The sequence below is a fragment of the Pseudomonas citronellolis genome (assembly GCF_900112375.1).
In the GTDB taxonomy this organism is placed as follows: Bacteria; Pseudomonadota; Gammaproteobacteria; order Pseudomonadales; family Pseudomonadaceae; genus Pseudomonas; species Pseudomonas citronellolis.
Map to the genome: position 1 here is coordinate 227,456 of NZ_FOLS01000001.1, position 55,711 is coordinate 283,166.

General features: G+C 66.3%; 52 protein-coding genes and 1 tRNA gene (2 of these 53 cut by a window edge). 19 read left to right on the plus strand and 34 right to left on the minus strand.

All coding sequences use genetic code 11. From position 1 onward, the window contains the following. The 11 genes from BM060_RS33505 to BM060_RS01080 form a co-directional block, all read right to left on the minus strand. On the minus strand, positions 1-259 hold the 5' portion of the coding sequence (locus BM060_RS33505; protein ID WP_074976488.1) for a CatB-related O-acetyltransferase. It extends 434 nt beyond the left edge of the window; 259 of the gene's 693 nt are visible here — the first part of the coding sequence; it begins with the start codon at positions 257-259; its stop codon lies beyond the left edge, outside the window. Then, on the minus strand, positions 240-1,139 hold the full coding sequence (locus tag BM060_RS01035; RefSeq protein WP_074976490.1) for an NAD-dependent epimerase/dehydratase family protein: 900 nt from the start codon (positions 1,137-1,139) through the stop codon (positions 240-242). The genes BM060_RS33505 and BM060_RS01035 overlap by 20 nt, the downstream gene beginning before the upstream one ends. A 3-nt stretch (positions 1,140-1,142) precedes the next feature. Next, a complete protein-coding gene (locus tag BM060_RS01040; RefSeq protein ID WP_135499863.1) occupies positions 1,143-2,240 on the minus strand; it encodes an ATP-grasp domain-containing protein in 1,098 nt (365 codons plus the stop codon). A 22-nt stretch (positions 2,241-2,262) separates the two neighbouring features. Continuing rightward, positions 2,263-3,240 (minus strand): glycosyltransferase family 2 protein, encoded by a 978-nt coding sequence (locus BM060_RS01045; RefSeq protein ID WP_159458804.1) that lies wholly within the window; start codon positions 3,238-3,240, stop codon positions 2,263-2,265. A 47-nt stretch (positions 3,241-3,287) separates the two neighbouring features. Then, on the minus strand, positions 3,288-4,898 hold the full coding sequence (locus BM060_RS01050; RefSeq protein ID WP_245322965.1) for a hypothetical protein: 1,611 nt from the start codon (positions 4,896-4,898) through the stop codon (positions 3,288-3,290). A gap of 78 nt (positions 4,899-4,976) precedes the next feature. Continuing rightward, a tRNA-Ala gene (locus BM060_RS01055) sits at positions 4,977-5,052 on the minus strand. Between the two features lie 82 nt (positions 5,053-5,134). Further along, positions 5,135-5,797: a class I SAM-dependent methyltransferase gene (locus BM060_RS01060; RefSeq protein ID WP_074976496.1), complete on the minus strand. Its 663-nt coding sequence runs from the start codon at positions 5,795-5,797 to the stop codon at positions 5,135-5,137. 15 nt (positions 5,798-5,812) lie between these two features. After that, positions 5,813-6,343 carry a C40 family peptidase gene (locus BM060_RS01065; RefSeq protein WP_074976498.1) on the minus strand — a complete coding sequence of 177 codons (531 nt, stop codon included), beginning with the start codon at positions 6,341-6,343 and terminating at the stop codon, positions 5,813-5,815. Between the two features lie 82 nt (positions 6,344-6,425). Then, positions 6,426-7,058, minus strand: a complete 633-nt coding sequence (locus tag BM060_RS01070; RefSeq protein ID WP_089391873.1) for a C40 family peptidase — start codon at positions 7,056-7,058, stop codon at positions 6,426-6,428. 65 nt (positions 7,059-7,123) lie between these two features. Further along, positions 7,124-7,888, minus strand: coding sequence for an NAD-dependent deacylase (locus BM060_RS01075; protein WP_074976500.1), 765 nt, complete (start codon positions 7,886-7,888; stop codon positions 7,124-7,126). 13 nt (positions 7,889-7,901) lie between these two features. Then, complete coding sequence (locus tag BM060_RS01080) at positions 7,902-9,296, minus strand: sigma-54 interaction domain-containing protein (RefSeq protein ID WP_074976502.1); 1,395 nt, start codon at positions 9,294-9,296, stop codon at positions 7,902-7,904. A gap of 177 nt (positions 9,297-9,473) precedes the next feature. On the opposite strand from BM060_RS01080, the gene ddaH reads away from it, so the two are divergent. Then, the gene (gene ddaH / locus BM060_RS01085; RefSeq protein WP_074976504.1) at positions 9,474-10,238 is read left to right on the plus strand and encodes a dimethylargininase; all 765 of its coding nucleotides are present in this window, start codon (positions 9,474-9,476) and stop codon (positions 10,236-10,238) included. Between the two features lie 122 nt (positions 10,239-10,360). Further along, positions 10,361-11,776: a basic amino acid/polyamine antiporter gene (locus tag BM060_RS01090; protein WP_074976508.1), complete on the plus strand. Its 1,416-nt coding sequence runs from the start codon at positions 10,361-10,363 to the stop codon at positions 11,774-11,776. On the opposite strand, the gene BM060_RS01095 is transcribed toward BM060_RS01090, so the two are convergent. After that, positions 11,773-12,444 carry a DNA-3-methyladenine glycosylase I gene (locus BM060_RS01095; RefSeq protein ID WP_074976510.1) on the minus strand — a complete coding sequence of 224 codons (672 nt, stop codon included), beginning with the start codon at positions 12,442-12,444 and terminating at the stop codon, positions 11,773-11,775. The genes BM060_RS01090 and BM060_RS01095 overlap by 4 nt on opposite strands. A 13-nt stretch (positions 12,445-12,457) precedes the next feature. Next, the gene (gene ttcA / locus BM060_RS01100) at positions 12,458-13,285 is read right to left on the minus strand and encodes a tRNA 2-thiocytidine(32) synthetase TtcA (RefSeq protein ID WP_074976512.1); all 828 of its coding nucleotides are present in this window, start codon (positions 13,283-13,285) and stop codon (positions 12,458-12,460) included. An 89-nt stretch (positions 13,286-13,374) separates the two neighbouring features. Here ttcA and BM060_RS01105 point away from each other — a divergent pair, with 89 nt between their 5' ends. The 3 genes from BM060_RS01105 to BM060_RS01115 all read left to right on the plus strand — a co-directional run bounded on the left by BM060_RS01105 (position 13,375) and on the right by BM060_RS01115 (position 15,677). Further along, on the plus strand, positions 13,375-13,971 hold the full coding sequence (locus tag BM060_RS01105) for a DNA-J related domain-containing protein (RefSeq protein ID WP_064585001.1): 597 nt from the start codon (positions 13,375-13,377) through the stop codon (positions 13,969-13,971). Between the two features lie 161 nt (positions 13,972-14,132). Beyond that, complete coding sequence (locus BM060_RS01110; protein ID WP_074976515.1) at positions 14,133-14,729, plus strand: Yip1 family protein; 597 nt, start codon at positions 14,133-14,135, stop codon at positions 14,727-14,729. 450 nt (positions 14,730-15,179) lie between these two features. Next, on the plus strand, positions 15,180-15,677 hold the full coding sequence (locus tag BM060_RS01115; RefSeq protein ID WP_009618490.1) for a SprT family zinc-dependent metalloprotease: 498 nt from the start codon (positions 15,180-15,182) through the stop codon (positions 15,675-15,677). A gap of 2 nt (positions 15,678-15,679) precedes the next feature. On the opposite strand, the gene BM060_RS01120 is transcribed toward BM060_RS01115, so the two are convergent. From BM060_RS01120 to BM060_RS01130, 3 genes are all read right to left on the minus strand, one after another. Further along, on the minus strand, positions 15,680-16,861 hold the full coding sequence (locus BM060_RS01120; RefSeq protein ID WP_074976517.1) for a CaiB/BaiF CoA transferase family protein: 1,182 nt from the start codon (positions 16,859-16,861) through the stop codon (positions 15,680-15,682). Positions 16,862-16,977: 116 nt separating this feature from the next. Further along, the gene (locus BM060_RS01125) at positions 16,978-18,117 is read right to left on the minus strand and encodes an acyl-CoA dehydrogenase family protein (RefSeq protein WP_074976518.1); all 1,140 of its coding nucleotides are present in this window, start codon (positions 18,115-18,117) and stop codon (positions 16,978-16,980) included. A 311-nt stretch (positions 18,118-18,428) separates the two neighbouring features. Then, entirely contained in the window at positions 18,429-19,727 is a 1,299-nt protein-coding gene (locus BM060_RS01130; protein WP_074976520.1) for an OprD family porin, read from the minus strand. A gap of 293 nt (positions 19,728-20,020) precedes the next feature. On the opposite strand from BM060_RS01130, the gene BM060_RS01135 reads away from it, so the two are divergent. Further along, a complete protein-coding gene (locus tag BM060_RS01135) occupies positions 20,021-20,950 on the plus strand; it encodes a DedA family protein/thiosulfate sulfurtransferase GlpE (protein ID WP_074976522.1) in 930 nt (309 codons plus the stop codon). Between the two features lie 455 nt (positions 20,951-21,405). Here BM060_RS01135 and BM060_RS01140 read toward each other — a convergent pair whose 3' ends face one another. The 3 genes from BM060_RS01140 to BM060_RS01150 form a co-directional block, all read right to left on the minus strand. Then, positions 21,406-21,645, minus strand: a complete 240-nt coding sequence (locus tag BM060_RS01140; RefSeq protein WP_074976524.1) for an anti-sigma factor family protein — start codon at positions 21,643-21,645, stop codon at positions 21,406-21,408. Next, positions 21,639-22,181 carry an RNA polymerase sigma factor gene (locus tag BM060_RS01145; protein ID WP_074976807.1) on the minus strand — a complete coding sequence of 181 codons (543 nt, stop codon included), beginning with the start codon at positions 22,179-22,181 and terminating at the stop codon, positions 21,639-21,641. The genes BM060_RS01140 and BM060_RS01145 overlap by 7 nt, the downstream gene beginning before the upstream one ends. Before the next feature lie 70 nt (positions 22,182-22,251). Further along, positions 22,252-23,373, minus strand: coding sequence for a beta-ketoacyl-ACP synthase III (locus BM060_RS01150; RefSeq protein ID WP_009618505.1), 1,122 nt, complete (start codon positions 23,371-23,373; stop codon positions 22,252-22,254). Between the two features lie 484 nt (positions 23,374-23,857). Here BM060_RS01150 and BM060_RS01155 point away from each other — a divergent pair, with 484 nt between their 5' ends. After that, on the plus strand, positions 23,858-24,871 hold the full coding sequence (locus tag BM060_RS01155) for an acyltransferase family protein (protein WP_074976526.1): 1,014 nt from the start codon (positions 23,858-23,860) through the stop codon (positions 24,869-24,871). Here the strand turns inward: BM060_RS01155 and BM060_RS01160 are convergent. Next, positions 24,868-25,929 carry a GGDEF domain-containing protein gene (locus BM060_RS01160; RefSeq protein WP_074976529.1) on the minus strand — a complete coding sequence of 354 codons (1,062 nt, stop codon included), beginning with the start codon at positions 25,927-25,929 and terminating at the stop codon, positions 24,868-24,870. The genes BM060_RS01155 and BM060_RS01160 overlap by 4 nt on opposite strands. A 220-nt stretch (positions 25,930-26,149) precedes the next feature. Between BM060_RS01160 and BM060_RS01165 the strand changes: the two genes are divergently transcribed. Continuing rightward, the gene (locus BM060_RS01165) at positions 26,150-26,569 is read left to right on the plus strand and encodes a 3-isopropylmalate dehydratase (protein ID WP_074976531.1); all 420 of its coding nucleotides are present in this window, start codon (positions 26,150-26,152) and stop codon (positions 26,567-26,569) included. Between the two features lie 36 nt (positions 26,570-26,605). Here the strand turns inward: BM060_RS01165 and BM060_RS01170 are convergent, their stop codons facing one another. Then, positions 26,606-27,043 (minus strand): HIT family protein, encoded by a 438-nt coding sequence (locus BM060_RS01170; RefSeq protein ID WP_074976534.1) that lies wholly within the window; start codon positions 27,041-27,043, stop codon positions 26,606-26,608. Between the two features lie 121 nt (positions 27,044-27,164). Here BM060_RS01170 and BM060_RS01175 point away from each other — a divergent pair, with 121 nt between their 5' ends. Continuing rightward, a complete protein-coding gene (locus tag BM060_RS01175) occupies positions 27,165-27,869 on the plus strand; it encodes a glutathione S-transferase N-terminal domain-containing protein (RefSeq protein ID WP_074976539.1) in 705 nt (234 codons plus the stop codon). A 217-nt stretch (positions 27,870-28,086) separates the two neighbouring features. Here the strand turns inward: BM060_RS01175 and hrpA are convergent, their stop codons facing one another. From hrpA to fadD2, 4 genes are all read right to left on the minus strand, one after another. Next, complete coding sequence (gene hrpA / locus BM060_RS01180) at positions 28,087-32,124, minus strand: ATP-dependent RNA helicase HrpA (protein ID WP_074976541.1); 4,038 nt, start codon at positions 32,122-32,124, stop codon at positions 28,087-28,089. Positions 32,125-32,264: 140 nt separating this feature from the next. Then, positions 32,265-33,950 (minus strand): methyl-accepting chemotaxis protein CtpM, encoded by a 1,686-nt coding sequence (ctpM, locus tag BM060_RS01185; protein ID WP_074976544.1) that lies wholly within the window; start codon positions 33,948-33,950, stop codon positions 32,265-32,267. Positions 33,951-34,021: 71 nt separating this feature from the next. Beyond that, the gene (fadD1, locus tag BM060_RS01190) at positions 34,022-35,707 is read right to left on the minus strand and encodes a long-chain-fatty-acid--CoA ligase FadD1 (RefSeq protein WP_074976546.1); all 1,686 of its coding nucleotides are present in this window, start codon (positions 35,705-35,707) and stop codon (positions 34,022-34,024) included. Positions 35,708-36,045: 338 nt separating this feature from the next. Continuing rightward, positions 36,046-37,734, minus strand: a complete 1,689-nt coding sequence (gene fadD2, locus BM060_RS01195) for a long-chain-fatty-acid--CoA ligase FadD2 (RefSeq protein WP_074976549.1) — start codon at positions 37,732-37,734, stop codon at positions 36,046-36,048. Positions 37,735-37,955: 221 nt separating this feature from the next. Between fadD2 and BM060_RS01200 the strand changes: the two genes are divergently transcribed. Continuing rightward, entirely contained in the window at positions 37,956-38,906 is a 951-nt protein-coding gene (locus BM060_RS01200) for an alpha/beta hydrolase (RefSeq protein ID WP_074976551.1), read from the plus strand. Continuing rightward, a complete protein-coding gene (locus BM060_RS01205) occupies positions 38,903-39,373 on the plus strand; it encodes a MaoC family dehydratase (protein WP_009618521.1) in 471 nt (156 codons plus the stop codon). The genes BM060_RS01200 and BM060_RS01205 overlap by 4 nt, the downstream gene beginning before the upstream one ends. Before the next feature lie 366 nt (positions 39,374-39,739). Here the strand turns inward: BM060_RS01205 and ccoM are convergent, their stop codons facing one another. The 4 genes from ccoM to BM060_RS01215 all read right to left on the minus strand — a co-directional run bounded on the left by ccoM (position 39,740) and on the right by BM060_RS01215 (position 41,168). Further along, positions 39,740-39,850, minus strand: coding sequence for a cytochrome c oxidase subunit CcoM (gene ccoM / locus BM060_RS33510; protein WP_009618523.1), 111 nt, complete (start codon positions 39,848-39,850; stop codon positions 39,740-39,742). A 212-nt stretch (positions 39,851-40,062) separates the two neighbouring features. Beyond that, positions 40,063-40,224 (minus strand): hypothetical protein, encoded by a 162-nt coding sequence (locus BM060_RS32865; protein WP_167858379.1) that lies wholly within the window; start codon positions 40,222-40,224, stop codon positions 40,063-40,065. Positions 40,225-40,226: 2 nt separating this feature from the next. Continuing rightward, positions 40,227-40,820 (minus strand): alpha-ketoglutarate-dependent dioxygenase AlkB family protein, encoded by a 594-nt coding sequence (locus tag BM060_RS01210; protein ID WP_074976553.1) that lies wholly within the window; start codon positions 40,818-40,820, stop codon positions 40,227-40,229. A 54-nt stretch (positions 40,821-40,874) separates the two neighbouring features. Further along, positions 40,875-41,168, minus strand: coding sequence for a hypothetical protein (locus BM060_RS01215; protein ID WP_043314185.1), 294 nt, complete (start codon positions 41,166-41,168; stop codon positions 40,875-40,877). A gap of 231 nt (positions 41,169-41,399) precedes the next feature. Between BM060_RS01215 and rapA the strand changes: the two genes are divergently transcribed. Together rapA and uspN are read left to right on the plus strand one after the other, a co-directional pair. Continuing rightward, the gene (rapA, locus tag BM060_RS01220; protein ID WP_174672423.1) at positions 41,400-44,255 is read left to right on the plus strand and encodes an RNA polymerase-associated protein RapA; all 2,856 of its coding nucleotides are present in this window, start codon (positions 41,400-41,402) and stop codon (positions 44,253-44,255) included. A gap of 848 nt (positions 44,256-45,103) precedes the next feature. Beyond that, the gene (gene uspN, locus BM060_RS01225; protein WP_009620619.1) at positions 45,104-45,553 is read left to right on the plus strand and encodes a universal stress protein UspN; all 450 of its coding nucleotides are present in this window, start codon (positions 45,104-45,106) and stop codon (positions 45,551-45,553) included. 165 nt (positions 45,554-45,718) lie between these two features. On the opposite strand, the gene BM060_RS01230 is transcribed toward uspN, so the two are convergent. The 3 genes from BM060_RS01230 to BM060_RS01240 form a co-directional block, all read right to left on the minus strand. Continuing rightward, entirely contained in the window at positions 45,719-47,383 is a 1,665-nt protein-coding gene (locus BM060_RS01230) for a phosphoethanolamine transferase (RefSeq protein WP_074976559.1), read from the minus strand. A 131-nt stretch (positions 47,384-47,514) separates the two neighbouring features. Then, entirely contained in the window at positions 47,515-48,306 is a 792-nt protein-coding gene (locus BM060_RS01235; RefSeq protein WP_074976561.1) for a hydroxypyruvate isomerase family protein, read from the minus strand. Between the two features lie 11 nt (positions 48,307-48,317). After that, on the minus strand, positions 48,318-49,205 hold the full coding sequence (locus BM060_RS01240) for an NAD(P)-dependent oxidoreductase (RefSeq protein ID WP_074976563.1): 888 nt from the start codon (positions 49,203-49,205) through the stop codon (positions 48,318-48,320). Between the two features lie 169 nt (positions 49,206-49,374). Here BM060_RS01240 and BM060_RS01245 point away from each other — a divergent pair, with 169 nt between their 5' ends. From BM060_RS01245 to phnE, 4 genes are read left to right on the plus strand one after another with little or no spacing between them, the layout of a single operon-like run. Next, on the plus strand, positions 49,375-50,232 hold the full coding sequence (locus BM060_RS01245; RefSeq protein ID WP_074976565.1) for a putative selenate ABC transporter substrate-binding protein: 858 nt from the start codon (positions 49,375-49,377) through the stop codon (positions 50,230-50,232). Continuing rightward, positions 50,229-51,032, plus strand: a complete 804-nt coding sequence (locus BM060_RS01250; protein WP_074976567.1) for a phosphonate ABC transporter ATP-binding protein — start codon at positions 50,229-50,231, stop codon at positions 51,030-51,032. Before BM060_RS01245 ends, BM060_RS01250 begins: the two co-directional genes overlap by 4 nt. Further along, on the plus strand, positions 51,026-51,847 hold the full coding sequence (locus BM060_RS01255; protein ID WP_074976570.1) for a PhnE/PtxC family ABC transporter permease: 822 nt from the start codon (positions 51,026-51,028) through the stop codon (positions 51,845-51,847). Before BM060_RS01250 ends, BM060_RS01255 begins: the two co-directional genes overlap by 7 nt. Then, the gene (gene phnE / locus BM060_RS01260) at positions 51,844-52,626 is read left to right on the plus strand and encodes a phosphonate ABC transporter, permease protein PhnE (RefSeq protein WP_074976573.1); all 783 of its coding nucleotides are present in this window, start codon (positions 51,844-51,846) and stop codon (positions 52,624-52,626) included. The genes BM060_RS01255 and phnE overlap by 4 nt, the downstream gene beginning before the upstream one ends. Before the next feature lie 786 nt (positions 52,627-53,412). Here the strand turns inward: phnE and BM060_RS01265 are convergent. Next, the gene (locus BM060_RS01265; protein WP_074976575.1) at positions 53,413-53,778 is read right to left on the minus strand and encodes a DUF5064 family protein; all 366 of its coding nucleotides are present in this window, start codon (positions 53,776-53,778) and stop codon (positions 53,413-53,415) included. A gap of 65 nt (positions 53,779-53,843) precedes the next feature. Beyond that, positions 53,844-54,161 carry a DUF2288 domain-containing protein gene (locus BM060_RS01270; RefSeq protein ID WP_074976809.1) on the minus strand — a complete coding sequence of 106 codons (318 nt, stop codon included), beginning with the start codon at positions 54,159-54,161 and terminating at the stop codon, positions 53,844-53,846. A gap of 301 nt (positions 54,162-54,462) precedes the next feature. Here BM060_RS01270 and BM060_RS01275 point away from each other — a divergent pair, with 301 nt between their 5' ends. Both BM060_RS01275 and livH read left to right on the plus strand, forming a co-directional pair. Then, complete coding sequence (locus BM060_RS01275; protein WP_074976577.1) at positions 54,463-55,584, plus strand: branched-chain amino acid ABC transporter substrate-binding protein; 1,122 nt, start codon at positions 54,463-54,465, stop codon at positions 55,582-55,584. A gap of 119 nt (positions 55,585-55,703) precedes the next feature. Next, positions 55,704-55,711, plus strand: partial view of a high-affinity branched-chain amino acid ABC transporter permease LivH gene (gene livH, locus BM060_RS01280; protein WP_074976578.1) — the 5' end (the start) only. 913 nt of this gene lie beyond the right edge of the window; the window shows 8 of its 921 coding nt (coding positions 1-8); it begins with the start codon at positions 55,704-55,706; the stop codon falls past the right edge of the window.

Genomic DNA, 55,711 nt, shown 5'->3' on the forward strand with positions numbered 1-55,711 from the left:
TCCATGAGATGGAACAGAAACTGCCAATATCGGCATACATGATCACCGTATTCATGCCGGTATAGGAATGTCGCCCCAGACTCGCATGAAGCAGATGATTGGCACGCTCTATCCTGACTCGGCTGGCCAACTGGCTGAAGTCGACACGAGAGAAGTTGCCGACCGAAACATGCTCCGCCAAAGTAGACGCCTTGATTCGTGCGCCAGAGTACACTGTGGCCAGCGGGTCTATCTGGCTGTCAATCTCCTGATAATCCATACCTGGCCGCCTCCCGTTCATCGCGCAGCGTCATTGCAATGTCTTCGGCAGCAGCCTGCAGAGTCCATACAGGGGCCCAATCGAACTCTCGGCGGAAGCACGAACTGTCCATCAATGAATGCTCCGGTACGCTCTTCATACTCTGCGCCTCACTTACTCGGTACTCCCGGCCGAATGCCCGGAATATCGTCCGCGCGATCTGTTCCAACGATGAGCACTCTCCCGAGCCCAGATTGAAGACTCCATTGCCAGATCTAAGCAGCGTAGCCTCGATGGCAGTAGCTATATCCCTGATATAAAGATATTCCCGAAGAATACCTGTCACTGTCAGGGTCACCGGTTCATCACGATAAGCCTTGCGAATGAAGGTGGCGATGGCACTGCTCGGATACTCCCCCAGTCCGAATACCTGGGCCAGACGGAGGGTCACGATATTCAGCCCACGCTGCATGAAGTAATCCGCAGTCAGTTCTGAGTGCCTCTTGGCCAAGGCATAAGGCGACTCCGGCGCTGGCGTTTGAGCCTCGCTCCACGGCACGGGCAATCGCCCATAGACACCCCGTGTCGAGGCTAGTACGACCTGTTGGAGTGCACATTGTTCAGCACAGAGCAGCACCCGGTAGTCCAGGCTTACATTACCCAGAACATCGGAATCGATATCCCCCTTGGGCCGAGCGGCAGCGAGATGAACCAAGCCATCCATCCCCGCGAGATGACGCCGCAGGGACTCAAGGGAGTAGTCAGTCGCAATATAGGTGACTCCCGGCAATCGCTCGTCAGGAACCGTACGCGACAAAGCAAATACTTCGTATCGTGGTCCGAGCAACTCGACCAGATGCTTGCCGACGAAACCGTTAGCCCCGGTGATGGCGAGCTTCATGGGCTAAAGCTCTCCCATCACGATCTGATAGCCGCACTTTTCCATGAGCCCGTTGGTGCTACGAACGTACTCGCCAGGTGCGTAATAGAATTCGACATGAACGGCATCAGGATGCGCATCGACCAAGGCGAAGCTCTCGCCGGGCGGCTGACAAAAGAACTCCAGATAGGCTGGCCGGACGCTCAGGGTAGCGGGCATGGTGACCGTCCGCCCTTGCAACCGCTTGATGCATCCATCCAGCAGATCGACACCGGTGCTGGCCAGAATCAGGCGCCACAGATGGCAGCCATCCAGCCGCGGGGCAACCTCGATCAAATAGGGGAAGTCCCCATTCATCTTGATCTGAAAATACAGCGGTCCTTCCTGTACACCCAGTTGTGCCGCTGTCTGTAGCACCAGTTCACGAACCGCCTGCTCCGCCCCGTCCGAAAGGCTGGCTGGAAGGATGTGTCGGCGAATGATGCCACCATCGAACTGAGCCCAGGACTCCCGGTCGGAAGGGAGGAAGAAAACCATCTCACCCTCGGCGAAGAAGGCATTCACGGATATCTCCCGCCCCTCGACTTTCTGCTCGACTATGACCCGACCGGAACGAGAGAAACCTACGGCCGCGGCAAAAGCCGCCGGTATCTGCGCGTACGCCGACACACTGCAGACACCCCGCTGCCCCTGACTGTCGACCGGCTTGAGCATCGCTGGCAAGGGCACGTCGGTCGCCTGGTTCGCATGCTCCAGCACCTCGAACTCCAGAGATCCGGGCAAGCCCTGCAAGTGATGCCGCAACAACCCCTTGTTGTTACAGGTCACCGCAACCTCTTCACTGGCCAGCCGCGGCAAATGAAGTTGCTCCGCCACGTACCCCACCGTAGGCATTGCGACATCAGACCCGACGGAGTAGATCTGATCCACGGCATGGTCGCGGGCATAGCGCAGGACGGAGCCTCTGTCGGTAATGTCCACCTGAGCGAAATGCCGTGCATGGGTTCGACCTGGGCCAGCCGTGGTATTGCTCAATGCATGCGTTTCAAATTCGCCCGACAAACGCGCCAACAGATCAGCCTGCGCTGCACCAATTCCCAGTACCAGAAATCTTTTAGTCACTCCAAGCCCTCATCCATCCGTCCTAGCGCTGGCTACCACCATCATAGCCCCCATGCAACTCGGCTTCCGTAACGCTCGTCTGCCTGCGCACGAAGTACTGGGGAGTGGCATTGACCCGCTGGAGAATCCGTAAAACATACTCACCGATCACGGCGAAGGCGAAGAAGTTGAAACCGGAGAGGAACAGCAACAGCAAGGTTGTGGTCATCCAACCCGGAACCGCGATACCGCCCAGAAAATACCGGCATAGCAGATAAACGGAGAACAGCACGCTGAAAATGATCCCGAAACCACCGATCACTCCCAGGAGACGAAGGGGAAGAACGGACTGCCCGATGAAGTTGCTCATCGTGGCCCGCAGCAGGCGCGCCAAGGTATACCCGCTTTTACCCGCTCGACGGGGATAATGCGGAACAGTGACATTGGCGATACGCCGCGTTACCGAACTTAGCATAACGCCTAACACAGGATTCAATGCTCGTAGCTCAAGCAAAGCATCAACCACCGGCCGCCGAATGGCTCGAAAACTGGTAAACCTCAAATCCCGCGGTTTCCCCAGGAACAGCGCGTTCATTTCATTTACCAGGTGGCTCCCCAGGCGCCGAAACAAACTATGCTGCTTTTCGGCTGGAACCCCCATTACGACGTCTACATCACTTTCCAGCCCCCTCAGTAAAAGCGGGATATCCTCCGGTGCACTTTGTAGATCGTCGTCAATGGTCACTACAACCTGACCGCGCGAATGAGCCATGCCGCACAAGGTGGCACTGCCTTGGCCGAAGTTGCGCATAAGCTGAATAGCAGTAGTATGAGAATCCTTTTCGGCAAGCGACTGTAGGATAGCCCACGTACTCCCGGGCCCACAGTCATCAACAAAAACGATCTCATAACTCTTCCCCTGCGTCTTCAACGTCTCTGTCAGGCGCTCATGAAGTTCGCGAAGGATAAGCTCCGAACCATAAACTGGAACAACGACACTATACGCGACAAAGTCATTCACTTTTAAACCTCTCAAATGCTCCTCGCAGGGCATGAAACAAAAACATATCAATCCTCGCCAGGAAAATCCTTAGCTACGAACACACGACAAGACGGACAACGAGCATCGGAGTCAGGTAAAGCACGGAAATTTTCCACTACATATTCATATATATGCGGATTAGTATTTCTAAACCTCAGCTCCTCACGACCATCCAGAGGAAGGTCGACAACAATTATCACACCTGGGTTCGCCGCTTTGATTCGCTCAACTTCCTCTTGCTCAAAAGCGATCCCACGCGACCACAGGGCATAGTTCGCCCAAAGTGGAGACTTGACACCAAGCAGCGCATAGGCACCCGGCCAATACGGGGTCGCTATAAATGCGTGATGCTCTCCTGAATATTTTTCAGCAAGATCCAATATGAACTGGACATTTTTTGCAGTCGCAGAGTCCACTTCCAACTGATCGCCAGCTACCACTAGCTTGTCGCATCGGTTATCTCCACTACAGTTCCAACCTGGCTGATTGGCTCCGACACCGATTAGGCTAATCGCCAATAGCCCCAATAGCAAAAGCCCCCTCCTCTTCCCATTCTGTCGGAAGATCAGGAGTAAGCAACCTATAAGCAGAGGAAAAATCCCTTGAGAAAGATGACCTACATCCGCACGTGAATAAGCATAGTGCGCGTAAGGTAGCGACAAGAAAGCAGCACCTACAAAAACCGGCGGAACGGCCCTACCTCTCAGCCTTTCAAAAAAAACCCACAGAAGAGAAAGGCCCCCAAATATCAATAAAGAAACAAAAAGAACACCAACCAAAAATGCTCGCAGGCTGTCCAGCCAAAATGACGTGGAAAAATCAACAAGCCATGGCCAGGGAATAGGGAGAGGGAGGTTCGTTGAGCCTCGGGAAATCTGAAATTTCACTCCATTTAAAAATGCATCCTCAAAACCAGGAACAAAGAGAATCAAGAAAAGCATAGGAGCGTATCCCACCACAACGCCTACACACCAAGAAGAAATTTTCTTTACTGCAGCCTCTCTCGCCCCCTCCCCAATCAATAACCAAGCCATTACAGCCACGCTCGCCACAGCCCCATACACTCCGTGGTTACGCCCTAAAAAAGCAATCAATCCGATCCCAACTCCCGCCCCAAAATAGTGACGAGGAGTTCTGGAGCCCGCAAGACATGCCAATATCCCGACCAGAAATATCGAAATGGAAATATCAAACAACTTATGACGCGGAAACATCCAAAGCACAAAAACAGCTGCAGCAAACAGGAGAACGACCCCATCTACGCTCCTCAAGCGGGGACGAGACCGAGCGATTAGATATACCCCACAGAACAGCCCAAAAAATTGAAAAATAGAAACTGCCACACGAAGAAAGACTATTCCATCCCCCCCCATCATGGACATCACCGCCGCCGACCAGTAATAACGCCCCGGATCATATGACATAAAGTCCTTGAGCGGTACCTCGCCCAACATAGTCCGCTGAACGCCATACCACAGGAAACCCTCATCCCACAGATTCAAGCCCCGATGACCAAACCACAAGAAAGCCACCAAGACAAAGAGCAGAGATATCGCCCCACTCCACGTAAATTGCCTAAATAAATCGCTTCTTTGCCCTACGAGCGCCTTCAATCCATAACCCTCAAAAGTAAACATAAAAATATTTTATATATATAAAGCAGCGCCCATGTAAGGCATAAAAAACCCAGCCGAATGGCTGGGTTCTCTAATAGCTGGTGGACCGAAGGAGGATCGAACTCCCGACCTCCGCATTGCGAACGCGGCGCTCTCCCAGCTGAGCTATCGGCCCGATAGGGTAGGAATCTAACCCAGGCACTATCTGCAGGCAACGATGGCACTGTCGGAAAAATAGACGCCCTCTCAGCACCAATTCAGCGCTTGCGACACAGCCCCATGCCGTCGCCCAGCGGCAGCAGCGAATAGTCCACCCGCGCGTCGCTTTTCAGCGCCAGGTTCAATTGCTGGATGGCGCGGGTGTCAGCGCTTTGCGGGTTGGTTTCGAGTACCCGGCCACTCCACAGCACGTTGTCGAAGATCGCCAGGCCGCCCTGGCGCAGCAGGGTCAGGGCGTGTTCCAGGTAGCGTGGGTAGTTGGCCTTGTCGGCGTCGATGAAGGCGATGTCGAAGCTGCCCGCCTGGCCTTCCCTTTCCAGGCCAGCCAGGGTGTCCAGCGCGGGACCCAGGCGCAGTTCGATGCGGGTTTCGACGCCGGCTTCGCGCCAGTAGGACTGCGCCGTGGCGTTGTAGTCGCCAGGGAGGTCGCAGCAGAGGATGTGGCCGTCTTCGGGCAGCGCCTCGGCCATGCACAGGGCGCTGTAGCCAGTGAAGGTGCCCACTTCGAGGATGCGCCGGGCGCCGGTCAGCTTGACCAGCAGGGCGAGGAACTGGCCTTGTTCGGGGGCGATCTGCCAGCGCGCCATGGGCAGGGCGGCGGTTTCCTCGCGCAGGCGCGCCTTCAGCGGGGTGTCGCGCAGGGAGGTGTCGAGCAGGTATTGGTAGAGCGCGTCATCGAGGTTGAGCGTACGGGTGGTCATGGGCCCTCCTGAAGATCAGGGGTGGAGGGCGAGGCTCTGTACCGCGAGGACGCGCTTGGCTTCCAGGAAGGCCCGCTGCCAGTAGGGGCTGTCGAGGCTGTCCAGGCGTACGGTCCCGCCCGTTCTGGGCGCATGCACGAAGCGCCCCTCGCCGACATAGATACCCGCATGGCTGACGTTGCGTCCACCGTTGGTGGCGAAGAACACCAGGTCGCCGCTCTGCAGGCCCTCGCGGCCGATCGCTGGGACGCGCATGCCGATCATCTCGCGGGTGGAGCGCGGCAGTTGCAGGCCGGTGGCATCGCGGTAGACGTAGCCGATCAGGCCGCTGCAGTCGAAACCGCCATCAGGGGTATTGCCACCCCAGCGATAGGGAGTACCCACCAGGCCGATGGCGCGGATCAGCACGTCGTCCGCAGCCTGGGAATCGCTGAAGTTGTTCGAGGGCGCGTAGACCACCGGCGGCGGCGCGGGCGGTGTATGGCTAGCGCAGGCGGCCAGCAGGGAAACGAGTGCGAGGGTGATGATTCGGAGGGAGGTATGCATGTGATGGCATCCCCTGTTCAGGAATGCCATCACTTTGCACCGTCAAACGCTTAAGCGCAATACTTAAAGTAAAACTTTAAGATTAGCGCGTTACCGTCTGTTGTGCCTGGTAACCCGGCTCCAGGACGCGCTTGGCTTCCATGTAGCTCAGGCGCCAGTAGCTGTCGTCCAGGTTGTCCACCCGTACACCACCGCCACGGCGGCTGGCGGAGTGGATGAACTGGCCATCGCCAATATAGATGCCGGCGTGGCTCACACGTCCGCGACCACGGTTGTTGAAGAAGATCAGGTCGCCCGGTTGCAGGTCTTCCTTGGAGACCAGCGGGACGTCCATGGTGATCATCTCGCGCGTGGAACGCGGCAGCTTGATCCCAGCCTCTTCGCGGAACAGGTAGCCGACGAAGCCGCTGCAATCGAAACCGGTTTTCTCCGAACGGCCCCCGAAGCGATACGGCGTGCCGATCAGTTCGAATGCGCGATCCAGAATGCTGGAAACCCGCCCTGACGGGTTCCCGTTATCATTTCCTGCCCCCTCGTCTTCTACATCCGCCAGCGTTGCCTGATGGTGGTCAATCTGAGCCCAGCTGCGGGTGGCCTGCTCTACGGCGACCTGCTGTTGACCCGGCTGGGACTCTGGCGAATGGCTGGCGCAAGCGGCCAGCAGCAAGACGAAACTCATGGGCACGAGGGGTGCGAAGCGTCTAAGCATGGGCACGACCGTGTCTCATTAGTTCCATTAGCGCGCTAATTTGCCCGCTCGATCGAGCCGATGCAAGTTTTTTATCGCGAAATGTGACCTATCAGTTGCGGCAGAATGTCTAAGGCTCGTCCTGCAATTTTTACATCGCCCCTCGAACTGAGGTCGGTCGGCGCCGGATTCACCTCGGCGACGAAGCCGCCGGCGGCCCGTGTGCGCAGCACCGGCTCGACGATGTAGGGGAAGCTCGCCGTGGTCCCCACCAGCAGCACGACTTCGAAGCCTTTGCGCAATTCGCCGTAGAGGCTGTCGATCGCCGCCTCCGGCAACATCTCCTCGAACAGCACCACCGGCGGCCTCAGCACACCGCCACAGACCGCGCATTGCGGTGGCAGCGGACGCTGCAGGTGTTCCTCCAGTTCATCGCTCTCGGCCCCGCAGGACTGGCAGAACAGCGGCCGCAATTCGCCGTGGATCTCGATCAGCCGTTCCATCGGCGAACCGGCGCGGCGGTGGAAGCCGTCGATGTTCTGCGTCAGCACCCAGCACTCCGGCTTGCGCCGCTGCAGTTCGGCGATGGCCTCGTGGCCGGCGTTGGGCGCTGCCGCGAGGCAGGCCCGGCCGAGTTGCGCCAGGTACTTCCAGCACAGCGCCGGGTCACGCCGCAGCATGGGCCCGGAGATGGCCGCCTCGATGGCGATGCCCTCCTCGGTCACGCCGTTGTACAGGCCGCCCAGGCCACGGTAGGTGGGCATGCCGGAATCCGCCGAGAGGCCGGCGCCGGTGATCACCAGGATGCGTTCGGCGGCCTGCACGGCTTGGACGAGCGCGGCCATTGATGAGTCCATGGGCGGGTTCCTGTCAGGCCAGCGTGTCGCCGGCGGGTGGGTACTGTACGGCGAGGCGCTGCAGGCGCCCCAGCAGCGTCGTCCGTGGGATGCGCAGGCTGGCGGCGGCCTGCGAGAGGTTGCCCCGCGCCCGGCGCAAGGCCTCTTCTATCAGCTTGCGCTCCTGTTCCGCCAGCCTCTCGCGCAGGCCCAGCGCCGGCGGCTCGTCTCCGGCCACCGCCATGTCCCGCGGCTCCTCATCGGCGAAGACCACTTCGTCGAGCACCGGTCCGCCCTGGCCATGCAACAGCAGGCTGCGGCGGATCACGTTTTCCAGCTGGCGCACGTTGCCCGGCCAGGCGCAGGCCTGCAGGCGCGCCAACGCCCGCGGCCCCAGGGCCGTCACCCGCGGGTTCAGGCTGCGCGCGTCGCGGCGCACGAAGGCCCGGGCCAGCAATTCGACGTCAGCCGGGCGTTCGCGCAGCGGCGGAATACTCAGGCAACCGACCTCCAGCCGGTAGTAGAGATCCTCGCGCAGGCGCCCCTCGGCGATCGCCTGGCGCGGCGCCTGGTTGCTCGCGGCGACCAGGCGCACGTCCGCGCGCAACGGCCGCAGGCCGCCCAGCGGCAGGTAGCTGCCGTCCTGCAGCACGCGCAGCAGCTTGCTCTGCAGGGCCATGGGCATGGAGTTGATCTCGTCGAGGAACAGTGTGCCGCCTTCGGCCAGGGCGAACATGCCCTTGCGGTTCTCGGCGCCGGTGAAGGCGCCGCGAGTGGTGCCGAACAGGGTGCTCTCCAGCAGCGTCTCGGGGATGGCCGCGCAGTTCAGGCTGATCATCGGGCCACTGCGCCGCGGGCTGAGGGCGTGGGCGCGGCGGGCGAAGAGTTCCTTGCCGGTGCCGGTCTCGCCATGGATCAGCAGCGGCAGGTCGGTCGCGGCGAAGATGTCCAGGCGCTGCAACTGCCGCTGCAGGCTGGGGGTGACGCTGAGGATCGGCGGGCAGTCCGGCTCGTCGTCCGTTGCGGCGCATTCCGCCACCACCTCGCCCACCTCCATCGCCCCGAGCAACTGGCCGCCGCGGCCGTGCAGCGGGATCGCCCGGTGCCGGTACTGCAACAGCTCGCCGCCGGCGCCGACATAGGCCTGCAGCGTATCGATGGATGGCCGCTCCTGGGCCAGGCAACGCAGCAAGGTGCTCTGCTCCGCCTGCAGCCAAGGCGCGCTCTGCAGCACGTGCATGCCCAGCGCCTGCCGCGGGTCGAGGCCGTCGAGCAGGCCGCTGGCCTGGTTGTAGTAGACGAAACGCCCCTGGGTATCGACCACCGTGACCGGTTGCCGCAGCCCATCGAAGATCGGCGCCAGGCTGTCCACCAGCCAGCGCAATTCGTCCTTTTCCGTAGGAACCGTCGCATTCTCGACAACAGCCATGGCAGCCCAGCCTTTTATATCCGTCGGGTTTTCGACAACTGTCCCAGTTTCGACGAAAGCGCGCGAGCCCGCCCCGCTGCGGGTCAACGCCAGGCCAGGAAAACCGTCTGCGGCGCGCCGACCCGCCTGGCGCACGCCTTGCAACACGGCAAGCATCCACCTGCAAGAGGAAACGCCATGTTCAAGCACATCATCGCCCGCACCCCGGCCAGCAGCCTGGTCGACGGCCTGACCTCCAGCCACCTGGGCAAACCGGACTTCGCCAGGGCCCTGGAGCAGCACAACGCCTACATCCGCGCGCTGCAGACCTGCGACGTGGACATCACCCTGTTGCCGCCGGACGAGAGCTTCCCCGACTCGGTGTTCGTCGAGGACCCGGTGCTCTGCACCTCGCGCTGCGCCATCATCACCCGCCCCGGCGCCGAGTCGCGGCGCGGCGAGACCGCAATCATCGAGGAGACCATCCAGCGCTTCTATCCGGGCAAGGTCGAGCGCATCGAAGCGCCCGGCACGGTGGAAGCCGGCGACATCATGATGGTCGGCGAGCACTTCTACATCGGTGAATCGGCGCGGACCAACGCCGAGGGCGCCCGGCAGATGATCGCCCTCCTCGCCAGGCACGGCTTCACCGGCTCGGTGGTACGCCTGGAGAAGGTGCTGCACCTGAAGACCGGGCTGGCCTACCTGGAGCACGGCAACCTGCTGGCCGCCGGCGAGTTCATCGACAAGCCGGAGTTCCAGCACCTGAACATCGTCGAGATCCCCGAGGAGGAGGCCTACGCGGCCAACTGCATCTGGGTCAACGAACGGGTGATCATGCCCACCGGCTACCCGCGCACGCGGCAGAAGATCGCCGACCTCGGCTACCGGGTGATCGAGGTCGACACCTCCGAGTACCGCAAGATCGACGGCGGCGTCAGCTGCATGTCCCTGCGCTTCTGAACGGCCGCTCCAGCGGCGGGCCTCCTGGCCCGTCGCGTCGGCGCGGGCCCCCTCCCCTGCGTCGGCGTCATGCGTGGCGGCAAGTGCTGCCACGCCACCGGTTGCCGTCTCGGAGGCGCAAGATGTCGATTTCGGATAAAGGAAAACTCGGCCTGCCGGCGCTGACCGCCCTGGTGGTGGGCGGCATCATCGGCAGCGGTATCTTCAGCCTGCCGCAGAACATGGCCGAAGGCGCCGGCGCCGGGGCCATTCTCATCGCCTGGGGCATCACCTTCGTCGGCATGCTGACGCTGACGCGGGTCTTCCAGTGGCTGTCGACCACCTGCCCGGAACTGGACGACGGCGTCTACGGCTACGCCCGCGAGGGCTTCGGCGAGTACCTGGGCTTCAATGCCGCCTGGGGCTACTGGATCTCCGCCTGGGTCGGCAACGCCGGCTACCTCGTCGTGCTGTTCAGCGCCCTGGGCTCGTTCGGCGCGCTGGCCTTCTTCGGCGACGGCACCACCTGGCCGGCGCTGCTCGGCGAGCTGGCGGTGCTCTGGCTGATGCACGCCTTCGTCCTGCACGGGGTGCACAACGCGGCCATCACCAACGCCATCGTCACCCTGGCCAAGGTGGTGCCCATCGCCCTGTTCATCCTCTGCGTCGCCCTGGCCTTCCGCGTCGAGGTGTTCCGCCTGGACTTCTGGGGCAGCCCGGCGCTGGGCAGCGTCACCCGCCAGGTGGAAACCACCATGCTGTACACCGTGTGGGTCTTCCTCGGCATCGAAAGCGCCACCGTCTATGCCAGCCACGCGCGGCGCGCGGCCGACGTCAGCCGGGCCACCCTGCTCGGCTTCGTCATCACTCTGCTGTTGCTGGTCTGCGTCTCGGTGCTGTCGCTGGGGGTGGTGCCGCAGCACGAGTTGGCGCAGATGAAGAACCCGTCGATGGCCCAGGTGATGGCCGCGGCCGTGGGCCCCTGGGGCGCCACGCTGATCAACGTCGGCCTGATCGTTTCGGTGGGCGGCGCCCTGCTGGCCTGGACCATGCTGGCGGTGGAGATGCTCTACCTGGCCAGCCGCGGCGAAGGGCACACCGCGCCGGCGCTGTTCGGCAGGACCAACGACGTGGATACGCCAGCGCCGGCGCTATGGCTGACCAACACGCTGATCTCGGCGCTGCTGCTGGTCGCCTTCCTCAACGCCTCCGGCTACAACGCGCTGATCCAGCTGGCCACCTCGATGGCGCTGATCCCCTACCTGCTGTGCGCCGGTTTCTGCCTCAAGCGCGTGCTGCGGCAGCCGAGCCCGGCACTGCTGGCGATGGCGACGCTGGGCACGCTCTATGGCTTCTGGCTGCTGTATGCCGCCGGCCTGAAGTACCTGCTGCTGTCGATGATTCTCTACGCCCCGGGGCTGGGCTTCTTCATCCACGCCCGGCGCCAGCGCGGCCTCGCGGCCTTCGGCAACGCCGGGGAGCGGGCGCTGGGCGCGCTGGTGCTGGCCCTGGCGCTGGCCGCGCTGTGGATGGTCGGCAGCGGCCGCCTGGGGCTCTAATGGTTGACGGTGTACGACAGCATCATCGAGAGCTGACACAGCGGCCGGCCGCTCTGTTCGTGCCAGGTGTTGAAGGCGGTCTGCACGGCGGCGAGGTCCTTCTGGCTGGTGGGCGCCTTGTCGACGATTTCCTGGGCCTTGAGCGCGGCGACCACGTCGTCGCTGGGGATGAAGGTGTCCTTGCCGGCCATGCGCAGGAAGCGCGGCGCCGACAGCCCGCCGAGCTGGTTGCCGCGCTTGGCCAGCAGCTTCCACAGGCCGACGATGTCGGTCACCGGCCAGTCCGCCAGCAGCTTGCCGAAGCTGCCGTGCTCATGGGCGATGTCGAGGATCATCTGGGCGTTGCGCGGCACGCTCTTGAGCTTGCCCAGGTGGCGGATCAGGCGGGTGTCCTGCATCAGGTTCTCCAGGCGCTCGCCGCCCATGAGCACCACCTTCTGCGGGTCGAAGCCGAAGAACACTTCCTCGAAGGCCGGCCACTTGGCGTCCACCAGGCTGTGCTTGAGGCCGGCGCGGAAGATGCGCAGGCTGATCAGCGACAGGTAGCGGTCATCGCTCACCGCGGCCAGTTCGGCCGGACTCTTGGGCTGCGGCAGGCGCGCTTCCAGCGCCGCCGCCGAGCCGAAGCGGTTCAGGCAGTATTCGTGCAGCCATTGGTAGTCGCGCATCGCCCTTCCTTTATTACAGGTTCATCACGTCGACGAAGCGCGGCGTGGCGTTGTCGTCGATACGCAGGCTGGCGAAGTCGAACAGGTTGCGGTCGGCCAGTTGCGAGGGCACCACGTTCTGCAGGGCGCGGAACATGATCTCGGTGCGGCCGGGGGTCTTGCGCTCCCATTCCAGCAGCATTTCCTTGACCACCTGGCGCTGCAGGTTCTCCTGCGAGCCGCAGAGGTTGCAGGGGATGATCGGGAATTCCTTGAGCACCGAGTAGGCCTCGATGTCCTTCTCGTTGCAGTAGGCCAGCGGGCGGATCACCACGTTGCGGCCGTCGTCGGACAGCAGCTTGGGCGGCATGGCCTTGAGGGTGCCGCCGTAGAACATGTTGAGGAAGAAGGTCTCGAGGATGTCGTCGCGGTGGTGCCCCAGCGCCATCTTGGTCGCGCCGATCTCGTCGGCGTAGGTGTAGAGGGTGCCGCGGCGCAGGCGCGAGCACAGCGAGCAGGTGGTCTTGCCCTCGGGAATCTTCTCCTTCACCACCGAATAGGTGTCCTTCTCGATGATGTGGTACTGCACGCCGATGGACTCCAGGTACGCCGGCAGCACGTGCTCGGGGAAGCCGGGCTGCTTCTGGTCCATGTTCACCGCGACGATTTCGAACTTGATCGGCGCGACTTTCTGCAGGTACAGCAGGACGTCGAGCAGGGTGTAGCTGTCCTTGCCGCCGGACAGGCAGACCATGACCTTGTCGCCGTCCTCGATCATGTTGAAGTCGGCGATGGCCTCGCCGACCTGGCGGCGCAGGCGTTTCTGCAGTTTGTTCTGGTTGACCGAAAGGGTGCTGGCCATGGTGCTGTGGAATCCGGGGGGAAGACGAAAAGCTGGTTATTTTACGCGCACCCCGCCTTCATCGGTAGCCTGATGCTAGGCTCATGCCCATGACTCCCGACCTCGACGCCCGCCTCGACCTCGCCGGGCAGTTGCTCGAACTGCTGCGCGAGGCCCCTGAAGGCCTTTCCGAATATCAGCTGATCCAGCAGCTGAAGGCGCGGCATTCCACCCATGTCCCGCACCTGCCGCTGCTGGACAAGCTGGTGCTGTTCCGCACTCACTTCCTGGTGTTCAACGCCCTCTACCGCCTGCGCGATGAGCTTTGCGCCGACGAGGCCGGCTTCCTGCAGATCGGCCCGCTGCAGATCCGCCTGCTGCCCTGGCAACCCGGCGCGCCGGGCCTGGTGGAGAGCGACCCGCTGCGCGACTACTACCTGGACGAAAGCAACCTGCGCGACACCACCGAGCGCGACGTGGAGAAGCTGCTGGAAAGCTTCTGGACGCGCATGCAGGGCGACGGCGAGAAGGCCGCCGCGCTGGCCCTGTTCGAGCTGGAGGACGGCCCGGTGGACTACGCGCTGATCAAGCTGCGCTACCGCCAGTTGGTCAGCCAGCACCACCCGGACCGCGGCGGCAGCACCACGCGCCTGCAGTCGATCAACAAGGCGATGGAAATTCTCGAGCGCTATTACAGCCGCCCATGAAGCTCCGATTTGCTCTAACCCCAGGCAGGACGCGGCCTTCGGGGCTTTCCTATACTGCGACACAAGGTCGCACGAGTCTGACGGGCACCGGAAGGCGCTGGCCATGCGTCCCCGGCGCGGCGCTGGGAGGCGGCCTGCATAATAACGAGGAGGTTGCCGAGATGATCCATCATGTGTGGGGGCTCTTCACCCATCCCGATCAGGAATGGCAGGAAATCCGCGGCGAAGAAGAAAGCATCAGCCACATGTACCTGACCCATGTGCTGATATTGGCTGCCATCCCGGTCATCTGCGCCTACATTGGCACCACCCAGGTGGGTTGGGTGCTGGGCAGCGCAGGGCCGGTCAAGTTGACACCGGCGAGCGCGATCCAGCTCACCGTGCTCACCTACGTGGCGATGCTCGCCGGCGTCGCCGTCATGGGCGCCTTCATCCACTGGATGGCGCGCACCTACGACGCCACTCCGAGCATGACCCAGTGCATCGTGTTCGCCGCCTACACGGCGACCCCGCTGTTCATCGGCGGCGTGGCCGCGCTCTACCCGCACCTGTGGCTGGGCATGGTCATCGGCACCGCGGCGATCTGCTACACGGTCTACCTGCTCTACGTCGGCATCCCGGCCTTCATGAACATTCCCAAGGACGAAGGCTTCCTGTTCTCCAGCTCGGTGCTGGCGGTGGGCCTGGTGGTGCTGGTGGCGATGATCGCGCTGTCGGTGATCCTCTGGGGGAGCGGGGTGGGGCCGGAATATACCTGAGGCTTGACTGGCGAATGCAGACCGGGCCCTGGGGGCCCGGTTTTCGTTTGTGGGGGGTCGGTTTCTGGCTTGGCTCCAGGAGCGTTGTCGAAGTCCGCGCCCTCTCCCTAACCCTCTCCCTGAAGGGAGAGGGGACCGTTCGGCGTGCTCGGATGTTTCGGTGTCAGCCGGAAACGAAGTTACAGGTTGAAACCATGCCCATCAGCCGGTACGGACAAGCCCCCTCTCCCTTCAGGGCGGGGCGCGCAGCCGAGGGCTGGGGAGAGGGCGCTCTTGAATATGGCGCCTACGCCACCGGCAAACTCCCTTCGCGAGCAAGCTCGCTCCTACAACACCGGCTCTTCCTTGCCTGGAACTCCCCGCCACTTGCCCGAACCTGCACGGCAGACGAGCGGCCTGCACAACGCCCGCGGCTCCGGCATAATCGGCAGCCGTCGGAGAAAATACTGTATGCCCGAACAGCTCAACGCCCGTGTCGAAGCCTGCTACCAGTTGGCGGAAAGCTTCTTCCAGCGCCGCTTCCCGCGTCCGGAAGTGAGCTTCCGCCTGCGCGGGCAGAAGGCCGGGGTGGCGCACCTGGACGAGAACCTGCTGCGCTTCAACCCCCAGCTCTACCGCGAGAACCGCGAGCACTTCCTCAAGCAGACCGTGGCCCACGAGGTCGCGCACCTGATCGCGCACCAGATGTTCGGCCCGCGCATCCGCCCCCACGGCGAGGAGTGGCAGCTGATCATGCGCGGCGTCTACGGCCTGCCGCCGGACCGCTGCCACACCTACGAGATCAAGCGGCGCCGCGCCACGCGCTACATCTACCGCTGCCGCTGCGACGAGAACCCCGACTTCCCCTTCTCCGCCCAGCGCCACAACCTGGTGGCCCAGGGCCGCCGCTACTACTGCCGGCGCTGCCGCACCACCCTGGTGTTCACCGGGGAAGTGGTCCGCGAGTAGCTTCAGCCCACCGCGCCCGCGGCTTTCAGCGCCGCCACCTGCTCGTCGCTATAGCCCAGTTCGGCCAGGACCTCGGCACTGTGCGCCCCCGCCGCCACGCCTATGTGCTTCGGTGCCGGCAGGCCGGCGGAGAAGCGGATCGGACAGGCCATCTGCCGCTGGCTGCGGCCATCGCCGCGGGGCACTTCGGTGACCAGGCCGCGGGCCTGGATCTGCGGGTGCTCCACCGCTTCGGACAGCGGCAGCATGGGCTCCACGCAGGCGTCCACGGCAGCGAAGCGTTCGCACCAGTCGGCGAAATCGCGCTTCTCGAACTCGATGGCGATCTCGCGCTTGAGCAGTCGCTGGTCCTCGGCCTTGGGCGACAGGCCGCGCGCGGCCAGTTCCGGGCGGCCGATGGCGGCGCAGAACTGCTGCATGAACTGCGGCTCCAGGCTGCCGACGGAGAACCAGCGGCCGTCGCGGGTGCGGTAGTAGTCGTAGAAGCTGCCGCCGTTCAGCGCCTGGGCCTCCATGCCCGGCTCAACGCCGCAGGCCAGGTAGCCGGCACCGGCCATGCCGTTCAGGCTGAAGGCGCAGTCGGTCATGCTGACGTCCACCTGCTGGCCTTCGCCGGTCTGCTGGCGGTGGATGACTGCAGCGAGCAAGCCCATCACCCCGTGCAACGAGCCGCCGGCGATATCCGCCAGTTGCACGCCCAGGGGCAGCGGACCGGTGTCCTTGCGCCCGGTGTAGCTGGCAACACCGGCCAGGGCCAGGTAGTTGATGTCGTGCCCGGCGCGGTCGCGGTAGGGCCCGGTCTGGCCGTAGCCGGTGATGGAGACGTAGATCAGCTTCGGGTTGATGGCCTTGAGCGCCTCGTAGCCGACACCCAGCTTGTCCATGACGCCGGGACGGAACTGTTCCAGGACGATGTCGTACTCGCGCACCAGTTGCTTCACCACCTCCACCGCCTCGGGCCGCTTCAGGTCCAGGGCGATGCTGCGCTTGTTGCGGTTGAGGTAGGCGTGGCTGGCCGAGACGCCGTCGTCATGGGGCGGCAGCACGCGCACCAGATCCATGCGCGTGGGCGATTCCACCCGCAGCACCTGGGCGCCCATGTCGGCCAGCAGCAGCGAGGCGAAGGGCCCCGGCAGCAGGGTGGAGAAGTCGAGGACTTTCAGCGAGGCGAGCGGGCCTTTCATGGGGAACTCCTGGATGTGGTTTTCTGGATCCCCGCGTTCGCGGGGAAGACGCTGTCCGTGAACGGGCCTTCCCCGTCATTCCCGCGAACGCGCAGAGCCAGTGAAGCAGCCGCGCCTCAGAGCTTCATGCCGCGGCTGATGATCTCCTTCATGATCTCCGAGGTGCCGGCGAAGATGCGCTGGATGCGCGCGTTGGCGTACATCCGGCAGATCGGGTATTCCCACATGTAACCCCAGCCGCCGTGCAGTTGCACGCCCTCGTCGACCACCTTGCCGAGCAGTTCGGTGGTGAACAGCTTGGCCTCGGCGGCCACCTCGGGGCTGAGCTTCTTCTGGTTGTGGTCCATCACGCAACGGTCGGTGAACACCTGGGCCACGTCCACCTGGGTGCGCATCTCGGCGAGCTTGAAGCGGGTGTTCTGGAAGTGCGCGATGGGCCGGTCGAAGGCCTTGCGCTCCTTCACGTAGTCGATGGTGGCCTGCAGCGCCGCCTCGGCTCCGGCCACCGCGCCGCAGGCGTTGGTCAGGCGTTCCTGGGCGAGCATGTTCATCAGGTAGTAGAAGCCGCCCTTGGCGTCGCCCAGCAGGTTCTCCTTGGGCACCTTCACGTCGTTGAAGAACAGCTCGGCGGTGTCCTGGCTCTTCATGCCCAGCTTCTTCAGGTTGCGCCCGCGCTCGAAGCCGGGCATGCCGCGCTCGACCAGGAACAGGCCCATGGCGTGCTTGTTGTTCGGGTCGGTCTTGGCCGCGACTATCACCAGGTCGGCCAGCAGGCCGTTGGAGATGAACACCTTGGAGCCGTTGAGGACGTAGTGGTCGCCCTTGTCCACGGCGGTGGTGCGCATGCCGGCCAGGTCGGAGCCGGCCGAAGGCTCGGTCATGGCCACGGCGAGGATGGTCTCGCCGCGGATGATCCCGGGCAGGAAGCGCGCCTTCTGCTCGGCGTTGCCGTATTCGGCGATGTAGGGCCCGCACAGCGCCGAGTGCAGCGGGATCATGAAGCCCGGCTCGTTGATGCGCGCCAGCTCCTCGCACATGATCTGCTCGTAGCGGAAGTCCTTCAGCCCGGCGCCGCCGTACTCCTCGTCGGCCCAGGGCAGCAGGAAGCCCAGCTCGCCGGCCTTCAGCCAGACGCTGCGGTCGACCACCCCGGCCTCTTCCCAGGCCTCCTGGTGCGGCACCACTTCCTTGGCGAGGAAGGCGGCGAAGGCGTCGCGGAACAGGTTGTGCTCGGTCTCGAAATGTATGCGCTGCATGCTGGCGAACCCTGGTCGGTGGAAGTGCCGGCAGGTTAGGTGCCAGCCCCGCCGCGCCTCAATGACGGCAGCGCTCAGCCTGGATTGACGCTTTCGTCCATGGAGGAAACCACGCGGATGTTTCCGCAGCCGACTGAGTCGAGGTGCTTTTCGTAGGATGGGTTGAGCTTGCGAAACCCATCGGGCCATGGTGATGGGTATCGCTTCGCTCAACCCATCCTACGACGGCGCTACCACTTGCCGCAGACGAAAAAAAGCCCCGCCAGGTGGCGGGGCTCAAACCATAGGAGTGACGTCTTACTTCAGCGCCATTACCACAGCGGCATGGTGTAGCTGAGGATCAGGCGGTTCTCGTCGGCCTTGTTGGAAGAGGCGCTGTTGCGGGCGAAGTCGCTGCGGGTGGTCGCGTTGCGCCACTTGACGCCGAAGCCCTTGAGCGCGCCTTCCTGGACGACGTAGGCGATGTCGGTGTCGCGTTCCCATTCCTTGCCGTCGTCGCCGCTGGCGTTCAGCAGGTCGACGTTGTCGCCCTTCACGTAGCGGGTCATGAAGGTCAGGCCGGGGATGCCGAGGCCGGCGAAGTTGTAGTCGTAGCGGGCCTGCCAGGACTTCTCGTCCTTGTTGGCGAAGTCCAGGATCTGGATGTAGTTCACCAGGTAGGGGTCGGTGCCGTTGATGTAGGCGAAGCCGGTGTCGCCGCTCATCTTCTGGTAGCCGACGCCGAAGGCGTGGTAGCCCAGGTTGTAGGTGACCATGGCGTTGAACGCCTTGTTGTCGACGTTGCTGCCGCCGTCGTCGGTGGACTTGGCCCAGCGGACATCGGACTTCAGCGACTGGCCTTCGGCGATCGGCAGGGTCCAGCCGAGGGTCAGGTAGTGCTGCTTGTAGAAGTCGTCCAGCTGGCCGTAGTGGTAGCCGGTGCTGAAGTTCTTGGTCCAGTTGTAGGTGGCGCCGGCGTAGTCGAACTCGTTGGTGGTGTTGCCGCTGCGCACGGTGATGTTCTTCTTGCCGCCGGTGGTGACGGTCATTTCCTCGTAGTTGGAGGAGTCACGGCGGTTGGTCTGGTTCAGGCGGCCGGCGTCGAAGTTCAGGCCGTCGAGCTGGGTGGAGTTGACCGCGCTACCCACGAAGAGCTGCGGCAGCAGGCGGCTGTCGTTGGTCACCACGACCGGCAGCTTGGGCGTCAGGGTGCCCATCTTCAGGGTGTTCTTCTCGTAGCGCAGCTTGAGGGTGGCGCCGCCCTTGCTGAAGTCGTCCGGCGCGTCGCCGTCGGCGGTCTTCGGCAGCAGGCCGGTGCCGGTGCGGTCGGCGCTGGAGTCCAGCTTCAGGCCCAGCGCGGCGATACCGTCGACGCCCACGCCGATGGTGCCGTCGGTGTAGCCCGACTCGAATTTCAGGATGAAGCCCTGGCCCCACTCTTCCTGCTTGCTCTGCTGCGCCTGGGTGGAGCTGCGGAAATCGCGGTTGAAGTAGAAGTTGCGCAGTTCAACGTTGGCCTTGCTGTCCGAAATGAAGTCGGCGTGAGCGACTGCGGGTACGACAATGCTGGCGCCGAGCACGGCCTGCGCCAGGCCGCCCATGGCAAAACCGGCGTAGTTCTTACGGATCATCAGGATTCCCCTTATGGTGTTTTAAGCGTTGAACACGCTGAGCGCCTGGCATGCAGGGCGCGGCCCCCATGGTCTCGCGCAGCCGTTTGGCGGCTCTTCTGTGTTGCGGGGAATCTTGGCGGGGGGTTATTTCAGATCGACTGCATAGATATAAACTTTTTGTTACAGCTGAACTTTTCCGAAAAATTCGACTACGCGGTCATGGGCTGAAAGCAGCGGCTGTCAGCGGGGACTGACGCACCGGACGAGCGGCAGTATGCTGTCGCCTCCCCCTCCTCCGCTGCGCCCATTCCATGCAAGAACTGCAACCGCTGATCGAACGCTACGGCCCCGCCCTGCTCTTCCTCAATGTGCTGCTGGAGCAACTGGGCCTGCCGATTCCGGCCTACCCGGCGCTGATCGTCGCCGGCGCCCTCGCGCTGCAGGGGCACGGGGTGTCCCTGGGCGAGGCGCTGGCGGTGGCCACCCTGGCCTGCCTGATCGCCGACACCGCCTGGTACTTCGCCGGCCGCCGCTACGGCGGCTTCCTGCTGCGCAGCATCTGCAGGGTGTCGCTGTCGCGCGACAGCTGCATCCGCCAGAGCCAGAGCCTGTATCTGCGCATCGGCCCGCGCGCGCTGCTGATCAGCAAATTCCTGCCCGGCGCCGGCGCGCTGTCCACCAGCCTGGCCGGCATGACCGGCACGCCGCTGCGCCGCTTCCTCGGCTACGACTTCGCCGGCTCGGCGCTGTGGGTGGGCTCGGCGCTAATGCTGGGCGCCATCTTCAGCGACACCGTCGACAGCCTGCTCGGCTGGCTGCACGACTACGCCACCCGCGGCCTGCTGTTGTTATTGGCGGCCTTCGCGCTGTTCATCGCCTGGCGCCTGTGGCAGCGCTACAGCCTGCTGCGACGCACCGCGCGGATTCCCAGGATCAGCGTCGAGGAACTGCGCGAACGCCTGGACCAGGGCGACACCCCGCTGATCCTCGACGTGCGCGCCGAGGCCGGCGAGGACGGCATCCCCGGCGCCATCCCGATGACCCTGGACACCCCGCTGGACGGGCTCGCCGACAGCCTCGGCCAGGCCGACGTGGTCATCTATTGCGCCTGCCCCAACGAACTCTCCGCGGCCATGCTCGCCGAGCGCCTGCGCAAGCACGGCTACCCGCGCGCCTGGGCGCTATCCGGCGGGCTGGAAGCGTGGCAGGCGAGCCAGGGCAGGGCCGATGGGCTTTCGTAGGATGGGTATCGCTTCGCTCGACCCATCCTACGGTGTCTCCCCGCCCGCGCCATTCCCATGTAGGAGCGGACCTTGTCCGCGATAGCCGGAACCTCCGGCGCGGTTCGCGGATGAGATCCGCTCCTACGCTGCCCCACCCACGCCATTCCCATGTAGGAGCGCGCCCTGCGCGCGATATCGCGGGCAGGGCCCGCTCCTACAAGGTAGCCGGGAAGCACGGTATTCCTCCCCCCGTAGGAGCGGACCTTGTCCGCGATAGCCGGACGTATCGGCGCGGTTCGCGGATGAGATCCGCTCCTACGCTGCCCCACCCGCGCCATTCCCATTGTAGGAGCGCGCCCTGCGCGCGAATCGCGGGCAGAGCCCGCTCCTACAGGTTACCGGGAGGCACGGTATTTCTCCCCCGTAGGAGCGGACCTTGTCCGCGATAGCCGGCCATCCCGGCGCGATTGCGCTCAGCGCCGCGAGTGGTCCCGGCGCAGTTCGGCCAGGCGGGCGGCCAGCAGGTCCAGGCCGGCGTCGCGGTCTTCCGGCAGGCGGCGCACTGTCGCCTGGGTCAGGCGCATCTGGCGGATGAAGCGCCGGCAGTGGCGGCACAGCAGCAGGTGGCGGCGCACCGCAAGTTTCTCGCGCAGGCCGAGCTGGCTGTCCAGCAGGTCGCTGGAGAGGGCCACCAGTTCCTTGCAGGTCAGCATTGGCCGGTCTCCTCGAAATGCTCCAGGGTGGCGAACAGCTTCAGCCGCCCGCGGTGCAGCAGCACCCGGACATTGGAGAGGGAAAGCGACAGAAGATTACAGATCTCCTGCAATTCCAGGCCCTGGCGCTCGCGCAGCAGGACCACGCTGCGCTGCAGGTCCGACAGGCTCAGCAGGGTCTTTTCCAGGCATTCGCGCAGTTCGTCCTCGGCCAGCAGAGCCTCGGGCGAGTCCGAATGCCAGGCCAGGGGCGCGGCGCTCCAGTGGCCGTCGGCGGCGAAGCGGCTGTCGTCGATGCTGCCGTGGGGCGCCGGCAGGTCGTCCAGGGAGACTTCCCGGCGCACCTGGCGCAGCTTGCTCTTGGCGGTGTTGGCGGTAACGGTCAGCAGCCAGGTCTTGAGGCTGGAGCGCCCCTGGAAGCCGTCCAGGTGGCGCACCACGGCGAGCCAGGCGTCCTGCACCACCTCATCGGCGTGGGCACTGCCGGCGATGGCCAGGGCCACGGCGCGCATGGCGCCCTGGTAGGCCGCGACCATCTCGCGGAAGGCCGCGTCCTCGCCGGCGCGCAGGCGCGCCAGCAGTTCGCCGTCGGCTTCGCCCACCCGGTCAGCGCTTGCGCAGGATCACGCTGCCGATGGAATAGCCGGCGCCGAAGGAGCTGAGCACGCCGATGGAGCCGGCGGGCAGGTCCTCGTGGTACTTGTGCAGGGCGATCACCGAGCCGGCCGAGCTGGTGTTGGCGTAGGTGTCGAGGATCACCGGCGCCTCGTGGGCCTCGGCGTCGCGGCCGAGCAGCTTGCGGGTGATCAGCAGGTTCATGTTGAGGTTGGCCTGGTGCAGCCAGAAGCGCTTGACGTCGCCGACCGGGATGTCGTTCTGCGCCAGGTGCTCGCCGATCAGCTCGGCGACCATCGGGCAGACGTCCTTGAACACCTTGCGGCCTTCCTGGACGAACAGCTTGTCGCGCTGGCCGATGCCCTCTTCCGCGGCGCGGTTGAGGAAGCCGAAGTTGTTGCGGATGTTGTTGGAGAACTGCGTCAGCAGCTTGGTGCTGACGATGTCGAACTGCTGCTTGCCGATGGCCTGGTCGGCGCGCTCGACGATCACCGCGGTGGCCGCGTCGCCGAAGATGAAGTGGCTGTCGCGATCGCGGAAGTTCAGGTGGCCGGTGCAGATTTCCGGGTTGACCATCAGGATGGCGCGGGCCTGGCCCAACTGCACGGCGTTGGCCGCGGCCTGCAGGCCGAAGGTGGCCGAGGAGCAGGCGACGTTCATGTCGAAGCCGAAGCCCTGGATGCCGAGGGCGGCCTGGACCTCGATGGCCACCGCCGGGTAGGCGCGCTGCAGGTTGGAGCAGGCGACGATGACGCCGTCGATGTCCGCCGCGCTGCGGCCGGCGCGGTGCAGCGCCTCCTTGGCGGCGTGCACGGCCATCTCGCAGAGGATGCCCCAGTCGTCGTTGCTGCGCTCGGGGATGCGCGGGACCATGCGCTGCGGGTCGAGGATGCCTTGCTTGTCGACCACGAAGCGGCTCTTGATGCCGGAGGCCTTCTCGATGAACGCCGAGCTGGATTCGCTCAGCGCTTCCAGTTCGCCCTTGGCGATGGCTTCGGCGTGCTGGTCGTTGTACTGGCGGACGTAGGCATTGAAGGACTCCACCAGTTCATCGTTGGAAATGCTGAACGGCGGGGTATAGAGACCGGTTCCGCTGATCACGACTTTATGCACGGTCAATCCTCTTCTCAATCTGGCTGCCGGCCCCGGCAGCATGGTTAGGCATCGATGTGCCCGCCCGCGGGCCGGCACTGCAAAAGGGGTTCGGCCCGCGAGGGCCTGAGGGCACGGCCTGATGACCAGGCAGTGTGCCATCGAAGGTGGCGCGCTGGCATCCTCCACCGCCCAACGGCGACGGCGCTGCGCGGCGCTCGAATAACCGCCAATTATGCGGCAAATCGCCGGGAAATGCCGCTACCGCGGCGCAGTTTTCCAGCATACAGACCTTGTACCGGCCGGTGATTGAAATTCCCGAAAGCCGCTATAGCCAGGCCATCCAGGCGAGTTGGCGGAAGCGCCCTGCGCTCTTGCGCAAATGCCCTTGGGGCGAATGCCCGCATGCCACCGGGCAGGTGCGCTGAACCCCGGCGGGAAAACCGCTGTCGAGGAAAGGGGCGCCCGCCGGCGCCCCTTTTCATTGGCAAGCACAGAGGTAGCGATGCTGGTTTCCCTTCAGGCGCTGCGGGCCCTGGCCGCCTGGCTGGTGGTGTTCCATCACTTCATGCAGGTGTTCTTCGATTTTCGCGCCGACAGCCTCGGCGGGCGCCTTCTGTCTACCCGCGGCCAGGTCGGGGTGGACATCTTCTTCGTCCTCAGCGGTTTCGTCATCCAGCTGTCCTGCGCCGGGCGCCAGCTGCCCGGCCTGACCTTCCTGGCCCAGCGGTTCGCGCGCATCGCCCCGGCCTACTGGCTGTACACCGCCATCACCGCGCTGATCCTCTACGCCTTCGGCAACCTGATGCCGGTCTACGGCGTGGCCCTGCCACAGTTGCTGCTGTCGCTGCTGTTCCTGCCCAGCCAGAACCCCGGCGGCTTCGGCTTCTACCCGATCCTGCCGGTGGGCTGGACGCTGAACTTCGAAATGCTCTTCTACCTGCTGTTCGCCCTCTCCTTCACCGTGGGCGAACGCTGGCGCCCCTGGCTGGTGGGCGCGCTGCTGGCGCTGGTCAGCGGCGTGCTGGCGAAGGCGCCGTGGCTGAGCAATTTCTACCGCAACCCCATCGTCTGCGAATTCCTCTTCGGCCTGCTGCTGGCCGAGCTGTACCGCCGCGGCCTGCTGCGCCTGCGGGCATCGCTGGCACTGCCGCTGGCGCTGGGCGCGCTGCTGGTGCTGCTGCACTTCCCCGCCGACCATCCCTGGCGCCCGCTGACCTGGGGCCTGCCCAGCGCGGCGCTGGTGGCCGCCTGCGTGGCGCTGGAGCCGTGGTTCGCCGGCTGCCGACCGCTCAAGGCGCTGGGCGACTGGAGCTATTCGGTGTACCTGGTCCACGTGATAGTGCTGTGGCTGGCCAGCTACTGGCTGCACCAGCGCCTGGGCCTGGGCCCGTACCAGACGCTGGCGCTGTGCCTGCCGGCGATCCTGCTGCTGTCCTGGCTGAGCTACGAATGGGTGGAGCTGCGCCTGGGCCGGCGCCTGAAGCGGGCCTGGGCGCCGCGCCCGGTGCCGGCCTAGCCGTCGCCGCAGACCAGGCGGTTGCGCCCCTGGGCCTTGCCGCGGTAGAGGCGGTGGTCGCAGCAACGGTACAGGGCCTCGGCGTCGTCGCCGTCCACCGGCCACTCGGCCAGGCCGAAGGTGGCCGACAGCGGGATGACATGGCCGCGGTACAGCAGCGGGTTGGCCGCCAGGTCCGTGCGCAGGCGCTCTACCAGCGGCGCGGCGTCGAAGCGGACGGTGTTGCGCAGCAGCAGGGCGAACTCCTCGCCGCCCAGGCGGCCGATCATGTCACCGGCGCGCAGGTGCAGGCGCAGCCGGGCGCAGAGGTACTGCAGGGCCTTGTCGCCGGCGTCGTGGCCCCAGCGGTCGTTGACGTCCTTGAAGTGGTCCACGTCCAGCAGCACCAGCACCCAGCGCTGGCCGTTGCCGCGGGACTCCTCCAGGCACCGCAGCACCGCGCGCTGGAAGGCCTCGCGGCTGGCCACGCCGGTCAGCGCGTCGCTCAGCGCCAAGCGCTGCAGCAGTTGCTGGGCCTGGGCGCGGCGGGTTTCGTAGATGTGCACGAAGGCCATGATCAGCAGGCCGCAGAGGATGGCGTTGCCCAGGTCGATCATCCCCGGGGCGTCCAGGCGCAGCGGGTGCTGGCGCAGGTAGAGCAGCGCGGCCACGCCGACGAAGGGCACCGAGAGCAAGAAGCCGCGCCACGCGCCCAGCAGCAGGTAGGCCATCACCGGCATCAGGTAGAGCCAGACGAAGGCCGTGGCCGAGGCCTGCGGCATGATGATGATGTAGACCAGGAAGCAGAAGGTGGGCAGCAGGTAGGCGTAGATCCACGGCGTCAGGTCGCGCACCCGCGCCAGGCGCCAGGTGGCCCAGAGCAGCAGCACGCAGACCAGCGCCTCCAGGCCCGCCAGCAGGTAGTTGCCGTTGAGGCACTGGAGCACCGAGAAGATCCCCAGGGTCAGCCCGGTGCAGAAGAAGATCAGGCGCATCAGCAGGCGCTGGTCGGCCAGGTCCAGTCCGCTGGTGCTGGCCGCCGGCTCCCCCGGCGCATTGGCTTTGGCCTTGTCGTGCATGGCTACCTTTCCCTGGCCCCGCCCGGCATGGCGGAGCGCTGGACGAAACGACCGCCCATCCGCGTGGATGGAGTCTAGCCAGTCCGCCCGCCCGGCATGACAGCCGGTCGTCGCCCGCCGGACGGTGCAAGCATGGCGACCAACGCCGCCACGGCGAATTCACGGCAGCTTCATCGCCGCTGCGCTAGCCTTCGAGGAACCCCAACCACGGAGGGCGCCCATGCGCGTACTGATCGCTTCGCTGTCCCTGCTGGCCCTGGCCGGCTGCTCGTCCTACCAGGCCAAGGAAACCGGCCCGGTGCCCGCCGACCGTTTGCTAGGCTTCCAGCAGGAGGCCCAGGGCGACGCCAAGGTCGAGGTCGAGCGCGACCTGGGCTTCCTCGGCGGCGGCTGCATGGTCGCCTTCAAGATCGACCGCCAGTTGGCCGCGCGCATCGCCGTGGGCGAGACCGCCAGCTTCCAGCTGCCGCCCGGCCAGCACATCGTCGGCATCGGCGCCGACGAACAGGGCGAGGGCCTGTGCAGCAAGGGCCTGCTGCGCCGCGAACTGCTGGTGGACCTCGCCGCCGGCGAGACCGCGCAGTTCCGCATCCTCAGCGACGCCAACAAAGGCTTCGACATCCTCCCGGCCCAGCGTTGACGCCCGGGCGGGGCCACGGCCCCGCCCTTCCCCGCCTTACCCGTTGATACGCCGCACCAGGCGCGCCTGCAGCTGCTCCAGCTCGGCGGGGTCGGCCTTCTGCGCGGCGTGGATGCCCAGGCCCTGGCCGGCGTAGCGCGGCACTATGTGCACGTGGATATGGAACACCGTCTGCCCGGCCGGCGCGCCGTTGAACTGGGCCACCTGCACGCCGTCGGGGTTCAGCTCCTCGACTATCACGCGGGTCAGGCGCTGCACCACGCCCATCACCTTGCACAGCGCATCGGGGTCGACTTCGAGGATGTTGCGCGCGGCGCTGCGCTTGGGCACCACCAGCGCATGGCCGCGGGACTGCGGGAAGAGGTCGAGGAAGGCGAGCACGTCGTCGTCTTCGTACAGTTTGTAGCAGGGTGCCTCGCCGCGAATGATCTGGGCGAAGATGTTCTGCGCATCGTAGGTGCCTTGCAGGCTCATGGCGCTGTCCTTGAGCGGTGGATCGGAGACGGCACCATACCGGCTCGCGGCGCCGCTGGCACCTCCCCCCTGCGCGATCGGCGGCGTATGCTGGGCGTTCGACTTTCAGACCGGAGTTCCCATGCCTTCGCTCGCCGACTTCCCGATCACCCGCAAATGGCCCGCCACCCGCCCCGACGTCCTGCAGCTGTACTCGCTGCCCACGCCCAACGGGGTGAAGGTCTCGATCATGCTGGAGGAAACCGGCCTGGCCTACGAGCCGCACCTGGTCAGCTTCGAGCGCAACGACCAGTTCAGCCCGGAATTCCTCTCGCTGAACCCGAACAACAAGATTCCCGCCATCCTCGACCCCAACGGCCCCGGCGGCCAGCCGCTGGCGCTGTTCGAGTCCGGCGCCATCCTCATCTACCTGGCCGAGAAGACCGGCCAGTTGCTGCCCCAGGACCCGGCGCGGCGCTATGAGGCGATCCAGTGGCTGATGTTCCAGATGGGCGGCATCGGGCCGATGTTCGGCCAGTTGGGCTTCTTCAATAAGTTCGCTGGCCGCGAGATCGAGGACAAGCGGCCGCTGAATCGCTATGTGGAAGAGTCCCGGCGGCTGCTCGCGGTGCTCGACCAGCGCCTGGAAGGGCGCGACTGGGTGATGGGGCAGGAGTACGGCATTGCCGACATCGCTATCTTCCCCTGGGTGCGCAACCTGGTGGGCTTCTACGAAGCGGGGGGCTTGGTGCAGTTCGAGCGCTTCAGCAATGTGAAGCGGGTGCTGGAGGCGTTCCTGGCGCGGCCGGCGGTGCAGCGGGGGTTGGGGATTCCGGAGCGGGGTTGAGCGGTACGCCTGTAGGGGCGACTGTCTTGCCGACCGCGCCGAGGCGCTTTTCGTAGGATGGGTTGAGCTTGCGAAACCCATGCGGTTGCGGTGATGGGTATCGCTTCGCTCAACACCATCCTACGAAAAGCCATGCTCGCTTATCCGCGATGTTCTGTGCGCAGGCTCGGCCCATCGCGGACGGAGTCCGCTCCTACGAAAAGCGATCAGCCCTGCGTCAGGCCTCGACCTGGCCCCACTGCTTGCTCAGCCGCTTGTCCGACACCGGCACCTTCGTCCCCAATTGCTGGGCGAACAGCGACACGCGGTACTCCTCCAGCATCCAGCGGTACAGCACCAGTTCCGGGTCGCGCTTGCCCTCCTGGGCGTGCTTGGCCTGGCGGGCCTTGTACTGGTCCCAGTAACCGGCCATCTCGCCGCTCCAGACGCGGTCGCGCTGGACCTGCCCGGCGACCTTGTCCAGACGCTGTTCCACGGCCTTGAGGTAGCGCGGGTATTCCTTCAGCCATTCCAGCGGGGTGTCGCGAACGAAGCCGGGATAGACCAGGTTGGCCAGTTGCCCCTTCACGTCGTTGAGCGGCACCGTCATGGCCAGGTCGACCTTGCCCTTGAAGCGCTTCTGCAGGCCGTGCCACAGCTTGAGGATGTCCAGCACCAGGCGGGCGATGCGTTCGGCGTGCTCGGTCCAGGTACCGCGTTTCTTCTCCGCCAGCGAAGCCAGGGCTGCGCCGTCGCGGGGCAGGCTGGCCTCGCCTTCGAGGATGCAGGCGTCCAGGCTGGCCAGGAGGATGTCTTCCACCAGCGCCTCGACGCGGCCCAGTTCGCGGTACAGCAGGCCCATCTCGGTCTGCCCCGGCAGCTTGCCACGGAGGAACTTCGCCGGCTCGGCCAGTTGCTGTAGCAGCAGGCGCTGCAGGGCGCGACGATGCTGGTACTCGGCTTCGGCCTGGGTCGGGAAGCGGTTTTCCTTGACCACCCCGCCCTCTTCCACCAGCGCCGGGTAGACCGTCATCGACAGCCCGGCGATCTTCTGCTGGGCCTTTTCCGCCACCTCGGCGAAGCCCTTGGCTTCCACCGGCTTCTGCGGCTTGTCGGCCTGGGGAATGGCCAGGGCGGCCTGGCTGGCTTCGGCGAAGCGCGCGGTGAGTTCAGCGAGGTCGCGGCCTTCGCCGAGGAACTTGCCGCGGGCGTCCACCACCTCGATGTTCATGCGCAGGTGGCTTTCCACCAGCGCGGCGGCCTCGGCCCAGGCTTCCTCGGCCACGCGGCTGCCGGTCATGCGTTGCAGTTCGCGGCCCAGGGCCCCGGGCAGCGCGCCTTCGGCGAAGGTCATCTTGCCCAGCGCGGCGCGGACGAAGTCCGGCACCGGTACGAAGTTCTTGCGGATGGCCTTGGGCAGGTTGCGCACCAGGGCCACGCACTTGGCTTCCAGCAGGCCCGGCACCAGCCATTCCAGGCGCTCGGCGGGAAGCTGCGGCAGCAGCGGCGCCGGTACACGCAGGGTCACGCCGTCGCGCGGGTGGCCCGGTTCGAAGTGGTAGGTCAGCGGCAGCTGCAGCTCGCCCAGGCGCAGGCGGTCCGGGTAGAGGCCGGCGGTGACTTCGCTGGCGTCGCGGGCCAGCACGTCTTCCTCGCGCATGATCAGCAGGTCGGGCTGCTGCTTGTGCTCGCGCTCGTACCACTTCTCGAAGCTGGCGGTCTGGTAGATGTCCGCCGGCAGGCGCGCGTCATAGTAGGCGAACAGGGTTTCCTCGTCGGCGAGGATGTCGCGGCGGCGCGCCTTGGCTTCCAGCTCGTCGAGCTTTTCCAGCAACTGGCGGTTGGCGGCAAGGCACCTGGCGCGGCTGTTGATCTCGCCGCGCACCAGGGCCTCGCGGATGAACAGCTCGCGGGCCACCGGCGGGTCGATGGGGCCATAGTGCACGGCGCGGCGGCCGACGATGATCAGCCCGTAGAGGGTCACCTGCTCGTAGGCCACCACCTGGCCGCGCTTCTTCTCCCAGTGCGGCTCCAGGTGGTTCTTCTTCACCAGGTGGCCGGCCAGGGGCTCCAGCCAGTCCGGCTCGATCTTGGCGACCATACGGGCGAACAGCTTGGTGGTCTCCACCAGCTCGGCGGCCATGATCCACTGCGGCTTCTTACGCCCGATGACGCTGGAGGGGTGGACCCAGAAGCGCCGCTGGCGCGCACCCAGGTAGTCGCCGTCCTCGGACTTCTGGCCGATCTGGCTGAGCAGGCCGGAGAGGATGGCTTTGTGCACGGCGGCGTAGTCGATGTCGCGCTTGGGCTGCTCCCCGTCTTTGTAGGAGCGAGCTTGCTCGCGAACGCTCTTTGCGTCTTTGCCGGCCTGGGGTTTCGGAGCGTTGGGTTGTTCGCGAGCAAGCTCGCTCCTACGAGAAGCATCGCCCTTGCCGAAGGGGAGTTTGAGTTCGCGGCAGATCAGGGTGAGCTGGCGGTGCGCGTCGCGCCATTCGCGCAGGCGCAGATAGTTGAGGAAGTTCTTCCGGCACCAGGCGCGCAGGGCGTTGGAGCCCAGGGCCTGGCGCTGTTCCTCGAAACCGCGCCAGAGGTTGATCAGCGCGGCGAAGTCGGAATCCGGGTCCTTCCACTGCGCATGGGCCTGGTCGGCGGCCTGCTGGCGTTCGATCGGGCGTTCGCGCGGGTCCTGCACGGAGAGCGCGCTGGCCACCGTCAGCACTTCGTTCAGGCTGCCCTGGTGGGCCGCCTCCAGCAGCATGCGGCCCAGCCGCGGGTCCACCGGCAGGCGCGCCAGCTGGCGGCCCAGCGGGGTCAGCTGGCCCTCGCGGTTCACCGCCGAGAGTTCCTGCAGCAGGGTGAAGCCGTCCTTGATCGCCTTGCCGTCCGGCGGCTCGATGAAGGGGAAGGCCTCGATGTCGCCCAGGCGCAGGTGGAGCATCTGCAGGATCACCGCCGCCAGGTTGGTGCGCAGGATCTCCGGGTCGGTGAAGGCCGGCCGGCCGTTGAAATCCTCCTCGCTGTACAGGCGCACGCAGATGCCCGGCTCGACCCGCCCGCAGCGGCCCTTGCGCTGGTTGGCGCTGGCCTGGGAGATGGCCTCGATGGGCAGGCGCTGGACCTTGGCGCGGTAGCTGTAGCGGCTGATGCGCGCGGTGCCGCTGTCGATCACGTAGCGGATGCCCGGCACCGTCAGCGAAGTCTCGGCGACGTTGGTGGCCAGGACGATCTTGCGTCCCGGCATGGGCGCGAAGATTTTCTGCTGCTCCGCCGGGGTCAGCCGCGCGTACAACGGCAGCACCTCGGTGTGGCGCAGGTTGGCCTTGCGCAGCATGTCCGCGGCATCGCGGATTTCCCGTTCGCCGGGGAGGAACACCAGCACGTCGCCGGGGCGCTTGCCGACTTCGCGCTCGTGGGCGGCGATTTCGTCCAGGGCGCGGAGGATGCCCTCGTCCACCGAGAGGTCGTCGAACAGCGCCTCGCCGTCCTCGTCCACTTCGGCGGCCAGCGGGCGGTACCAGGTTTCCACCGGGTAGGTGCGCCCGGAAACCTCGACGATAGGCGCATCGCCGAAGTGCTTGGAGAAACGCTCCAGGTCGATGGTCGCCGAGGTGATGATCAGCTTCAGGTCCGGCCGGCGCGGCAGCAGGGTCTTGAGGAAGCCGAGCAGGAAGTCGATGTTCAGGCTGCGCTCGTGGGCCTCGTCGACGATGATGGTGTCGTAGCGCTCCAGGTAGCGGTCGTGCTGGGTCTCGGCCAGCAGGATGCCGTCGGTCATCAGCTTGACCAGGGTGCTGTCGTCGCTCTGGTCCTCGAAGCGCACCTGGTAGCCCACCAGCGAGCCCAGCGGCGTGCCGATCTCCTCGGCCACCCGCGTTGCGACGCTGCGCGCGGCCAGTCGGCGTGGCTGGGTGTGGCCGATCAGGCCGTGGCTGCCGCGACCCAGCTCCAGGCAGATCTTCGGCAATTGGGTGGTCTTGCCCGAGCCGGTCTCGCCGGCGATCACCACCACCTGGCTCTTCAGCAGCGCGGCCTTGATCTCGTCGCGCTTGGCGGCGATCGGCAGGCTGTCGTCGTAGCGGATCGCCGGGACGCTGGCGCGGCGCGCCTCGACCTTGGCGCAGGAGGCCTGGAAGCGCTCCACCCATTGCGCCAGCTTGCCGTCGTCGGGGTGCTTGCGCAGTTCGTGGAACTGCCGGCGCAGGCGGTGGCGGTCGCGGATCAACGCGTGGTCGAGGCGTTGCAGGAGCTGTTCGGGGCTGGGCGTTACGTCGGTCATCGGCTGCGCTGGCGTCTGTGCCGGAGGCGGCCGCGCGCCTGGCGGCGGCCGCTTCCGGAAAGGGGCAAAGGCGCGATTGTCGCAGAGTAACGCCCCGCGTCGCCACGCCCAGTGCGTGGCGGCGGGGTTTCAGGCGCGGATCAGATGCGGAACTGGCCGACCAGCTGGCGCAGGCGCTCGCCCAGGCCGCTCAGCTCGCTGGCAGTGCGCGCGCCCTGCACGGCGTCCTCGGCCACCCGGTCCACGCCGTCGGCGATCTGGTGCACGCTGCGGTTGATCTCCTCGGCCACCGCGGTCTGTTCCTCGGCGGCGCTGGCGATCTGCGCGTTCATCGAGTTGATGGTGCCGATCAGGTTGGCCATGGCGTCCAGCGACTGCCCGGCCTGGTCGGCCTGGCTGCGGGTGCGCCCGGCCATCTCGCTGGCGCGCTGCATGGCCTGCACGGAGCCGGCGGTGGTGGCCTGCAGGCGGTCGATCATCTGCTGGATCTCGCCGGTGCTCTGCTGGGTGCGGCTGGCCAGCGCGCGCACTTCGTCGGCGACCACCGCGAAGCCGCGCCCGGCCTCGCCGGCCCGCGCCGCCTCGATGGCGGCGTTGAGCGCCAGCAGGTTGGTCTGCTCGGCGATGGAGCGGATCACTTCCAGCACGCCGACGATGCCGCGCACGTCCTGGCTGAGGGTGTCCAGGGCCTCACTGCTGCTGCTCACCTCGCCGGCCAGGTCGTTGATCTGCGCCACGCACAGGTCCACCTCGCGCTTGGCCGCCTGGCCCTCGCGGTCGGTGTCGCGGGCGGCATCGGCGGCGCGCTGGGCGCTGCGCGCCACTTCCTGGGCGGCGGCGGTCATTTCGTTGATCGCCGTGGCCACCTGGTCGGTCTCGCTGCGCTGGCCGGCCATCGCCTGCTCCGAGCGCTGCGCCTGCTGGGCGACGTTGCCGACCAGCCCGGACAGTTGCCCGGTGGTGCCGGCCACCTGCTGCACCAGGGTGTGGATCTTCTCGACGAAGCGGTTGAACGACTGCGCCAGCTCGCCCAGTTCGTCGCGGCTTTCCACCGGCAGGCGGTGGGTCAGGTTGCCGTCGCCGGCGGCCATGTCGTCGAGGTTGGCCTTGACGCGCAGCAGCGGGCGGACGATGGCGTTGCCGGTGGGCACCGCCACCAGGGCGATGATCACCAGCAGCGCCAGGGCCGAGCCGATCATCAGCGTCAGCAGGCTGTTGATCTGCCCGTGCAGATGTTCGCGGGCCTTGGCCACGTCTTCCTCGATGTCGTCCAGGTTCAGCGAGGTGCCGAACACCAGGTTCCACTTCGGCAGGTACTGCGCGTAGCCGATCTTCGGCACGACGGCGCTGTTGCCCGGGCGGGTGAAGCTGTAGTGCACGTAGTGGCTGTCGTCCTGGCCGGCGCGCACCAGCTCGCGGATGGCGTAGACGCCGTTGGGGTCGCGGAAGCTGCTGAAGTCTTCGCCGATGCGCTCTTCGCTGGTACCCTGGAAGACGCGCACCGAGCGGGTGTCGTAGCCCCAGAAGTAGCCGCCGTTGCCGTAGGCAAGGCGCTTGAGCAGCGCCACCCCGGCCTCGCGCGCCGCCGCATCGCCCTCGGCCGCGGCCTGGTACTGCGGGCCGACCGCCGCCAGGGCGACGTCGACGAACTGCTTGAGCTGGACCTGGCGGTCGTCGATCAGGCTCTGGCGGATCTGTTCTTCCTGCTGGCCGGACAGCCGCTGCAGGGCCACCAGGGCCACGGCGCAGAGCACCAGGGTGAGGATCAGGATCGGGAGTAGCGCCAGGCTCAGGACCTTGGCGCGCAGGCGCAGGGAGGGAATCACGGTGGCAGCCTCCATAGGCAGGGGCGACGGCATCAAAAAACCCGCCGTGGGGCGGGTTTCTTGTTATCGGCTCAGGCCTGGGCCTTCTTTAGCTCCTGGTCGCGCAATTCGCGACGGAGGATCTTGCCGACGTTGGTGGTCGGCAGGCTCTCGCGGAACTCCACGTACTTCGGACGCTTGTACCCGGTCAGGTTGTCATGCATGTGCTTGACCACCTGCTCCTTGGTCAGGGTCACGCCCGGGCGCGGCACCACGAACACCTTGATCACCTCGCCGGAGCGCTCGTCCGGCACGCCGATGGCGGCGCACTGCAGCACGCCCGGCAGGGTGGCGAGGACGTCTTCCAGCTCGTTGGGGTACACGTTGAAGCCGCTGACCAGGATCATGTCCTTCTTGCGGTCGACGATGCGCATGTAGCCGTCTTCCTGGATGATCGCCACGTCGCCGGTGCGCAGCCAGCCGTCCGCGTCGAGGATCTCGTCGGTGGCTTCCTGGCGCTGCCAGTAGCCCTTCATCACCTGCGGGCCCTTGACACACAGCTCGCCGCGCTCGCCCAGGGGCAGCTCGTTGCCGGCGTCGTCGATGACCTTGCACAGGGTCGACGGGACCGGGATGCCGATGGTGCCGATCTGGATGTTCTGGAACGGGTTCACCGACACCACCGGGCTGGTCTCGGTCATGCCGTAGCCTTCGCAGATGGCGCAGCCGGTGACTTCCTTCCAGCGCTCGGCCGCGGCCTGTTGCAGGGCCATGCCGCCGGAGAGCGTCAGCTTCAGGCTGGAGAAGTCCAGCTTGCGGAACGCCTCGTTGTTGCACAGGCCGACGAACAGGGTGTTCAGGCCGACGAAGCCGGTGAACTTCCACTGCGCCAGCTCCTTGGAGAAGGCGTTCAGGTCGCGCGGGTTGGTCACCAGGATGTTGTGGTTGCCGGTGAGCATCATCGCCATGCAATGGAAGGTGAAGGCGTAGATGTGGTACAGCGGCAGCGGCGCGATGAGGATCTCGCAACCCTCGTTGAGGTTGGCGCCCATCAGTGCCTTGCACTGCAGCATGTTGGCCACCAGGTTGCGGTGCGTCAGCATGGCGCCCTTGGCCACCCCGGTGGTGCCGCCGGTGTACTGCAGCACGGCCACGTCGTCGGCCTTCGGCGAGGATTCGCGCACGCTCTTGCCGCGGCCCTTGGCCAGGGCGTCGTTGAGCTTGACGGCGTTGCCGATGTGGTAGGCCGGGACCATCTTCTTGACGTACTTGACCACCGCGTTGACCAGCAGGCGCTTGAGCGGCGGCAGCAGGTCGGCGACCTCGGTAATGAGCACGTGGCGGATGCCGGTGCGCGGCAGCACTTCCTCGGCCAGGTGGGCCATGTTGGCCAGGCACACCAGCGCCTTGGCGCCGGAGTCGTTGAACTGGTGTTCCATCTCCCGCGCGGTGTACAGCGGGTTGGTGTTGACCACGATGAGGCCGGCGCGCATGGCGCCGAACACCACGATGGGGTATTGCAGGACGTTGGGCAGCTGCACCGCGATGCGGTCGCCCGGCTGCAGGTCGGTGTTGTTCTGCAGGTAGGCGGCGAAATCACCGGAGAGGCGGTACAGCTCGCCGTAGGTCAGGGTCTTGCCAAGGTTGCTGAAGGCAGGCTTGTTGGCAAAGCGTTGGCAGGACTCCTTGAGCACCGCGAGGATGTTCGGGTACTGGTCGGCATTGATCTCGGCAGCGATACCTGCTGGGTATTTGTCCTTCCAGAAATTGTCGATCATGGAAGCCCACTCCTAAGCAACAGCTTATCTTTACCGCGTACGCGGTTCTTTGTTGTGTTTGTGCCGCTTTCCCTTGAGTCGGGGAGCGAAAAGCGGGCCGAGATTAACAGCTTTGCCAAAACCCGACCAGCACCAAACACAGCCTACCCAGTCATAAAAATGACCAAAAGCAGGCAAATCGGTCACAACCCGTCCATCGGTCGGAAAAGCCCGTGCCAGAAGGGCTGCGGCCTTGTTGGATTGTCTGACAAAGACGCTGCCAGGGAAAGCGAGACAAAAAAAACGGAGGCGGGTCGTCGGACCGGCCTCCGTTCGGAGGGTTGCGAGGGCTGAAGCGGTCAGGCGCTTTCGCGCAGCTCGCGGCGCAGGATCTTGCCCACCGGGGTCATCGGCAGGGCCTCCTTGAGGACGATCTGCTTGGGAACCTTGTAGCCGGTGAAGTTCTCCTTGCAGTAGGCCTTCAGCTCCTCCACCGTCAGGCCCGGCTCACGGGCCACGACGAAGAGTTTGACGGCCTCGCCGGAACGCTCGTCCGGCACCCCGACCGCGGCGCAGTTGGCCACCTTCGGGTGGGCCATGACCACGTCCTCGATCTCGTTGGGGTAGACGTTGAAGCCGGAGACGATGATCAGGTCCTTCTTGCGGTCGACGATGCGCACGAAACCATCTTCGTCGATCACCGCGATGTCGCCGGTGCGCAGCCAGCCCTCGGCGTCCAGCACCTCCTCGGTGGCCTCCGGGCGCTGCCAGTAGCCCTTCATCACCTGCGGGCCCTGCACGCACAGCTCGCCGCGTTCGCCCACGGGCTGCTCGTTGCCCTCGTCGTCGATCACCTTCAGCGCGGTGCCCGGCACCGGGATGCCCACGGTGCCCAGGCGCGCCAGCTCGCCGTAGGGGTTGGTGCTGACCACCGGCGAGGTCTCGGTGAGGCCGTAGCCCTCGACCACGGTGCAGCCGGTGGCGGCCTTCCAGCGCTCGGCGGTGGCCGAGACCAGGGCGGTGCCGCCGGAGTTGGTGACCTTGAGGTTGGAGAAGTCCAGGTCCTTGAACTCCGGGTGCTCCATCAGCGCCACGAACAGGGTGTTCAGCCCCAGCAGCGAGGAGAAGCGCCACTTCTTCAGCTCCCTGATGAAGCCGGGGATGTCCCGCGGGTTGCTGATCAGCACGTTGTGGTTGCCGTTGTGCATCATGCACATGCAGTTCGCGGTGAAGGCATAGATGTGGTACAGCGGCAGCGGCGCGATCATCACCTCGCCGCCCTCGTTCATCAGCGGGCGGCCGTCGGGGCCGTGCTGCGACAGGCAGGCGTCCACCTGCAGCATGTTCGCCACCAGGTTGCCGTGGGTGAGCATGGCGCCCTTGGCCACGCCGGTGGTGCCGCCGGTGTACTGCAGCACGGCGAGGTCCTCCAGGCCGACCTTGACCGGCTGCAGCGCATGGCCGCGGCCCTGGCGCAGCACCTCCTTGAAGGGCACCGCCTGGGGCAGCTGGTAGTCCGGGACCATCTTCTTCACGTGCTTGACCGCGGCGTTGACCAGCAGGCCCTTGAGCGCCGGCTGCAGGTCGCCCATCTGCGCCTCGATCAGGTATTCGATGCCGGTGTCCGGCAGCACTTCCTGCACCAGCTTGCCGAACAGGTTGACGTAGACCAGCGCCCGCGCGCCCGAGTCCTTGAACTGGTGGCGCATCTCGCGGGCGGTGTACAGCGGGTTGGTGTTGACCACCACCAGGCCGGCGCGCAGGGCGCCGAACACGGCGATGGGGTATTGCAGGACGTTGGGCATCTGCACGGCGATGCGCTCGCCGGGCTTGAGGTCGGTGTTGCGCTGCAGGTAGGCGGCGAAGGCGGCGGACAGGCGGTCCAGCTCGGCGTAGGTGAGGGTCACGCCCATGTTGCTGAACACCGGGCGGTCGGCGAAGCGCTTGCAGGAGCGCTCGAACACCTCCACCACCGATTTGTAGGCGCCCAGGTCGAGCTGGCTGGGCACGCCGGCGGGACGTTTGTCGTTCCAGAATTCCGCTTGCATTGGCTGTTGTCCTCTTTATTACCTGCAAGGCTGTTCCCGGCCGGCTCCCTCGGGCATCCGGCGCAGGGGCATCCGTCGCAAAGTAGCAGTTGCCCGGTGCAGCGCAAATAGTTCGGCCATTCCCATTTACTTCGTGAATCTTGCGCCACCGCCGGCGGGATGCTGCGCAGCGCCAGGCGCTGCTAGAATGCCGCCACTCCGAGCCGGCACAAGGATTGCCCATGCCGTACGCCGCCTACTGGCTGACCGCCAGCGACCAGACCCCGCTGTACACCCACCATTGGACCGCAGACGCAGCCAAGGGCGTGGTGATGCTCTCCCACGGCATGGCCGAGCACGCAGGGCGCTACGCCCGCCTGGGCGAGGCGCTGAACGCCGCCGGCTGGTCGCTGCTGGCCATCGACCAGCGCGGCCACGGCCGCACCGCCGAGCACGGCGACCTGGGCCACTACGCCGACCAGGGCGGCTGGGGCAAGGTGGTGGGCGACCTGCTCAGCCTCAACCGCCACGCGCGCGAACAGCACCCCGGCCTGCCGGTGGTCCTGCTCGGCCACAGCATGGGCAGCTACATCGCCACCGCCTACCTGCTGCAGCACAGCGCCACGCTGCAAGGCGCGGTGCTCTCCGGCTCCAACTACCAGAGCATCACGCTGTACCGCGCCGCGCGCCTGGTGGCCCGCTTCGAGCGCTGGCGCCAGGGCCCGCTGGGGCGCAGCGCGCTGATCGAGCTCCTCTCCTTCGGCTCGTTCAACAAGGCCTTCAAGCCCAACCGCACGGAATTCGACTGGCTCAGCCGCGACACCCGCGAGGTGGACAAGTACATCAGCGACCCGCTGTGCGGCTTCCGCTGCAGCAACCAGCTGTGGCTGGACCTGCTCGGCGGCCTGGAGGACATCACCCCGATGCAGCACCTGGCGCGCATCGACAAGGCCCTGCCGCTGCTGATCATCGGCGGCGAGCGCGACCCGGTCAGCCAGGGCAAGCGCCTGCGCGACCTGGCCGGGGCGCTGGGCCGCGCCGGGCTGCGCGACGTACAGACGCAGATCTACCCCGAGGCCCGCCACGAGTTGTTCAACGAGACCAACCGCGACGAGGTCACCCGCAACCTGATCGCCTGGCTGGACGGAATCCTTTCCGCCGGTCCCGGCGCGAACCACGAGGAAAAGCCATGACCCAGGTGCAGAACGTTCCCTATGCCGAGCTCGAAGTCGGGCAGAAGGCCAGCTTCCAGCGCCCGGTCGGCGAGCGCGACATCCAGCTCTTCGCCGAAGTCTCCGGCGACCGCAACCCGGTCCACCTGGACGCCGACTACGCCGCCACCACCCTGTTCAAGGAGCGCATCGCCCACGGCATGCTCAGCGGCGCGCTGATCAGCGCCGCCATCGCCACCACCCTGCCCGGCCCGGGCACCATCTACCTGGGCCAGAGCCTGCGCTTCACCCGCCCGGTGAAGATCGGCGACGTGCTCGACGTGGAGCTGGAAGTGCTGGAAAAACTGCCGAAGAACCGCGTGCGCATCGGCACCCGCGTGCTCAACCAGAACGGCGAGGCGGTGGTGGAAGGCGAAGCCGAGGTGCTGGCGCCGAAGCAGAAGCTGGACATCGAACTGCCGGCGCTGCCGCCGATCACCATCGGCTGATCCGCGCCCACAAAAAAACGCCGCTTTCCCCCGAGGGGGAAGCGGCGTTTTTTATTCATTGCCTCGAAGCCGACTGCGCCGAGATGCTCTTCGTAGGATGGGTTGAGCCTGCGAAACCCATGCGGTCCATACCGGCGGGCACTGCTTCTGGCTTCTCGTAGGAGCGAGCTTGCTCGCGAACCGCATGGCAGCGTGTTCGTTCGCGAGCAAGCTCGCTCCTACGAAGAGCATTCCGGCCCAGCCTGCAAGAGTGGGAAGCACGGATGCAGGAGCGGACTCCGTCCGCGGGGAAAAATCGCAGGCAAAAAAAAACGGGCGACCGAAGTCGCCCCAAGTGCCTTGCGTGCTCTGTGATCGGGAAGGCGATCAGCCCTTCTTGTGGCTGTCCTTCCAGATGAAATATCCGACTCCACCGCAGAACAGGACCATCAGACCAACGGTGACAATGCCGGCGAGAACCACTTCGTCGATGAACATGATGCTGGCCTCCTGAATCCCTGTGCGTTTTGAAGATGGGCTCAGGTTAGCGTCGGCCGGGGGCGCGATATTGACCTGGATCAATGGCCGCAAAGCCCCGGTTCACGGGGCTTCGGATAACTGATCCAGATCAAGTTCGGGGCGGGTTAGGATGCGGTGCATGGCCGCGCGGGGCGGCTTCTGGCGGGATGTTCGGAACGGGCGGAGCGGATTCAGCGCTTCTTCGGCTTGCCCTTGCCCTTCTTGTGTGCCTTGCCCAGCGGCAGGGCCTGCTCGAAGGCCTTGCGCACTTCCTGCAGGCGCTTCTCGTGGACGTCGTGGATGCGCTTGTCGCGCTCGGCGTTGAAGTCGATCAGCTTGTCGTCGTTGCTCATGATCAGGCGTGCACCAGGCGGAAAGTCAGGTTCAGGCGGGGGGCGACCGGGCGCCGCGTCTTGGCCACCTGATGCTGCCAATAATGCTGTGTTGCGCCGGACATGACCAGCAGGCTGCCGGAATCCAGCGCCAGGGAGTGCTCGATGGCCGTGCGGCCCTTGCGGCGCAGGTCGAAGCGCCGCGTGCCGCCGAGGTTCAGCGAGGCCACCAGCGGGTTGCGGCCCAGCTCCGGCTCGTCGTCGCTGTGCCAGCCCATGGAATCCTGGCCGTCGCGGTAATAGTTGAGCAGCACGCCGTTCAGGCGCTGGCCGGCCTCGGCCTGCACGCGCTCGCGGATTTCCGCCAGCAGCGGCGTCCACGGCAGCGGCCGGTGCACCAGCCCGGAGTAACGGTAGCTGGCCTCGGCATCGCCGTACCAGGCCACCAGGCGCGGCACCGGGTAGTCGCGGCCGTGCAGGTGCACGCTGGGCCGCTCCCAGGGAGTATTCTCGACCAGTTCGGCGAACCAGGCCGTGGCGCAGGCTTCATCGCACCAGTGCGGGATCAGGCGCAGCTCGGCGTGTTCGAGGTGGATGGGCGCGTCGGCGAAGAGCATGGCGGTGACGGGAGGCGGGTCGGAAAGAAAAGGACAGCTTACTACGCGGCGCGCTCAGACCTCGATGTCGATCCACACGCCCTTGCGCGGCGCCTCGCCCAGGCCGTCGTCGGCGGGCTCCTCCGGCGCCTCGGGCTCAGCCTCCTCGCCCTGCGCCTGCTGCCGGCGCCGCTGGTGCTGCGGGTACTCTTCCTCCGGCGTCATTTCCGCCGGGCGGCGCTCCAGGCCCACGGCGGCATCGCCCGTGGCAGGGACCACCGGCGCCACCGGGGCGACATCCGGGCGCGAGCGCGCCGGGTCCTGCTGCGCGGTGACCGGCAGTACGTCGCTGGGGATCGGCGGGATCATGGCTGTCGCTGGCTCCTCGCGGGCTTCAGGTTGTCGGCTGGCGGCGGCAGGCGCCGGGGCCGTCGCTACACTTCACGGAACAATCCGCATCCATCCCGGTCCTGGCCGGCGGCGCGGAGCCGGCGCAGGTCCATCGCCCCCCCAAGGCGGCGATGCCACCCGGCCGCTGCGTGCGAACGGGCGTCGCTGAAAGCCGCGTGTTCCGTTACCATAGCCGGCTTTTTGCGGGAGGTGTCCATGGCGCAGTATCAACCGGGTCAACGCTGGATCAGCGACAGTGAAGCAGAATTGGGGCTGGGCACCATCCTGGCGCTCGACGGACGGCTGCTCACCGTGCTCTATCCGGCCACCGGGGATACCCGCCAGTACGCCGAACGCAACGCCCCGCTGACCCGCGTGCGCTTCGCCCCGGGCGACGAGGTGACGCACTTCGAAGGCTGGAAGATGACCGTCCGCGAGGTCGAGGAGGTCGACGGCCTGCTGGTCTACCACGGCATCAACTCGCATAACGACGCCAAGATACTCCCGGAAACCCAGCTGTCCAACTTCATCCAGTTCCGCCTGGCCAGCGACCGCCTGTTCGCCGGGCAGATCGACCCCATGCCCTGGTTCGCCCTGCGCTACCACACCCTGGAACACCGCACCCGCCTGCTGCAATCCTCGCTCTGGGGCCTGGGCGGCGCCCGCGCCCAGCCCATCGCGCACCAGTTGCACATCGCCCGCGAGGTCGCCGACCGCATCGCCCCGCGCGTCCTGCTGGCCGACGAAGTGGGCCTGGGCAAGACCATCGAGGCCGGCCTGGTGATCCATCGCCAGCTGCTCTCCGGGCGCGCCAGCCGCGTGCTGATCCTGGTGCCGGAGAACCTGCAGCACCAGTGGCTGGTGGAAATGCGCCGGCGCTTCAACCTGGAAGTGGCGCTGTTCGACCGCGAGCGCTTCGCCGAAAGCGACGCCAGCAACCCCTTCGAGGACAGCCAGCTGGCCCTGGTGGCCCTGGAGTGGATCCGCGCCGACGAGCGCGCCCAGGACGCCCTGTGCGCCGCCGGCTGGGACCTGCTGGTGGTCGACGAGGCCCACCACCTGGTCTGGCATCCGGAGCAGGCCAGCCGCGAGTACCAGCTGGTGGAAACCCTGGCACAGATCATCCCCGGCGTGCTGCTGCTCACCGCCACCCCGGAACAGCTGGGCCTGGACAGCCACTTCGCGCGCCTGCGCCTGCTCGACCCGGACCGCTTCCATGACCTGGAGGCTTTCCGCCGCGAGAGCAGCCAGTACCGCCCGGTCGCCGAGGCGGTGCAGGAACTGATCGACCACGGCCGCCTGTCCCCCACCGCGCGCGAGGCCATCCACGGCTTCCTCGGCGCAGCCGGCGACGAACTGCTGGCCAGCGTCGAGGGGGGCGATGACGATGCCCGCGCGCGCCTGGTCCGCGAGCTGCTGGACCGCCACGGCACCGGCCGCGTGCTGTTCCGCAACACCCGCGCCGCGGTGCAGGGCTTCCCCGAGCGACAGCTGCACAGCTACCCGCTGCCCAACCCGGTGGAATACATGGAGCTGCCGGTCGGCGAGCACCCGGACCTGTACCCGGAGGTGAGCTTCCAGGCGCAAGTCGACGACAACACCGACGAGAACGCCCGCTGGTGGCGCTTCGACCCCCGCGTGGAATGGCTGATCGACACCCTGAAGATGCTCAAGCAGTTCAAGGTGCTGGTGATCTGCGCCCACGCCGAGACCGCCCTGGACCTGGAAGACGCCCTGCGCCTGCGCTCGGGCATCCCGGCCACGGTGTTCCACGAGGGCATGAGCATCCTCGAGCGCGACCGCGCCGCGGCCTACTTCGCCGACGAGGAATTCGGCGCCCAGGTGCTGATCTGCTCGGAAATCGGCAGCGAGGGCCGCAACTTCCAGTTCGCCCACCACCTGGTGCTGTTCGACCTGCCGGCCCACCCGGACCAGTTGGAACAGCGCATCGGCCGCCTGGACCGCATCGGCCAGCGGCACACCATCCAGATCCACGTGCCGCACCTGGAGAACAGCCCGCAGGAACGCCTGTTCCAGTGGTACCACCAGGCGCTCAACGCCTTCCTCGCCACCTGCCCCACCGGCAACGCCCTGCAGCACCGCTACGGCCCGCGTCTGGTGGAACTGCTCGAAGGCAGCGACGACGATGCCTTCGCCGCCCTGCTCGAAGAAGGCCAGGCCGCGCGCCTGGCCCTGGAAGCGGAAATGCACAGCGGCCGCGACCGCCTGCTGGAGCTGAATTCCGGCGGCGCCGGCGAGGGCGAGGCGCTGGTGGAAGAGATCGAGGAACAGGACGACCAGTTCGCCCTGCCGATCTACATGGAGAAGCTGTTCGACACCTACGGCATCGACAGCGAGGACCACTCCGAGAACGCGCTGATCCTCAAGCCCAGCGAGAAGATGCTCGACGCCAGCTTCCCCCTGGGCGACGACGAGGGCGTGACCGTCACCTACGACCGCGCCCAGGCCCTGGCCCGCGAGGACATGCAGTTCCTCACCTGGGAGCACCCCATGGTGCAGGGCGGCATGGACCTGGTGCTGTCCGGCTCGCTGGGCAACACCTCGGTGGCGATCATCAAGAACAAGGCGCTCAAGCCCGGCACCGTGCTGCTGGAGATGCTCTTCGTCAGCGAGGCGGTGGCCCCGCGCAAGCTGCAGCTGGGCCGCTTCCTGCCGCCGGTGGCGCTGCGCTGCCTGCTCGACGCCAACGGCAACGACCTGGCCACCCGGGTGGCCTTCGAGACGCTGCACGAGCAGCTGGAAAGCGTACCGCGCGCCAGCGCCAACAAGTTCGTCCAGGCCCAGCGCGACGTGCTGGCCAAGCAGTTCGCCATCGGCGAGGCCAAGATCGCCCCGCGCCACGCCGAACGCGTGGAGAAGGCCCGCCAGCAACTGGTGGCGAGCCTGGACGAGGAACTGGCGCGTCTGACCGCGCTCAGGCAGGTCAACCCCAGCGTGCGCGACAGCGAGCTGGAAGCCCTGCGCACCCAGCGCGACGAGAGCGTTGCCCTGCTGGACAAGGCCTCGCTGCGCCTGGAGGCGATCCGCGTACTGGTCGCCGGCTGAACCGCGCCACATCAAAGAGGCCGCCCCGGGAAACCGCGGCGGCCTTTTTCATGCCTGCCCAATTGGCGTCCCCCCGTAGGAGCGGACCTTGTCCGCGATAGCCGGACGATCCGGCGCGATTCGCGGATGAGATCCGCTCCTACGCTGCCCCACCCTCGCCATTCCCATGTAGGAGCGCGCCCTGCGCGCGAAATCGCGGGCAGGGCCCGCTCCTACAGGTTGCAGGGGAGCACAGCGTGCCTCCCCCGTAGGAGCGGACCTTGTCCGCGATAGCCGGACGATCCGGCGCGATTCGCGGATGAGATCCGCTCCTACGCTGCCCCACCCTCGCCATTCCCATGTAGGAGCGCGCCCTGCGCGCGAAATCGCGGGCAGGGCCCGCTCCTACAGGTTGCAGGGGAGCACAGCGTGCCTCCCCCGTAGGAGCGGACCTTGTCCGCGATAGCCGGACGATCCGGCGCGATTCGCGGATGAGATCCGCTCCTACGCTGCCCCACCCACACCATTCCCATGTAGGAGCGCGCCCTGCGCGCGAAATCGCGGGCAGGGCCCGCTCCTACAGGTTGCAGGGGAGCACAGCGTGCCTCCCCCGTAGGAGCGGACCTTGTCCGCGATAGCCGGACGATCCGGCGCGATTCGCGGATGAGATCCGCTCCTACGCTGCCCCACCCACACCATTCCCATGTAGGAGCGCGCCCTGCGCGCGAAACCGCGGACGAAGTCCGCTCGCGCGGAGCCCCTTCCGCCGGCACATCCGCCCTCACGGTCTACTATTGACGCTGCGCAAGGGAATCCACCCCGGGGAGAGCTAGAGTTTTCCCACCAAGCCACTCATTGAGGGATACATCATGTACGAGCGCATTCTGGTAGCAGTGGACGGCAGCCCGGTTTCCGACCGCGCGCTGGGCGAGGCGGTCAAGCTGGCGCAACTGACTGGCGGCGAGCTGCGCGTCATCACTATCGTCGACAGCCCGCTGCGCCATCTGCCCGACTATGCCGTGTACTACAACCCCGAGCCGCTGCGCGAGGCCGCGCTGAAGGCCGCCGACGACGTGCTGGCCAAGGCCCGCGAGCAGGTGGGCGACAAGGTCAAGGCGAAGTTCGACCGCGTCTGCCAGGAACGCGCCAGCGAGGAAGTCGCCGAGCGCATCGAACTGGAGGCCGAGGATGCCAAGGCCGACGTGATCGTCATGGGCACCCACGGCCGCCGCGGCGTGCGCCGGCTGATGCTGGGCAGCGTGGCCGAGGGCCTGCTGCGCGTCAGCAACCGCCCGGTGTTGCTGGTCCGCGATAAGTAACGGCAACCCACGAAACAAAAAAGGCCGTGCGGGTCACCCCGCACGGCCTTTTTTTCGCCTGGAGCCCCCCTGTAGGAGCGAGCTTGCTCGCGAACGAGCCCCGCTGCGGACTCTGTTCGCGAGCAAGCTCGCTCCTACGAAAAGCGGAAGGCTACGGCATCGGCGTCATTCGCCCGCCGCCACCGCGTTGCCGCGGCAGGAATGGAAGATGTCCAGGCCCGGCTGGTACAGGCTGGTGCGCACGTCCAGCAGGCCGAGCACCGAGTGGAACAGGTTGTCGTGGCTCAGGTCCTGCTCGTCGCGCTTGCCGGCCAGGCAGCCGCGGTCGATGCCCAGGTCGCGCAGGGTCGAGGGGCCGAACCACATCACCATGGGCACGTGGACCTGCGCCGCCGGGGCGATGGCGTAGGGCGCGGCGTGCAGGTACACGCCGTTCTCGCCCAGCGACTCGCCGTGGTCGGAGACGTAGAGCATCGAGGTGTCGTATCGGTCGCTGTTCTTGTTCAGCAGCTCGATGACCTTCGACAGGAAGAAGTCGGTGTAGAGGATGGTGTTGTCGTAGACGTTCACCAGCTCGTCCTTCGAGCAACTGCCCAGCTGGTTGGTGCGGCACACCGGCTTGAAGCGCTCCATGTCCGCCGGGTAGCGGTCGTAGTACTCCGGGCCGTGGCTGCCGTCGGCGTGCAGGACGATGATGGCGTTGTCCTTCAGGCCGTCGATGTATGCCTGCAGGTCCTGCAGCAGGGCCTCGTCCAGGCAGCGGTTGCCGTCGCAGAATGGGCCGGGCTGGTTCTTCGGGATGTCGCGGTGCGGCACGCGCAGGCAGGTGCCCTTGCAGTCGCTGTTGTTGTCCAGCCAGATCACCTGCAGGCCGGCGCGCTGCAGCACGTCCAGCAGGCTCTCGTAGGTCTTGCCCTTCTTGTCGCTGTAGTCCTCGCGGGGGAACTTGGAGAACATGCAGGGCACCGACACCGCGGTGGAGGTGCCGCAGGAATGCACCTGGGTGAAGTTGAGGATGTCCAGCTTCGCCAGTTCCGGGTTGGTCTGCCGGGCGTAGCCGTTGAGCGAGAAGTGGTCGGCCCGCGCGGTCTCGCCGACGACGAAGACGAACAGCGACTTCTTCGCCCGCTGCGAGGCCTTGGCGCTCTGCACCGCGTCCTCGCCGATCTTCTGTACCACCAGCTCGGCCTTCTTGATGCCCAGGCGCTGCTTGCCGTACTTGGTCACGGCGTAGATGTAGTTGGTCGGGTTGATGAAGTGGGTCAGCTTGTCTTCCTCGCGGAAGATGGGCGCGTAGGTGGAATAGAAGCCGCCCACCATCACCGCCACCGCGGCCACGCAGGCGAACACCACCAGCACCTTGTTCAGCAGCCCGCGCAGGAACGGCTTGTAGGCCACCGGCAGCGCCCAGACCAGCGCCGAGGGCAGCGCCCCGAGCAGCAGCAGGTAGGCCACCAGCCTGCCGCTGAACAGCGCCTCGGCCTCGCCCGGGTTGGTCTCGAAGACGTTCTGCACCATCACCGTGTCGATGGCGATGCCGTAGCTGTTCATGAAGTAGGCGGCCGCCGCCGAGCACAACGCCACCAGGGTCAGCGCCGGCTTTAACAGCGGGCGGAACGACACCAGGGTCAGCAGCAGCGTGAAAGCAGCCCAGAGGAAGACGCCGAAGGACGCGAAGAAGGCGATGCGGTACGCCCCCTGCAACGGTACCAGGCCGTCCAGGGCCTTCCAGGTGGCGAGGTTGTAGAACAGCACCAGGGCCAGGGAAAACAGCAGTACCAGGCGGTTGGAACTGATCGTGGGTAACAGGTGGCGGTTGTCCTCGGACATCGAGGCACTCCTTGACTGGGCGCAGCGGAAGAACGGCATCGCCCACCGTCACGGCGGGCGCGCCGAATCTACTGATCAGTTAGTCAAAAAAGTGTCAAATTTGCCACTGAATCGATACAACGTTTGTCGGCTCAGGCCGATTGCAGACGCTCCCGCCACGTCGGCAGCCAGCCCAGGCCGGCGCTGGTGGCGCCAACCGGGCGATATTCGGCGCCCAGCCAGCCGGCGTAGCCCTGGGCCCGCAAGGCCGCCAGCGCCGGTCCGAAGTCCAGTTCGCCGCTGCCCGGCTCACCGCGCCCGGGGGCGTCGGCGAACTGCACGTGGCCGATATGCCCTTGCAGCTGGCGCACGCAGTCGGCCAGGTCCAGGCCCATGCGCGCCATGTGGTAGAAGTCCAGCTGTGCCGCCAGGTTCGGGTGGCCGACGCGCGCCAGCATGTCCAGCAGATGCTGCGGGGTGTTGAGCAGGAAGCCGGGCATGTCGTGCAGGTTGATCGCCTCCATCAGCACCGCAATGCCGCGCTCGGCGAAGGCCTCGGCGGTCTGCCGCAGGTGTTCGGCCAGCAGCGCCAGCGCCTGCTCGCGTTCGACGCCCTCGGCCAGGCGCCCGGCCAGCACGTTGATCTTCTGCGGCCGCAGCACCTCGGCGTACTCCAGGGCCTGGCGCAGCCCGGCGGCGAACTGCGCCTCGCGCCCCGGCACCGCGGCCAGCCCGGCGCCGCCCTGCATCAGGTCGCCGGCCGGCAGGTTGAACAGCACCAGCGGCATGCCACTGCGTTGCAGCTCGGCCTGCAATGCCGCGGCCGGCACCTCGTAGGGAAACTGGATCTCCACCCCGGCGAAACCGGCCTCGGCGGCGGCGCGCACGCGCTCGATCAGCGGCAGCTCGGTGAACAACAGGGACAGGTTGGCGCAGATCGGCATGGCGGCATTCCTCAATCGCGGGGTTGGCGGTACTGCTCGACCAGGGTGGCCGGGTCGTGCGCCAGGTGGCCCTGGCTGCCGTGCAGGCGCATCAGCTGCGCGGCCAGGCCGCTCATGGGCGTGGCCGAACCCTGCTCGCGGGACAGCTTCACCGCGGTGTCCAGGTCCTTGAGCAGGGTGCGCACGTGCCACTTGATGGGTTCGAAGCGGCTCTCGGCCATCTGCGGGGCGAGGATCTGCAGCGGCCTGGAATCGGCGAAACCGCCGGCCAGAGCCGGGGCGATCAGGCTGGCGTCGACCCCTGCGCTCTCCGCCAGAGCCACCACTTCGGCGATCACCAGGGCGTTGCAGGCGACAATCATCTGGTTGCACACCTTGGTCACCTGGCCGGCGCCGACCTCGCCCATGCGCGTCAGGCGCTGGCCGAGGTGGGCGAGAACGGGGCGGACGCGCTCGATGTCCTCCACCCGGCCGCCGGCCATGATCGCCAGGCTGCCGGCCTCGGCGCCCGGCGTGCCGCCGGAAACCGGCGCATCGATCCAGCGCATGCCGCTGCGCGCCTCCAGCTCGGCGGCCATCTCGCGGGTGGCGGCCGGTTCCAGGCTGGAGAAGTCCACCAGCAATTGCCCCGGTTTCGCCCCTTCGACGATGCCGCCGGGACCGAACACCACCTCGCGCACGGCGGCGGTGTCGGCCAGACACAGCATGACGATCTCGGCATCCGCGCACAGCTGCGCGGGGCTCTGCACGGCGCGGGCGCCCTCCCCGGCCAGCAGCTCGCGCTTGGCGGCGGAGCGGTTCCACACGGTCAACGGGTAGCCGGCGGCCAGCAGGCGGCGGCTCATGGGCACGCCCATCAGGCCGAGGCCGGCGAAGGCGATGGAGGGCAAGGCAGACATGGATGGCTCCTGTCGGGCAAAATAGCGGGCACGGGGACGGCCATCTTAACCGTCCACCGCCGCCTTCGCCGAGCCTGCGAGCCCGCCGCCGTGGTCATTTCCACGCGCACCGGCAGACCGCCACTATACTTCCCAGGCTTTTTCCGCTATTGAACCGGAGACTGCTCCCATGCTGAAACGCACCCTGGCGCTCGCCGCCTGTTTTGCGCTGTCCCTTTCCGCCAGCTTCACCCAAGCCGAAACCCTGAAGGAACTGAAGGTCTCGGCGATCCCCGACGAAGCCCCCACCGAGCTGCTGCGCAAGTTCAAGCCGCTGGGCGAATACCTGCAGGAACGCCTGGGCATGCCGGTGAAGTTCATCCCGGTGTCCGACTATGCCGGCGTGGTCGAGGCCCTGGCCGCCGACCGCCTGGACATGGCCTGGCTGGGCGGCTTCACCTTCGTCCAGGCGCGGCTGAAGACCGGCAACGCCATCCCCCTGGTGCAGCGCGAGCAGGACCAGCAGTTCACCAGCAAATTCATCAGCGCCGACCCGCACGTGAAGTCGCTGCAGGACCTCAAGGGCAAGACCTTCGCCTTCGGCTCGGTGTCCTCCACCTCCGGCAGCCTGATGCCGCGCTACTTCATGCAGAAGGACGGCATCGTCCCCGAGCAGTTCTTCTCCCGCGTGGCCTACTCCGGCGCCCACGACGCCACCGTGGCCTGGGTCCAGGCCGGCAAGGTGGACGCCGGCGTGCTCAACGCCTCGGTGTGGCAGAAGCTGGTGGACGCCGGCAAGGTCGACACCGACAAGGTGAAGGTCTTCGCCACCACCCCGACCTACTACGACTACAACTGGACGGTGCGCGGCAACCTCGACCCGGCCCTGGCCGAGAAGATCAAGCAGGCCTTCCTCGACCTCGACCCGAGCAAGCCGCGCGACAAGGCCATCCTCGACCTGCAGGCGGCCAGCCGCTTCATCGAGACCAAGCCCGAGAACTACAAGGGCATCGAGGAGTCGGCCCGCGCCGCCGGCCTGTTGAAGTGAGCCTGCGCCTGACCGGCGTGGAGCACCAGCACGCCAACGGCCAGCGCGCCCTCGCCGGCATCGACCTGAACGTCGAGGCCGGCGAGCGGGTGGCGATCATCGGCCCCTCGGGCGCCGGCAAGACCACCCTGTTGCGCGTGCTGGCCACCGCGCTGAAACCCAGCCACGGCGAGATCGAACTGCTCGGCAGCCAGCCCTGGCGCCTGGGCGCCCGGGCCCGCCAGCGCCTGCGCGCGCGCATCGGCCTGATCCACCAGGCGCCGCCGCTGCCGCCGCGCCAGCGGGTGGTCAACGCCGTGCTGGCCGGGCGCCTCGGCCAGTGGCCGCTGTGGAAGAGCCTGGCCAGCCTGCTCTACCCGCTGGACATCGACGGCGCCCGCGAGGCCCTGCGCAGCCTGGACCTGGCCGACAAACTGTTCCAGCGCTGCGACCAGCTTTCCGGCGGCCAGCTGCAGCGCGTCGGCATCGCCCGTGCGCTGTACCAGCAGCCGCAGCTGCTGCTGGCCGACGAGCCGGTCTCGGCGATGGACCCGGTGCTCGCCGGGCACACCCTCGACCTGCTCACCCGCGAGGCCGCCAACCGTGGCCTGACGCTGCTGGCCAGCCTGCATGCGGTGGACCTGGCGCTGGCGCACTTCCCGCGCATCGTCGGCATCCGCGACGGGCGCATCGTCTTCGACAAGCCGGCCGCCAGCGTCAGCCCGGACGACCTGCAGCAGCTCTACGCCAACGAGCAACTGAGCCTGGATGCTCCGGCGCCGGTCGAGCCCCTGCACGTGGTGCAGATCCCGCGATGCTGAAACCCCGCGACCCCGCCGCCCTGCCGCGGCTGCTGCTGACCGTCCTGGCGCTGCTGTTGCTGTGGCCCGGCCTGCGCCTGAGCGAACTGGACATCCCCGGCCTGTTCACTGGCGACAACGCGCGCACCATGGCCGGCTTCCTCGCCGGCTTCTGGCCGCCGGCCCACGACGCCGAATTCCTCGCCATTCTCGGCCGCGCCACCCTGGAAACCTTGGCCATCGCCACCGCCGGCATGGCCCTGGCCTGGCTCATCGCCTTCCCCGCGGCGCTGCTGGCCACCCGCGCGCTGTCGCTGTCCGCCCTGCCCCGCGGCGGCCTGCCGGCCTGGTGGGCGCGGGCCCTGCGCTGGCCGGTGCGGCTGCTGCTGATCGTGCTGCGCAGCATCCCGGAGATCGTCTGGGCGCTGCTGTTCGTCCGCGCCGTCGGCCTGGGCCCCACAGCCGGCGTCATGGCCATCGCCATCACCTACGGCGGCATGCTCGGCAAGGTCTACGCGGAAATCTTCGAATCGGTGGACCCGCGCCCCACCCGCGCGCTGCTGCTGGGCGGCGGCTCGCGCCTGGGCGCCTTCGCCTACGGACTGCTACCCCAGGCGGCCAGCGAGATGATCTCCTACACCGTGTACCGCTGGGAGTGTGCCATCCGCGCCTCGGTGGTCATGGGCTTCGTCGGCGCCGGTGGGCTCGGCCAGCAGGTCGACCTGTCGCTGCGCATGTTCGCCGGCGGCGAGGTGGCCAGCATCCTGCTGACCTTCCTGCTGCTGGTGCTGGGCGCCGACCAGCTCAGCCGCTTCCTGCGCCGGTGGCTGGAATGAACCGAGCCCGCGCCGGACTGTTGCGCGCCATCGGCTGGAGCCTGGCGATCCTCCTCGCAGTGGTGGCCTCCTTCGTCTACCTGCAAGTCGACAGCGACGGCCTGCTCAGCGGCGAAGGCCTGCGGCAGATGCTCGGCTACGCCGGCGACTTCTTCCCGCCGGACCTGTCCGCCACGCACCTGAGCGCGGTGGGCCGCGGCGCCCTGGAAACCCTGGCCATGTCGGCCCTGGGCACATTGCTCGCGGCCGTGTTGGGGATGCTCTTCGCGCTACCGGCCGCCGGCCGCTTCGGCGCCGCCGCGCAGAGCCTGGCGCGCTTCGTCCTCAACGCCCTGCGCGCGGTGCCGGAACTGGTGTGGGGCGCGCTCATGGTGCTGGCCGCGGGCCTGGGCCCCAACGCCGGCACCCTGGCCCTGGCCCTGCACACCGGCGGCGTGCTCGGCCGGCTGTTCGCCGAAGCCCTGGAAAACACCCCGGCCGAACCCGCCGAGGCCCTGCGCCTGGGCGGCAGCGGGCGGGTCGCGGCCTTCGCCTACGGCACCCTGCCGGCGGTCTGGCCGCAACTGGTGGCCTACATCCTCTACCGCTGGGAGAACAACATCCGCATGGCCAGCGTGCTCGGCTTCGTCGGCGCCGGCGGCCTGGGACAGATGCTCTACTTCAGCCTCAGCCTGTTCCAGCAGGCCCAGGCGGCCACGGTGATCCTCGCCATGCTGGTGCTGGTGCTGGGCGTCGACAGCCTAAGCGCCTGGGCGCGGCAGCGGTGGGTCAGTGCCTGAGGGCATAGGGCGGAACACCGGAGCCGAACAACAATGGCGGATAACGCCGTACGGATTTCCAGAGAACTTTGGGTGCTGGGTTCAAGAGCGCCCTCACCCCAGCCCTCTCCCGCAAGCGGGAGAGGGGGCTGTTCGGAGTGAGGGGAGAATCCTGAGTCATCCTGATACGCCCAACCCCCACCTCGTCATTCCCGCGAACGCGGGAATCCAGTGGCTGCCGGGTTCGCGAGCAAGCTCGCTCCTACGAAAAGCAAAAGCAAAAGCGCGTTTGCTCTTGGATTTCCAGAGAAACATCCGCGCGCACCAGAACGCCCCTTCAGAAGGCCGAGCGAAACCCGCGCGCAGGAGGTCATGCGACATGGATGTCGCGAGAGCCCCGCGGGCTACAGGGACGTACCCTCGGGGCGGGCCTCCGTGGCGGGGGAATTCGCGAGGGTAGCCCGGCTTCATCGGGCCCGTATGCGGGGCAAGCCTTTTTGGTTCCTTTTTGCGGGGGTGGCCTTCCACCGTTTGACAAAAGGGACTCGCCCGAGGGGGCGAAACGAGAGACATCAACGCACTCGGTGCGGCGCGCTACACCGAGCCCAACCCCCAAAAGTCTCTGGGTTCCCGCGTTCGCGGGAATGACGGGGTGGAGATCGGAGCACAGAGCCGAGGTCCCCCGCTCCGCAAACCAAGCCATAGCCCACCCCATATGAAAAATGCCGTTTCCCCCAGCCAGAGAAACGGCATCCTCTTTTAAGTAAACAACATCACGGCGCCCGCCGGGCTTCCGCGTATCAGAGCTCACTCACCGCCGTGGAGCACCTTGTCCAGGTCCACCGGATCCCCGGGATGGGTTCCCAGCTTGACGCGGATGTCCTCGAACATCGCATCGTATTCCTTGTGGATGCGCACGATCGGCCCGAAGCGCGGGTGCAGGCCATGCTTCTGCGCAATGCGGGTAGCATCGCTGGCGAAGTTGAAGGCCTGGTCCTTCGGCATGTCGAACTCTTCCTTGAAGGCATTACCGTCGATGCTGCCGTCCATGGTGAAGTGGACATAGGCACCCTTCTCGGCGTCGTGGCGAATCTCGTAGTACAGGTGGATATCCAGCGCCTGCTGGTCAAGGCCCGGCAGGGCGTGGAGATGCAGGTGACCAGGCTCGAACATGACGTGACTCCTTGCAGTGGTCCCGCAAGTCTAGCTCGCCTGCGGGCAACGCAAGCCGCCCCGGGTCAATGCAGGCGGTTTTTTTCCGCACGCTCCTGCACCAGCACCCAGGGCGCCACCACCACCGCCCACAGCTGCGGGTCGCGTTCGAGGAAGTCGCGGGCGCGGGCCTCGTCGACCCGCGCCAGGTCGCCGCTGGCCAGCCAGGCAGCGACCTTCTGGCGGTCGTCCTCGGCCACGGCCTGCGCGGCCTCCACCAGGTCCACGGCCTCGCCCACCAGCAGCAGGGCGCCGCGGGCGAAGAACGGCTGCAGCTCCTGCCAGGAAATCATCGCGGTCTCGCCGAGCAGCTTGGCATAGAGGGTGCTAGTTTGTTCAGTCATGGTGCTCACCGGGAAATCAGGCGGCGCCATGATACCGCCCGGTCGGCGCCAGGCAAGTTTCCCGGGAGCCGCGGGGGCGGATGGGACCAAAGGAGGGTACTGGCACAACGCCGTTTTTCTATACGTTTATTGCGACTTTGCGACATGGGGCGAAACGCCCCGCCGCCAGCGGCTTTTCAAGCGGCGAAGCGGCACTCTACACTGTACCGGTACAGTTGCCGGCGGCTTCCCCCGGGCGCAAAGCCCGTCGAACCGCGGCCACGAACCACAAGAACGAAAACACAAGAAAGAGTGGAGCATTATGAAAAAGGGTACCCAACGTCTTTCCAAACTGTTGACCGCCATGGCCCTGGCCGGCGTCGCCAGCTATTCGATGGCCGCCGATACCATCAAGATCGCCCTGGCCGGTCCGGTGACCGGTGCGGTCGCCCAGTACGGGGAGATGGAGTTCGTCGGCGCCAAGATGGCCATCGAGCAGATCAACAAGGCCGGCGGCGTCGACGGCAAGCAGCTCGAAGGCGTGGTCTACGATGACGCCTGCGATCCGAAGCAGGCCGTGGCGGTCGCCAACAAGATCGTCAACGACGGCGTCAAGTTCGTCGTCGGCCACCTGTGCTCCAGCTCCACTCAGCCGGCCTCGGACATCTACGAGGACGAAGGCATCCTGATGATCTCCCCGGCCTCCACCAGCCCGGACATCACCAGCCGCGGCTACAAGCTGATCTTCCGCACCATCGGCCTGGACAACATGCAGGGCCCGACCGCCGGCAAGTTCATCGCCGAGCACGTCAAGCCGAAGATCGTCGCGGTCATCCACGACAAGCAGCAGTACGGCGAAGGCATCGCCACCGCGGTCAAGAAGACTCTGGAAGACGCCGGCGTGAAAGTCGCCCTGTTCGAAGGCATCAACGCCGGCGACAAGGACTTCTCCTCGCTGATCGCCAAGCTCAAGCAGGCCAAGGTCGACTTCGTCTACTACGGCGGCTACCACCCGGAACTGGGCCTGCTGCTGCGCCAGACTTCCGAGAAAGGCCTGAAAGTCGGCTTCATGGGCCCGGAAGGCGTCGGCAACAAGGAAATCTCCGCCATCGCAGGCCCCGCTTCCGAAGGCCTGTACGTGACCCTGCCGAAGTCCTTCGACCAGGATCCGAAGAACCAGGCCCTGGTCGCCGCCTTCAAGGCCAAGAACCAGGACCCGAGCGGCCCGTTCGTGTTCCCGGCCTACGCCGCCGTGCAGGTCATCGCCGACAGCATCAAGAAAGCCGGCAGCGAAGACACCGAAAAGGTCGCCGCCGCCCTGCGCAGCAACACCTTCGATACGCCCACCGGTGCCCTGGCCTTCGACGAGAAGGGCGACCTGAAGAACTTCAACTTCGTGGTCTACCAGTGGCACAAGGACGGCACCAAGACCGAAGTCAAATAAGGTCTGCCGCCTGAGGTCCAGAGCCCACTGCACCCGCAGTGGGCTTTGTTTATTCCGCGTATTCCGGGGGTCCGTCGCGCCACAAGCGCCGCTTCACGCGACGCCCGAGGAGTTAGGTGATGCCTGA

What these genes read in the sequence shown, in the direction of transcription:
- BM060_RS01115 (WP_009618490.1), top strand. Translation starts at nt 15,180, where the DNA reads ATGCCCGAACAGCTCAACGCCCGTGTCGAAGCCTGCTACCAGTTGGCG.
- BM060_RS01120 (WP_074976517.1), bottom strand. Translation starts at nt 16,861, where the DNA reads ATGAAAGGCCCGCTCGCCTCGCTGAAAGTCCTCGACTTCTCCACCCTG.
- BM060_RS01135 (WP_074976522.1), top strand. Translation starts at nt 20,021, where the DNA reads ATGCAAGAACTGCAACCGCTGATCGAACGCTACGGCCCCGCCCTGCTC.
- BM060_RS01210 (WP_074976553.1), bottom strand. Translation starts at nt 40,820, where the DNA reads ATGCTCTTCGCCGACGCGCCCATCCACCTCGAACACGCCGAGCTGCGC.
- BM060_RS01240 (WP_074976563.1), bottom strand. Translation starts at nt 49,205, where the DNA reads ATGTCTGCCTTGCCCTCCATCGCCTTCGCCGGCCTCGGCCTGATGGGC.
- BM060_RS01050 (WP_245322965.1), bottom strand. Translation starts at nt 4,898, where the DNA reads ATGTTTACTTTTGAGGGTTATGGATTGAAGGCGCTCGTAGGGCAAAGA.
- BM060_RS01160 (WP_074976529.1), bottom strand. Translation starts at nt 25,929, where the DNA reads ATGCACGACAAGGCCAAAGCCAATGCGCCGGGGGAGCCGGCGGCCAGC.
- BM060_RS01245 (WP_074976565.1), top strand. Translation starts at nt 49,375, where the DNA reads ATGCTGAAACGCACCCTGGCGCTCGCCGCCTGTTTTGCGCTGTCCCTT.
- ccoM (WP_009618523.1), bottom strand. Translation starts at nt 39,850, where the DNA reads ATGTTCATCGACGAAGTGGTTCTCGCCGGCATTGTCACCGTTGGTCTG.
- BM060_RS01205 (WP_009618521.1), top strand. Translation starts at nt 38,903, where the DNA reads ATGACCCAGGTGCAGAACGTTCCCTATGCCGAGCTCGAAGTCGGGCAG.
- uspN (WP_009620619.1), top strand. Translation starts at nt 45,104, where the DNA reads ATGTACGAGCGCATTCTGGTAGCAGTGGACGGCAGCCCGGTTTCCGAC.
- BM060_RS01105 (WP_064585001.1), top strand. Translation starts at nt 13,375, where the DNA reads ATGACTCCCGACCTCGACGCCCGCCTCGACCTCGCCGGGCAGTTGCTC.
- BM060_RS01270 (WP_074976809.1), bottom strand. Translation starts at nt 54,161, where the DNA reads ATGACTGAACAAACTAGCACCCTCTATGCCAAGCTGCTCGGCGAGACC.
- BM060_RS01170 (WP_074976534.1), bottom strand. Translation starts at nt 27,043, where the DNA reads ATGAGCCTGCAAGGCACCTACGATGCGCAGAACATCTTCGCCCAGATC.
- hrpA (WP_074976541.1), bottom strand. Translation starts at nt 32,124, where the DNA reads ATGACCGACGTAACGCCCAGCCCCGAACAGCTCCTGCAACGCCTCGAC.
- BM060_RS01200 (WP_074976551.1), top strand. Translation starts at nt 37,956, where the DNA reads ATGCCGTACGCCGCCTACTGGCTGACCGCCAGCGACCAGACCCCGCTG.
- BM060_RS01230 (WP_074976559.1), bottom strand. Translation starts at nt 47,383, where the DNA reads ATGTCCGAGGACAACCGCCACCTGTTACCCACGATCAGTTCCAACCGC.
- BM060_RS01130 (WP_074976520.1), bottom strand. Translation starts at nt 19,727, where the DNA reads ATGATCCGTAAGAACTACGCCGGTTTTGCCATGGGCGGCCTGGCGCAG.
- BM060_RS01275 (WP_074976577.1), top strand. Translation starts at nt 54,463, where the DNA reads ATGAAAAAGGGTACCCAACGTCTTTCCAAACTGTTGACCGCCATGGCC.
- BM060_RS01215 (WP_043314185.1), bottom strand. Translation starts at nt 41,168, where the DNA reads ATGATCCCGCCGATCCCCAGCGACGTACTGCCGGTCACCGCGCAGCAG.
- BM060_RS01060 (WP_074976496.1), bottom strand. Translation starts at nt 5,797, where the DNA reads ATGACCACCCGTACGCTCAACCTCGATGACGCGCTCTACCAATACCTG.
- ddaH (WP_074976504.1), top strand. Translation starts at nt 9,474, where the DNA reads ATGTTCAAGCACATCATCGCCCGCACCCCGGCCAGCAGCCTGGTCGAC.
- BM060_RS01080 (WP_074976502.1), bottom strand. Translation starts at nt 9,296, where the DNA reads ATGGCTGTTGTCGAGAATGCGACGGTTCCTACGGAAAAGGACGAATTG.
- BM060_RS01075 (WP_074976500.1), bottom strand. Translation starts at nt 7,888, where the DNA reads ATGGACTCATCAATGGCCGCGCTCGTCCAAGCCGTGCAGGCCGCCGAA.
- BM060_RS01110 (WP_074976515.1), top strand. Translation starts at nt 14,133, where the DNA reads ATGATCCATCATGTGTGGGGGCTCTTCACCCATCCCGATCAGGAATGG.
- phnE (WP_074976573.1), top strand. Translation starts at nt 51,844, where the DNA reads ATGAACCGAGCCCGCGCCGGACTGTTGCGCGCCATCGGCTGGAGCCTG.
- BM060_RS01035 (WP_074976490.1), bottom strand. Translation starts at nt 1,139, where the DNA reads ATGAAGCTCGCCATCACCGGGGCTAACGGTTTCGTCGGCAAGCATCTG.
- BM060_RS01095 (WP_074976510.1), bottom strand. Translation starts at nt 12,444, where the DNA reads ATGCGCGACTACCAATGGCTGCACGAATACTGCCTGAACCGCTTCGGC.
- BM060_RS32865 (WP_167858379.1), bottom strand. Translation starts at nt 40,224, where the DNA reads ATGAGCAACGACGACAAGCTGATCGACTTCAACGCCGAGCGCGACAAG.
- BM060_RS01145 (WP_074976807.1), bottom strand. Translation starts at nt 22,181, where the DNA reads ATGGTCGCGGCCTACCAGGGCGCCATGCGCGCCGTGGCCCTGGCCATC.
- BM060_RS01140 (WP_074976524.1), bottom strand. Translation starts at nt 21,645, where the DNA reads ATGCTGACCTGCAAGGAACTGGTGGCCCTCTCCAGCGACCTGCTGGAC.
- BM060_RS01125 (WP_074976518.1), bottom strand. Translation starts at nt 18,117, where the DNA reads ATGCAGCGCATACATTTCGAGACCGAGCACAACCTGTTCCGCGACGCC.
- BM060_RS01090 (WP_074976508.1), top strand. Translation starts at nt 10,361, where the DNA reads ATGTCGATTTCGGATAAAGGAAAACTCGGCCTGCCGGCGCTGACCGCC.
- BM060_RS01265 (WP_074976575.1), bottom strand. Translation starts at nt 53,778, where the DNA reads ATGTTCGAGCCTGGTCACCTGCATCTCCACGCCCTGCCGGGCCTTGAC.
- BM060_RS01255 (WP_074976570.1), top strand. Translation starts at nt 51,026, where the DNA reads ATGCTGAAACCCCGCGACCCCGCCGCCCTGCCGCGGCTGCTGCTGACC.
- BM060_RS01165 (WP_074976531.1), top strand. Translation starts at nt 26,150, where the DNA reads ATGCGCGTACTGATCGCTTCGCTGTCCCTGCTGGCCCTGGCCGGCTGC.
- BM060_RS01065 (WP_074976498.1), bottom strand. Translation starts at nt 6,343, where the DNA reads ATGCATACCTCCCTCCGAATCATCACCCTCGCACTCGTTTCCCTGCTG.
- BM060_RS01155 (WP_074976526.1), top strand. Translation starts at nt 23,858, where the DNA reads ATGCTGGTTTCCCTTCAGGCGCTGCGGGCCCTGGCCGCCTGGCTGGTG.
- BM060_RS01235 (WP_074976561.1), bottom strand. Translation starts at nt 48,306, where the DNA reads ATGCCGATCTGCGCCAACCTGTCCCTGTTGTTCACCGAGCTGCCGCTG.
- fadD2 (WP_074976549.1), bottom strand. Translation starts at nt 37,734, where the DNA reads ATGCAAGCGGAATTCTGGAACGACAAACGTCCCGCCGGCGTGCCCAGC.
- ttcA (WP_074976512.1), bottom strand. Translation starts at nt 13,285, where the DNA reads ATGGCCAGCACCCTTTCGGTCAACCAGAACAAACTGCAGAAACGCCTG.
- fadD1 (WP_074976546.1), bottom strand. Translation starts at nt 35,707, where the DNA reads ATGATCGACAATTTCTGGAAGGACAAATACCCAGCAGGTATCGCTGCC.
- BM060_RS01175 (WP_074976539.1), top strand. Translation starts at nt 27,165, where the DNA reads ATGCCTTCGCTCGCCGACTTCCCGATCACCCGCAAATGGCCCGCCACC.